Raw genomic sequence first — 57,671 nt, forward strand, 5'->3', positions numbered from 1 at the left:
CTATTTTCCGTCTTGATGATATTAAACCTTCGGTGGTAAAACCTTTTGATGACATTAAAGCTGACTTATTAGTAAAAATGCGTGAAAACAAAGCCATTGATGATTTCTTCGCATTGCAGCAAAAAGTGAGTCAAGCCGCTTCAAATGATAACGACACGCTAGCGACAGCAGCAAAAGCAGGGAACGTCACTGTAATCAATACAGATTGGTTTGATGAAAACAATGTACCAGCAGCCTTGAATAACGAAAAGTTAACACAGCTTATCTTTGGTGGTTCACTGGTTGATGACAATGGCCCTACAGGCATGAACTCAGATATGGTTACCCTTGGTAATGATAGTGCTTATATTGTTCGTGTCGAAGGATATAAACCTGCATCAAGCCAACCATTAGATAAAGTACGTGACAAGGTTATTACACTGGTCAAACAGCAAAAAGCTTCTCAAGCGATGAATGCGCAAGCTCAGAAACTCCTTGCAGCCTTAAAAGAAGGTAAAGGAGAGGCGGCATTGAAAGAAGCAAATATCTCGTTTGGTGAGGTAGAAAGCGTGGTTCATTCATCAGCCACAGATCCGATACAAAGTGCTATTTTTGCTATGCCAAAACCAGCAGAAGGTAAAAAAGAGTACGGTATGTCTAATGTACCGGGTTCAAAAGTGGTCTTAATCCAACTAGATAGTGTCACTGATGGTAAGCCAACGGCAGAACAGCTTGAATTTATGACTAATCTCTATCGCGCCCAAATGGGAGAAGAAGCTTTACAACTTATGCTCAGCGATTTAAGAGAAAAAGCAAAAATCGAGATTTTTGATAAAGATTATCAATAAACTATCTTAGATTGATTGAATAAAAACCCAGTTTCGACTGGGTTTTTTTATGGCTAAAATTATATTCAAGATTAGAAATTGCGAGCAGTCACGTCATTTTTTGTAACGCTATTTTTTTATTCAATTTATTTTTCTTACTCTCTCGTAATTCATATGGTTGCTAATTGCTGAATTATTTAAGGCTTGGCATTATTTGATGGCATTCAGTAATCGCTGTTTGCTGTTGAATATACAGTTATTTTTACAAAAAGGAGATGATTAAAATGGATAAAAAAACACTATCAGCATTTATGGCATCAATATGTTTAACATTAGGTTTAGGGTTATCACCACTCTCTTATGCCGATGATATATCGCCTTCAACATCAACCATGTTGATTGAAAAAGGGGATCAAAAAGAGAGTGCTGTCAGTGAGGTAAACGCTAGTGCACAAGGAAAGTTGGATATTAATAGTGCAACACTTGATGAATTAATGACGCTAAAAGGGATCGGAAAAGCAAAAGCGCAAGCCATTATCGATTATCGAGAAAAAGTGGGGCGTTTTGCTTCTTTTGATGATCTCGCCAAGGTCTTTGGTATTGGTATGAAGCTTATTGAACAAAATAAAGATCTAATTATTATCAACTAATTACTCGATAATACTGTACCCCTTTTTTGTGATCAAAAAGGGGTACAGAATTGCCTTTATATAATATTAATAATCAGATGGTATTTTAATTTGGGTAATAAATAATCGGATGAAATATACCCTATTTGATATTTTTGACTATATTTAAGATATTACATAGAAATTTCTCTTAGCTAAAGTTTGTTAGGGATATCAAGAGGTAATAAAGTCATATGAGTACATTAATTAAAGTTTATGGATTCCATTTAGATGTTTTTGAGCATGTGAATAATGCGCGTTACCTTGAATTTTTAGAACAAGCAAGATGGGATTGGATTGAACAACACTTAGATCTCGCTTGGTTTAAACGGCATGGTCTAGCACTCGTTGTCGCGAATATTAATATCAACTATCGTTTGCCTGCTAATTTAGGCGATGAACTAATCATTAGTTGTGATATTGCAGAAGTCGGTATTAAAAGTGGCGTGTTGTCTCAAAAAATAGTGAGAAAACAAGATGGTGCATTGATTTCAGATGCATTAGTGACTTTTGTACTCGTTGATATCAATACTAAAAAAGCATTAACACTTACAGATCAGTTACGAGAAAAATTGGAGTATGTACGCCAGTCTGCTGATTAGCATTGATGTTATCCAGTTAACCGTCTAATTCTATCGGTGATCGTAACATATTAGCGGCAGGATATACTGTACTTACCTGTGTAAGGGAGGGAGTAGTCAACCCACTCGCTGAAGCAGGAATCCACCGAGGCGAGTCAGACTGTGGTCTGAACCGCTGTAGGGAGCCACGTCCTTTAGGGCATGGAGGAGGTCAATTGGTTTTGGTATAGAATAATTCCCCGCTCTGTTGTTTTCAGGGCGGAGAAAATCACAGGGGAAAACTGGGTAAAACAACTGGTTAATTAGTTATCACGGCTTCGACGACTTTATTAGCAACCAAACAGGTCACGAATTAAAAATAACTGCTACGCGTGTAAACGCACAGAAAACAAAGCTAACACATTTTTGACAGATTATTTAAGGCCAACTTTATTTTTCATGGCGTCCATGACGGCATTTTTGTCTTGTAAATAGCCATGAAGTCCACGCTCTCTTAAATGGCAAGCTGCACATTGACCACAACCATCACCTTGAATACCGTTATAACAAGTTAAGGTGTTGTGGCGTACAAAATCTAAATTACCGTAATAGTCAGCGAGTGCCCAAGTTTGCGCTTTATCTAACCACATCAACGGAGTGATAAACTGAATATCACGAGCAATACCTAAATTTACCGCATGATTTAGAGCCTTAACAAACTCATCGCGACAATCTGGATAACCTGAGAAATCAGTTTCACATACGCCGGTAATAACGCTTTCAGCACCAATCTGATAAGCATAAATGGAGGCTAATGTAAGAAATAAAATATTTCTACCAGGTACAAAGGTACTAGGAATATCGCTTTGTTCACTCTGTTTAAAATCAGGCACAGGAATATTGTCACGTGTTAAGCTACTGATAGCGAGTTCATTGAGTAAACTGACATCCAAAACTTTATGTGCGGTTGCACCTAATAATTGACTGACTCTTTGTGCTACCTCAATTTCTTCTTTATGACGTTGTCCATAATTAAATGTAATACAATGAACTTCATCATACTGCTCTAGTGCTTGGATTAGGCAGGTTGTCGAATCTTGTCCACCACTAAAGACAACGACCGTTTTTTTCATCAGAATACTCCTGAATATTGATATTTTTTAAGGATTAATACGCATAATATTGCAGATATTATGACAAGTTATCACCAAATTATCAGTAAGAGATTATTCTTATAGCAGGGGTAGATTATTACTATTTTTTGTAGGGGCATATGTTAAAGGAGTATTTATGTTAGATAAGATTGACCGAAAACTATTAACGCTATTACAGGAAGATTCAAGCCTCTCACTGAATACTTTGGCAGAGGCGGTTAACCTAACCTCAACACCTTGCTGGAAACGATTGAAAAGACTCGAGGATGAAGGGTATATTCGTAAACGTGTTGCATTACTCGACAGTGAAAAAATTGGGCTTGGCTTAACAGTTATTGTTATGATAAGAACACAGCAACATAATAGCGAGTGGTATGAACAATTTGTATCATTCGTTAAGCAAATGCCAGAAGTACTGACATTCTATCGAATGGCGGGTGAGTGTGATTATCTAATGCATGTTGAAGTTGTAGACATGAAAAGTTATGACCAATTTTACAAACGCATGGTTAACGGCGTTCCTGGGCTTATTGACGTAACTTCTAACTTTGCAATGGAAAAAATTAAATACACAACGGCAATGCCGATACCTGAATAAGATCCCTCTTTACCAACTGGCACTTTTATTTTTTGTACAACCTTAGGATTTAAGGCGTGGCTCTATTTTCACAGCTCAGTTGGTATTTTATCAGCGAATGGCGTCGTTATGTCGGTGCTATTTTCTTATTGATGGTTATCGCCGTTCTACAAGTGATCCCTCCGAAAATCGTCGGGATTATTGTTGATGGTGTTGATAGCCATAGCCTGTCTTTTCAGCAAATTATGGGGTGGATCGGGATCATGGTATTGATCGCCCTTGCTGTCTATTTATTACGTTATATTTGGCGTCTGTGGTTATTTGGTGCTTCTTACCAACTGGCTGTGAAATTACGTATGCAAATCTATCGCCAACTTAGTCTTCAATCATCGGCTTTTTATCAACGCTATCGCACGGGTGATTTAATCGCACGTACCACTAATGATGTTGATAAAGTCGTTTTTGCCGCAGGGGAAGGGGTGTTAACCCTTGTTGACTCTATGGTAATGGGACTTGCGGTGTTAGTGATGATGAGTATTCAGTTAAGTTGGCAATTGACACTTATCTCATTGTTACCTATGCCATTAATGGCGATATTAATTAAACGCTATGGCGATAAACTACATCACCGCTTTAAAAGTGCACAAGCACTATTTTCTTCATTGAATAATCAAGCGCAAGAAAGTTTAAGTAGCATTCGTATGATCAAATCTTTCGGTCTTGAACAGCAACATGCTTCACGTTTTGAAACGGTTGCAAAAGAGACGGGTCGACAAAATATGCGAGTGGCAAAAGTCGATGCATTGTTTGACCCCACGATTTTTATGGCAATTGGTTTTGCTAACTTACTTGCTGTGGCGGGAGGAAGTTATTTTGTTCTCAATGGCACGATGACATTGGGAGAATTAACCAGTTTTGTAATGTATTTAGGGCAAATGATTTGGCCTATGTTAGCGCTGGCATGGATGTTTAATATTGTTGAGCGTGGTAGTGCGGCTTATAGCAGGATCAATGCATTACTCAATGAGCAACCGGCTATGGTTGATGGTCAACTATCACTAATGCATCAAAAAGGAACTTTAGCGGTAGATATTAAAGCGTTTCATTACCCCAAACAGCAAGTTGATGTACTAAAAAACATTCATTTTACACTCTCTCCTGGTGAGATGTTGGGTATTTGCGGTATGACTGGGGCGGGGAAAAGCACTTTGTTAGCGCTGATCCAGCGCTTATATGATGTCAGTGAAGGGGATATTCGTTTTCAATCTGTCCCCCTTTACCAATTAAAATTGGATGAATGGCGGGGAAGACTTGCTGTTGTCAACCAAACACCGTTTCTTTTTTCGGATACGATTGCCGGAAATATAGCCTTAGGACGCCCTGATGCTACCAAAGAAGAGATAGAGGCAGTAGCCAAAATCGCCAATATTCACGATGATATTTTAAATTTACCCGAAGGATATCTGACTCAAGTTGGTGAAAAAGGGGTCATGCTCTCGGGGGGACAAAAGCAACGTATTTCCATTGCTAGAGCTTTACTGTTAGATGCGGAAATCTTGTTATTAGATGATGCGTTATCAGCCGTTGATGGACAAACTGAATACCAGATCTTACAAAATCTGGCTCAATGGCGTAAAGAGAAAACCATTATTATTAGTGCTCACCGTTTATCTGCACTGGTTGATGCAACAAATATATTGGTATTAAAACAAGGCGAAATCATAGAGCAAGGTACTCATCAAACACTTATTGCAGTGCCAGGTTGGTATCAAGATATGTACCATTATCAACAACTCGAGGCCGCATTAGATGACGATAAATAATAATAAATCCATTAAAACGTTATTGCCGGCCTTAAAAAGATTATTAGCTTATGGCAAAACCTATCGCAAACCGATGACATTAGGTGTGGTGATGTTATGGGTGGCAGCGATTGCAGAAGTGGGTGGACCTTTACTTATTAGTTATTTTATTGATGCTAAAGTAGCGACTCATCAAGTTGAATGGCGAGGCGCATTAGGTCTTGCTGCTGCTTTTATTCTATTACAAATTATTGCGGCACTATTGCACTATTACCAAACAATCGTCTTTAATTATGCCGCTGTTGGGGTGGTACAACAGTTACGAGCAGATGTGATGAGTGCTGCGCTAAAACAGCCATTAAGTGCATTTGATAATCAGCCTGTAGGACAGCTGATTTCTCGTGTTACCAATGATACAGAAACTATCAAAGATCTATTTGTTAACGTCTTTCCTGCTCTATTTCGTGCTATAGCATTGGTGGTTGTGATGTTAATCGCTATGTTTCTACTCGAATGGCAAATGGCATTGGTGGCGATGACGATTTTCCCTGCGGTTATTGGTGTGATGATGCTTTATCAACGGCTAAGTACACCTATTGTACGCAATGTGCGTCATTATCTTGCCAATATTAATGATGGCTTTCATGAAGTGATTAATGGTATGTCGGTTATCCAGCAATTTCGTCAACAAGCTCGCTTCGGTAAGAGAATGTCAGATGATAGTTGGCAACATTATCAAGCACGTATGAAAGCACTAAAACTTGACGGGTTATTATTGCGCCCGTTACTCAGTATGCTCTCTGCATTGGTGCTATGTGGCTTATTGATACTGTTTGGATATCAAGGTAGTGCTGTGATTGGTGTTGGAGTAATTTATGCTTTTATCAGCTATTTAGGTCGTCTTAATGAACCTCTTATTACTCTGACGTCTCAACAATCTTTATTACAACAAGCGGTTGTTTCCGGTGAACGAGTCTTTGAGTTAATGGACGCCCCGATGCAGCAATATGGCAATGCAAGCTATACCATTAACCAAGGAGATATAGCCATTAACGGCTTGTGGTTTGCGTATCTAAAACAGCAGTGGGTATTAAAAGAGATTAATCTTGATATACCTGCTCGCCACTTTGTCGCTTTTGTGGGGCATACTGGCAGTGGAAAAAGTACCTTAGCCAGTTTGCTTATGGGAAATTATCCATGGCAGAAAGGACATATCTACTTAGATAACCATCCATTAGAATGCTATTCCCATCAGGCATTAAGAAGCGGTATTGCGATGGTACAGCAAGATCCTGTTTTATTATCAGGTACTTTGCGTGACAATATTACTTTAGGGCGTCACTGCTCTGAAGCTCACTTATGGCAAGTATTAGCAACAGTACAATTAAATAGCTGGGTAAAAACATTACCTGATGGTTTAGAAACCCCCTTAGGTGAACAGGGTAGTCGCTTATCCGCGGGACAAAAACAGTTATTAGCATTAGCTCGAGTATTATTATTTCCACCCCGTATTCTTATCTTAGATGAGGCAACGGCAAATATCGACTCGGGTACAGAGCAAGCTGTTCAAAAAGCCCTTACGGAAATAAGAGAAAAAACCACATTAATTGTTATCGCTCATCGCCTTTCAACCATTATCGATGCTGACGAAATTGTAGTGCTTCATCGTGGTGAGATTGTTGAGCAAGGTAAACATGCACAACTATTGGCACAAAAAGGTCGCTATTACAATATGTACCAATTACAACAAGTTAAAGAGTCATTACAAGTTCAAGAGCCAGCCGTTGTTGAGTGATATAATCTAAATTCCATTCATCCTAACCCAGCCAATGCTGGGTTTTTTATTGCCCCAATTTTTAGCATTGTGGACATGATAAGAGCATTTATTGCACTAAGTTAGTGAGTGATATTTATTTTTTATTTGTTTATCAATGAAATAAGTATTGGCATATCTCTTGCTCTATCAGTATGGCGCTTTCTAAAACCGTATGGAGCAATTATATGAAATATATCATCGCGATTATTAAACCATTTAAATTAGAAGATGTAAGAGAGTCACTCTCTGAGCTTGGGATTAACGGAATGACAATCAGTGAAGTAAAAGGATATGGGCGACAAAAAGGACATGCCGAGCTTTATCGGGGAGCTGAGTATGAGGTTAACTTTCTTCCTAAAGTAAAAATAGAATTAGCGGTTTGTGATGGGCAATTAGAGCCTGTGCTACAAGCCATAAGCCAAGTTACTGATACTGGTAAAGTAGGAGATGGCAAAATTTTTGTTTTAGAGTTATTGCAGGCGATCCGTATTCGTACAGGAGAGTCTGGTGAAGAAGCCTTGTAGAGGAGCTAACAAATGAAACGATTTATTAGTTATTTTTTTACGTTAGCACTTACATACTTTTTATTACCTCAGTTAGCTATCGGAGCTACCACAATAGACATAGATAAAGCGGACAACAGTTTTATGCTGATCTGTAGTGCATTGGTGTTTTTTATGACTATTCCCGGTATCGCACTCTTTTATGGCGGGTTACTACGCAGTAAGAATGTATTATCACTAATGACGCAAGTGATGTTGATTTTCAGTGTAGTGATTATCCTTTGGATTATGTTTGGCTATAGTTTGGCGTTTACTGCTGGAAATAAGATTTGGGGTGGGTGGTCACTTACTTTCCTAAATAATATTTCAGTCGATTCTGTTGCTGGTGCAATTAATCAATATGTGCATGTTGTATTTCAAGGCTCTTTTGCGGTGATCACCGTGGCCCTGATTGTTGGCGCATTAGGTGAACGTATTCGTTTTTCAGCACTGCTTATCTTTACTGTTATTTGGTTTACTTTTTCATATATTCCCATTGCCCATATGGTATGGGGAGAAGGTGGTTGGCTTATCGATGATGGAGCATTAGATTTTGCGGGAGGAACGGTTGTCCATATTAATGCCGCTGTAGCAGCGCTTGTTGGTGCTTACTTACTAGGTAAACGAGGTGATTATCAACATACTGCGATTAAACCACATAATTTACCTATGGTCTTTACTGGTACAGCGGTACTTTATATTGGTTGGTTTGGTTTTAATGCAGGCTCTGCAGGGAGCGCTAATGGTATTGCTGCATTGGCGTTTTTAAATACAGTTGTAGCTACCGCAGGTGCAGTTCTTGCGTGGACATTTGCTGAATGGCTAGTGAGAAGGAAACCTTCTATGTTAGGTAGTTGTTCAGGATGTATTGCGGGATTAGTTGCTATTACCCCAGCCGCGGGAACCGTAGGCCCTATTGGTGCTTTGGTTATTGGTATTATTGCTGGCATCATCGGGCTTTGGGGGGTTGTGGTTCTTAAACGTTGGTTAAAAGCAGATGATGTCTGTGATGTTTTTGGTATTCATGGTACTTGTGGTATTGCGGGCTGTTTATTAACGGGCATATTTACGGCTTCATTTTTAGGGGGCATTGGTTATAGCGAACATATGACGTTAGATAAGCAAGTGCTAACTCAATTATTTAGTGTTGTGATTACGCTTATTTGGTCAAGTGTTGTGGCTTACATTGCCTTTAAAATTGCCGATAAGCTAGTGGGATTGCGTGTCTCACAAGAAGAAGAGCATGATGGATTAGATATAACCACTCATGGAGAAAGAGCGTACGAGCAGTAATGGTCTATTCCCCCTCAACAGAGGGGGGAATATTCTCACCGCGTTATTTGTTAGATTTTATTCGTTTTTGACGGATAACACCTTCTTGAACAGAAGAGGCAACTAGTTGCCCACTCATATTAAACATTTTTCCTCTCACAAATCCGCGACCACCTGAGGCTGATGGACTTTCAATAGCATAAAGTAACCAGTCATCAACACGAAATGGGCGATGGAACCACATGGAATGATCGATGGTAGCCACTTGTAAACTCGGATCCATAAAACCTAAACCATAAGGTTGCAGTGAGGTGGGTAAAAAATCAAAATCAGAGATATAACCTAATAAGTATTGGTGTAGGAAAGGATCAGATGGCATTTCTCCGCGACTACGATACCAAACATAACGTTCCGCAGGTGCTTTCTCATAACCAAACGGGCTAAAATATTGCACGGGGCGTGCTTCAAAAGGTGTTTCTCTTAATGCGAGTGTTCTTAGAGGTTCGGGTAATTTTGGGGCAAGTTTTTTCAATATCTCATCTTGAGAGATCAAGTCATTTGGAAAAGGGACTTCAGGCATCATATCTTGATGTTCAAAGCCTTCTTCAAACTCTTGGAAAGAGACGGTCATATAAAAAATAGGCTTACCTTGTTGAATAGCACTGACGCGACGAGTACTAAATGAGCCACCATCACGGATAGATTCCACATCGTAAACAATAGGCTTATGGCTATCACCAGGTCGTAAAAAATAGCTGTGAAATGAATTAACATAGCGATTATCAGCAATTGTTTGTTTTGCCGCATAAAGAGCTTGGCCAACAACTTGTCCACCAAAGACTTGTGGTAAACCTAAATCTTCACTTTGACCTCTAAATAGGCCTTCTTCTATTTTTTCAAGCTCCATTAAGTTGATAAGTTTTTTTAATGCCTGGCTCATAGTTTACCTATATATCATCGGATAGATTATGTTTTATAGTTTTGATTATATACAATCCGCTATCGGATAAAAAAATAATCTGCTGTTTATATTTTGCTAAAAATGCCGTAACACCTTATTTGATAGGGGATCAATCGCGATGTTAGCTAATAGAGGGTATAAATTGAAAGAATTTGGCAAAGAATAAGGCCTTATTGAGTAATTTATCAGCACTTGGTTGGGCTTTCCTTGCTATTTGGATAGCTTTAAAAGATAATGCATATCGTCTTAGCAATAAGACAATCTATGGGGTCTTGTTGGTTCTCCCGCAACACTAACTTGTTAACTCGGTCAGGTCCGGAAGGAAGCAGCCATGGCAGGTGTCGTGTGTGCCGGGATGTCGCTGGCAAGGCCCCACCCAATTTCTGCATTGCAATCCCGCTATTTTTTATCCAGTTACTTTCTTCATCGTAATCGTATCGTTGAACGTTTGCATCTAAACATATTTCTATTTACATATTGTTTAATTAATAGTTTTTTTAACTATATTTACTCTCAATATGGGTTTGGTGAATTAATAAGAAACAGAATGCCTTTCACCTATTATCGCCTACGCGTTATAGATGAATAATAAGAGAAGTTGTAAGAATTATGCCGTCATGCCGTTATAAGCACGGCATGATAGTGTGTAATCATTTTACTTATTAAAAAAGCATGAATAAAACGATACCTAAAAATAAGAACTATTAACCCAATTACTATAAAGAGATAGTAAAAATAAGAGGATACTAATGGTTACTTGCTAATACGATTATCTTACAAATTTCCAAACAGATGCTGGGATCTTGTCATAAAGTTTGTTCATGGTTAGCTCTGCTAAGCGATGGTCTGCAGCTGAATAAAATAGCTCTAACTCATCATCGGTCAGTTCATATTTGTTCTTTTCAATCACTCTTTCAAGGGTTTCGATTGAGGTGCATTTTCTTAAACGCATTAGATAGTCTGTTTTAGTCATGTTGTCTTTTCTCTATAATTTAAATAAAACTAAAGGTAATTTAATTTACTTGATATAACTTTTAGGATTTTTATCGATAAGCGTTAACAGTGAATAGTTTAACTCTTTCCAATTATTCAATTCCGAGTAGGAAATGGAGTCACTACCGAATAACCGATAAGTCTCTTCTATGCACTCTTCCATTAAAGTGTTAATAGCGTGTTTATCAGGATATTTTATCTTAAACAGCCAACTAAAGCCCATAATGTGATCAATTAGGGCATTAAGGTCAACGCTTTTTGTGCTACTTAGATCATTGTTCCAAACTGCGGTACCTTTATCTAATGAGCTTAATGCTTGCTGTAATAGCTCTTCACATAAAAATGACAATTCAGCTAAATCTATTTTTTCTGGTGAATATTCGTCCATAGCTTATTGTGACTGAATTATGCTAAAGAAACACTAATAATTAATACTGATAAATTAGCTATTAATGAAGCTTGCGGCTTAATTCAGTAATGAATTAATTAAACAATCTTAAAATAAACAGCAACTTTATATTTTATTCATATACCAATAATGTTTAATAATTGTTTTTATTATTTCTACATAGTAATGGTGTAATTTGAAAAAGGTATTTAAATACGAAACTACATTCAATGCAAGTTGAAAAAGTGTACAAAATAAAAGTACTGTACGCTTAATATAGCACTATTATTGCATAAGTCACTATCTGAGCGATAGAAATTTGTCTATTTTCGTAAAAATTTAGTTGAGAAGCGTAAAAGTAAGGATAATTAACTTGATGATTATCCTAGTATTTGTTTGCTAAAAATGTCTTATATCGCTAAATAGTCTTGGTGATAAGCTGATATTAATAAAAAATAGTGCGTTAAATTTGACAAAAAGTCATATATAAGAAAAAAATTAAACTGATTTATTGATTAGGGATATGTTTTTCTTTAATTGATAACAATATAAAGGGGCGGGATTAACACGAAAAATTAAAATAAAACAAAAAGGCCGCTAAGCGACCTTTTTGATGGGTAGCCAACAAATTATGTTGGCTGTGGTATAGCATAATGATTACTTAGTTTGGTGCGGATAGTTTGGGTGCTCTAAGTCTTCGTTTTTCTTCGCAAACCTTCTGCGGATCACAACGAAGAAAATAGGAACAAAGTAAATAGCAAGGGATGTCGCGGCAATCATACCACCGAATACCCCTGTACCTACCGAGTTTTGCGCACCAGAGCCTGCTCCGTTACTTAATACCAGAGGAATAACCCCAAGCATAAAGGCTAACGATGTCATTAGAATTGGACGTAGACGCATTCTAACGGAATCTAACGTCGCTTCTACTAGCCCTTTACCCTCTTTTTCCATTAAGTCTTTGGCGAATTCGACAATCAATATGGCGTTCTTCGCCGATAACCCAATGGTGGTAAGTAGCCCAACCTTAAAGTAAACGTCGTTTTCAAGCCCTCTCAATGTAGTAAATGCTAACGCACCAATGACCCCTAAAGGTACGACTAACATAACTGAGAAAGGCACTGACCAACTCTCATAGAGTGCCGCCAAACAAAGGAATACTACAATTAATGAAATAGTATACAGTGCTGGCGCTTGGTTACCTGATAGACGTTCTTGGTATGACATACCCGTCCACTCGTAGCCAATACCACTTGGTAATTTGCTGGCGAGTTGTTCCATCATTAGCATTGCATCACCACTACTTTGTCCCGGTGTTGCACTACCTTGGATCTGGACAGCTGGTAAACCATTATAACGCTCTAAACGTGGTGAGCCATATAACCAAGGATCTTTACTAGTATCAATGAAGGATGAGAAAGGCACCATCTGACCCGCATTGTTACGAACATAAAGATTAGCAATATCTTGTGGCAACATGCGGAATTGTGATTCTGCTTGAACGTAAACTTTCTTCACACGACCACGGTCGATAAAGTCGTTAACGTAGCTACCACCAAACATCGTACCTAATGTTGAGTAGATATCACTGACCGCAACACCTTGAGCTTGTGCTTTTTCTAAGTCGATATAAAGACGATACTGAGAGGTATCTTCTTGACCGTTAGGACGCACACCCGTCAACATTTGTGGCTCTTGTGCTGCCATTCCAAGCAATTGGTTTCTTGCTTCCATGAGTTTTTCGTGTCCCAGGTTGGCATTATCGATTAACTCGAATTCAAAACCACCTGCAGAGCCTAACTCAACAATCGCTGGAATATTAAAGGAGTAAACAAAGGCTTCTTTAATTTGAGAAAGAGCTTGGTTAGCACGACCGACAATAGCAGGGACTTTGTCTTGGTCTGATTTACGCTCATCCCAATCATTTAATACGACGAAAGCAAGCCCCATGTTTTGACCTTGACCACCAAAACCAAAGCCGCTGACGGTAAAGACCGACTTAACCACATCTTTTTCTTTAGTATTAAAGTAGTCATTGACTTGTGCTAATACGTCTTGAGTTTGCTCTTGGGTTGATCCAGCGGGCAACTGAACCATTGTCAGTAATACCCCTTGGTCTTCTTCTGGTAAGAAAGACGCCGGTAAACGCACAAACATAATTGCCATAGCAGCAACAAGTAAGACGTAGATCAGTAAGTAACGACCTGTACCTCGCAGTGTACGAGAAACACTGTCTGTATAGTGGTGGCTACTTTTTTCAAAAACGCGGTTAAACCAACCAAAGAAACCTGTTTGTACACCATGGCTGCCTTTCGGGATTGGTTTTAACAATGTCGCACAAAGTGCAGGGGTTAAAATCAATGCCACGAAAACAGACAGCACCATCGCTGATACAATAGTAACTGAGAACTGTCGGTAAATCGCACCCGTTGAACCACCAAAGAATGCCATTGGAATAAATACCGCAGATAACACGAGGGCAATACCCACCAATGCACCTTGGATTTGTCCCATAGACTTACGTGTTGCTTCTTTAGGTGACAGTCCTTCCTCTTGCATCACACGTTCAACGTTTTCTACTACAACGATAGCATCATCAACCAGTAGACCGATGGCTAGTACCATCGCGAACATCGTCAAGGTGTTTATCGAATAGCCAAACGCGGACAATATGGCGAAAGTCCCTAATAATACGACGGGCACAGCAATGGTTGGGATTAATGTAGCACGGAAGTTCTGTAAGAACAGATACATGACTACAAACACCAGCATAATGGCTTCAACGAGCGTTTTAACCACTTCAAAAATAGAGATCTTAACAAATGGTGTTGTATCGTAAGGATAAACGACCTCTAATCCAGAAGGGAAGAATGGCTCCATATCAGCAAGTGCCGCACGTACTGCTGTTGCGGTATCAAGGGCGTTAGCACCTGTTGCCAGTTTAATACCAATACCTGCTGCAGGTAAGCCATTAAAGCGAGCAATCGTGCTGTAGTTTTCAGCCCCCATCTCAACAATACCCAGATCTTTTAGCTTAACCTGTGAACCGTCTTGATTGACTTTCATCAGAATATCAGCAAATTGCTCAGGTGTATTAAGTCGAGTTTGCGCAATGATAGATACATTTAAACGCTGACCAGGCACTGGTGGCGTACCACCTAATTGACCTGCCGCCACTTGGTTATTTTGCGATTTAATCGCATTAATAACATCAAGTGTGGTCATGTTATATTTCACCAGTTTATCTGGATCTAACCAAATACGCATCGCGTATTGTGTACCAAATAACTGCGTTTCACCCACCCCTGTGACACGGCTTAATGGATCTTTAATTGTTGCACCTACATAGTCGGCGATGTCATCTTGTGACATCGAGCCATCACCAGAGATAAAACCTGCAACCATTAAGAATGAACTAGAAGATTTATCGACACTAATCCCTTGTTGTTGTACTTCCTGAGGTAAAAGAGGCATTGCCAATTGCAATTTATTTTGCACTTGGACTTGCGCAATATCAGGGTCAGTACCAGCTTCAAAGGTCAGCGTGATATTCATCATACCTGCAGAATCACTGGTTGAAGACATATAAACCATGTTATCGATACCATTCATATTCTGTTCGATAACTTGGGTTACAGTATTCTGTACCGTGGTTGCATCAGCTCCTGGATAGACCGCAGAGATGGAAATCGCTGGCGGTGCAATCGTTGGATATTGTGCAACAGGCAGTTTGATGAGTGCCAAAAGACCAGCAAGCATGGTAATTATGGCAATTACCCACGCAAATATTGGTCTGTCTATAAAAAACTTAGGCATAGATCATCGACTCCTTATTGAGGATCCTTCGCTGGTTCAGATTTTTCAGTTGATGCTGTTGCATCTAAATTTTCTTCTTGTGGCGTAACCTTCATTTCAGGTTTTGCTTTTTGTAGCCCCGAAACGATAACGCGGTCACCAACCTGAACACCACTATTCACTAGCCACTTATTACCAACTGCTTGTGATACTTCAATAGTACGCACTTCAACCACGTTGTCTTTATTAACGACCATGGTTGTTGCTTCACCACGAGGAGTACGAATAACAGCTTGTTGTGGGATCAAAATAGCATTTTGACGAATACCATTTTCTAATTTTGTACGAACAAACATACCTGGCAGTAATTCACCATTTGGATTCGGTACGATTGCACGCATAGTGATAGAGCCTGTGGATTCATCAACAGTCACATCAGAAAATTCTAAATGACCTTTTTGAGCATAGGATTGACCATTAGTTAAGGTTAAGTGAACAACAGGTTTACCTTGCTCTTGACGAACAATGCCACTTTCAATTTCATTTTTTAATTTCAGATAATCTTCACTCGATTGTGTCACATCGACATAAATCGGATCGATTTGCTGAACGGTTGTTAAAGCCACTTGCTGACCAGGTGCAACTAATGCGCCTTCTGTTACCGTTGATTTACCTGAACGGCCAGAAATTGGTGCGGTGACTTTGGTATATTCAAGATTAATTTTTGCATTAGTCACTGTAGCTTCTGCTGCTTTTACTGCAGCAACAGCTTGAGCGTACTGAGATGTTGCGGTATCAAAATCTTGTTTACTGACATAATTGGTGCCGAGTAGAGGTTTATAGCGCTCTACAGTTAGGCGAGCAATTTCAGCATTCGCTTTCGCTTTTGCTAAATCAGCTTGAGCACTGTTTAATGTAGCTTGAAAAATAGCAGGATCGATTTGGTACAAAGATGTTCCTGCTTCTACATAACTACCTTCGGTGTAATTGCGTTTTAAGATGATGCCGCCAACCTGAGGGCGAACCTCTGCGATACGATAAGCAGATGTACGACCAGGTAAGTCTGTTGTGATAGTCAGTGGTTTCGCATCTAATGTAACAACACCTACAGCAGGAGCAGGAGGTGGACCTCCAGCAGACTGATTTTTGTCGCCACATCCAGCAATAACCAAGCTGCCTGAAAGCACTAACAGAGCCAGAGGCAAAACCCCTCTGTTTTTTCGCATAAGAAAACCTCTATTCAAAAGTTGTTTCCCGGGATAAAAAATAATTAAGTTGATGAATGATTGCGATGTATAGTACAAACATACATGAATGTATGTAAATTAACTTCAGTCAAAATCGAGGAATAATGGCACGAAAAACTAAACGCCAAGCACAAGAGACAAGACAGCAGATTATTGATGCTGCACTTAGGCTATTTACTGTGCAAGGTGTTTCTGCCACATCACTTTCAGATATTGCAACCGAGGCCGGAGTAACTCGAGGTGCAATATATTGGCACTTTAAGAATAAAGTGGATTTATTTACTGAAGCGTGTGAACTCACCGACTTAAAAATAGAATCATTAGAATTAGAGTATCAATCAAAATATCCAGATGATCCACTATTTGTATTAAGAGAATTGCTTATTTACATATTGACATCAATTGTCGAAGATCCGAAACATAATGCACTTCTAGAAATATATTTCCATAAGTGCGAATTTGTTGGTGAAATGACACCAATTGTTGAAATCCGCCGAGAATTATGTGCAGCCGATTACTCTAGAATAGAGCAATCTTTATCTCGCTGTATCGAAAAAAGACAACTTCCTGCCAACCTTGATTTAAGAAGAGCTGCGATTATGTTAAGAGCTATGATGACAGGGCTTGCTGAAAATTGGTTATTTTCACCAGAAAGTTTTTCTATTAAAGAGGAAAGTCAATATTTGGTTGATAGTTTTATTGATATGATTAAGCATAGCGTAAATATGAGAATATCGGCGCTATCTTAATTTATTCTTAAACATAAGGAAGAAGTTCATGAGCAAAGTATTAGTGATTGCAAATGGTGCAGCATACGGTAATGAATCATTATTTAACGCACTGCGTTTATCTATTACTTTAAAAGAGCAACATCCAGAAACGCAATTAAATATCTTTTTAATGTCTGATGCGGTAACCGGTGCACTGGCTCATCAGCAACCCAAAGAAGGTTACAACCTCCAACAAATGTTAGAAATTTTAACGGCACAAAACGTCCCTGTTAAGTTATGCAAAACCTGTACAGATACTCGTGGTATCAGTGAATTACCTTTAGTGGATGGTGCTGAACTTGGGACATTGGTGGACTTAGCACAATGGACTCTCGACGCGGATAAGATTTTGACTTTCTGATCAATATTCTGTTTTCTCAGGGGAGAAACATCTAGGCGACTTGTTCTAATGACACTGCCAATTTCAAGTAATTGGATTATACTAAGAGGCAGTTTTTCAATATTCATTGAACAAGTTGCTCAATATGCGTGGATCTAACGTTTTTATTCGATTAAATCATTTTATTTCGACAATATTTATTGTCTCTATCCTCTTTGTTTTGTTAGGAAATATACTTTTTACCCCGGCTAAAGCAGAAACAGTCAGCAATAATTTACCCACCAAAGAAAGTATTCAAAACCAGCTTAATTTATTAAATAAACGTAGTGACTTAAGTGCCGAAGATAAACTCACTATTGGTGATCTAGAGCAGGCATTGCTACTTCTTGATAATATTCAACAACTAGAGAAAAAAGCAGACGACTATAATAAGACAGTAGAGCAATTACCAGAAAAGCTACGCAGTATTCAAAATCAATTAAGTCAATTAAAACAGAAAATAGCAAACAAAGAAGTTGATGACTACCGTCAATCTTTAGAGAGTCTACCGCTTGCAACTTTAGAGTCGCAATTAGAAGAGGTTTTACAATCCTTAGCGAAAGCACAGGAAGATTTAGCCAATTACAGTAATGAGCTTATTGTTTTACAAACGCAACCAGAAAGGGCGCAATCTGTTTTATTTAATAACTCAGAAAGATTGCAACAAATACGAATTGCATTAAATAAAAGCAGTGCAGATAAAGCTCAAATGCGATCTTCTTCTGTGCAACTTTTACAATTAGAACAATATTATTTGCAACAACAAAACAGTTTTCAAAAACGAACACTGCAATCTAATGTACAGCTACAAAGCTTATTACAATTACAGCGTGATTATAGTTCAGCCTATATTGACCTCTCTCAAGAGCATGCTCAACTACTGCAAGAGATCTTAAGTGATAAACGTTTAGACAGTTCAGAAGAGGTTGCCAAAGAGGCGCAGACGGCAGAGCTGAGTAATCAGGCGATTAAAAATAACGCTTTTTATTTAGCTCAAGCTGATATTAATAAAAAACTCAGCGATAAGCTGATTATTACTACACAAAATAATAATGAGTTAAATCGCCATAGCTTAATGGTCAAAAACCGCCTAGATAGAGCTATCCAATCAGAGCGCAATCTTAAAGAGCAAATTGATGTATTGAAAGGGAGTCTGTTGCTCTCTCGTATTCTATTTGAAGAGCAAATTGAGCTACCTGATGATATCTTTATCAATAAGTTACCGGATAAAATTGCTGACTTACGTTTAGAACAGTTTGAAATCAATAAACAAAGAGATCAGATTTTTCAGCCGAATCTCTATATCGACCAATTAATGCAAGAGTACCAAGCCGCACATCCGGAAATTACTGATAAAAATGAGCTAAAAGAGCTACATAATGCATTATTACAACTGATTGATGCGCGACGAGATCTACTGGATAAGCTCAATAATCAACTGGGTAGCCAAATTTCTGAATCTATTAATTTACAGATGGATCAGCAACAGCTACGTAGTGTGGTGAGTTCATTAGAAAGCACCTTAGCGCAACAAATATTCTGGGTAAGCAGTAATAAACCGATTAACCTCAGTTGGTTCTCAACCTTTCCAGAGCAGGCAGTGGCTGAATTTCAAAGTTTTAAACTCAACTGGTCAAATGAAAATCTGTTGACCGGGGCTAAAAAATCATATCCTGTGCTGATTGCGCTAGTTTTGTTCAGTAGCATACTGATTTGGCAACGTAAAAAATTTGATAAGCAGTTTGATAAATTAAGTGCTGATATTAATAAGCTTAATAAAGATACGCAGTTACATACTCCATTGGCTTTAGGGATTGTTTTCTTAAAAACATTACCCCTTTCTTGTATTGTGTTAGCGATAGGATATTGGCTAATTAATAGCTTTAATGTGCAACAAGAGTTTATCTGGTCTTTTACTTGGCAGTTTGCGGTATTTTGGCTGATGTTTGAGTGGTCTTATCGTTTAATGTCGGATAATGGAGTGGCCGTTAATCACTTTAAGATCCCCCTAGAGCGAGTACAACAAAATCGTAAACGTTTATTACGTTTATCGCTTCCCATGTTGCCAATTATTTTACTTTCCGCTTATGGTATTAATAACCCATTATTGTTAGTGGGTGATGTGATTGGTCAATTAGTGACAATTATTTCACTCTTTTTTATTAGTCTGTGTGCATTACCTTTTTGTCGTGAAATGTGGCAAGAAAAGGGTAATCATGTTGTGAGAACGGTGGTTATCACCTTATTAACTTTCTCGCCTTTACTTTTAATGGGGTTAGTTATTTTTGGTTATTATTACACCGCACTACGTTTAGCCAATCGTTGGATTGATAGTTTATATCTACTTATGTTGTGGTTTATTGCTTACCACGCGAGTTTACGCGGCCTTACTGTTGCAGCAAGACGACTGGCGTATCGTCGAGCGCTAGAGCGCCGACAAGCGATGCTTAAAGAGAAAAAAGAGGGGGATGATAACACTCTCGAGCCAATCCAAGAGCCACCGATGGATATGGAGCAGATAAACCAACAATCATTAAGATTAACCACAATGATCTTATTTATTATCTTTGCTTCCAGTTTTTATGGTATTTGGTCTGACTTTATTACAATCTTTACTTACTTAGATGGTATTACGCTTTGGCATTATAATTTGCCTACAGAGTTAGGTAATGTGGTTAAAGCAGTGACGGTTGCTGACTTACTCCTCTCTTTTGCCATTATGGCTATCTCTTGGTTTATGATAAGAAACCTACCGGGTTTACTCGAAGTTCTTATTCTTTCAAGAATTAAATTACAGCAAGGCGCTTCTTATGCCATTACGACTATTCTGACCTATATTATTATTGCGATAGGTACAATTGTTTCGCTGGGGATATTAGGCGTAGCATGGGAAAAACTACAATGGTTGGCGGCAGCCTTAACGGTTGGTTTAGGGTTTGGTTTACAAGAAATATTCGCTAACTTTGTTTCAGGGATAATTATCTTATTTGAAAGACCGGTCAGAATTGGTGATACGGTGACAATTGGCTCTTATTCTGGAACAGTGAGTCGTATTCGTATCCGAGCAACTACGGTAACGGACTTTGATCGCAAAGAGGTTATTATCCCGAATAAAGCCTTTGTGACCGAACGCCTGATCAACTGGACATTATCTGATACTGTCACACGTATTATCATTCAAGTCGGTGTTGCTTATGGTTCTGATTTGGATAAAGTGAAAACCATTTTAATGAAAGCAGCAAAAGATAATCCCAAAGTGATGACTGAGCCAGAGCCTGTGGTGCTGTTTACCGAATTTGGGGCTAGCACGCTAAATCATGAATTACGTTTTTATGTTAGAACGCTTGGGGATAGAAATACTGCTATCGACGAAGTCAACCGCGCTATTGATAAACTTTGCAATGAAAATGATATCAATATCGCGTTTAACCAATTAGAAGTGTATCTGCATAATAAACAAGGGGAAGAAGTGCAAGAAATAAAAAAAGGCCCTCTTGATGGTTCAACACCTGAAGCGAATACGCCATTTAATTAAATAGTAGATGTTTAGTTAGCGGTTTGATTATCTCGTTTTTTCTCATAATCAACTCGCACAATTTCCAGTGCCTCAAGTACGGTGTTGGGATCAATATGATTGGTTTCAAATAAGTAAATCAAATCAACCGCTAACTGAACTGATTTAGGGGCATCTTTTAATTCCATTATGGCTCCGATTAATATTTATCTTCTTGTCGTTCAATACTCTTTTCTATAGAAACTAGGGCACTTTTACAACGCGCTAGGCGATTTTCAAGAGCAGCAATCTCTTTTTGTAATTCTTGTTGGCGTACAAAGCCTTGTGCTTGAGTTAAAGCAAGCTCTCTATCTTGGATCATCGACTGTAATCGGCGCTCGTAATCCTGATGTTGGGCAAGTTTTTGGTATAAATCGACACTTTTTTTGCGTTGACTAAGCTGGTTTTCTTGCTTTCTTAGTGTTTGTGTCGATAATTCACGAGTTAATGCTTCAATTTGTTGTAGGATTTGTGTTGCCAGAAACTTAACTTGCTGGCTACGTTGTGCCTCAACACAAGTTATTAACTGAGTAAAATTATCGCGGATCTGTTGCATATAACCACCAAGAGAATCACTACGGTGGTGAAATAGTGCTGTGTCGAAGCAAGGTGCTGCAATTTTTTTGTTTGCAATTGGCGCTAAGGTTTCGGCGAGATTGTCGATCTGTTTTTTAAACAAACTCAATGGATCTGTTTTTTTCATTTGGGCTTTGTACCTGTTTTGCTAAAAACATGAATTGACTTAAAGCAACAAAAAAGAGTTGTTCACTGGCTTTCTGTTGCATTTTAACGGCATATTGCATAGATTCTATCGTTTCGTTTTTTATTATGGCACTGATTATGACTGCTAACGCGCAACAACTGCAATTTATTAAAGACAGCATTGAAACCATTCCTGATTACCCTAAAGAAGGGATCTTATTCCGTGATATTACGACATTACTGGATAATCCCGCGGCATATCAGGCAACGATTGATTTATTAGTTGAGCACTATCAAGGTCAGGGTATCACTAAAGTTGTAGGTACCGAAGCCCGCGGGTTCTTATTTGGTGCCCCAGTTGCTTTACGTTTAGGTGTGGGTTTTGTGCCAGTGCGTAAAAAAGGTAAATTGCCTCGTGAGACGCTTAGTGAAACTTATGATCTAGAGTACGGTACAGATACATTAGAGATCCATAAAGACAGCATTACGGATAAAGATAAAGTATTAATGGTTGATGACTTATTAGCAACTGGTGGTACTATCGAAGCGACTGCTCGTCTTATTCGTCGTTTAGGTGGAACTGTAACAGAAGCTGCATTTATTATCTGTTTACCTGATTTAGGCGGTATTGAGCGTCTAGAAAAAGAAGGGATCCATAGCTTCACATTAGTTAATTTCCCAGGGCATTAATGCTTTTTTAGTGTCAATCAGATGCTTAATGCATTTGCTGGTAAATACCTATCATCGTGCGGGTGTATCAAAATGTATGACCCAATACATTGGGCCCGCACAATAGTCACCGCTTTAAAGTGTGCGGATAATTTCATCAATATCTCATTTGTTTCCTACAGATCTCGCTCAATAGGCTATCCCTGTGTTAGCATAGAGATAAATCTTGTTCATATTTAGCGGAATCAATGAGCTATCAGGTACTTGCCCGAAAGTGGCGCCCACAAACTTTTAACGATGTTGTCGGTCAACGTCATGTTTTGACCGCATTGGCTAATGGTCTTGATCACCAAAGGTTACATCATGCTTATCTTTTTTCTGGCACTCGCGGTGTTGGAAAAACGACGATCGCCCGTCTATTTGCTAAAGGGCTGAATTGCGAAACAGGCATAACCAGTAAACCTTGTGGTAAATGTGCTAATTGCCTTGAGATAGAACAAGGGCGTTTTGTTGATTTAATAGAAATCGATGCGGCATCAAGAACGAAAGTTGAAGATACACGAGAGCTACTCGATAATGTTCAATATGCGCCGGCTCGTGGTCGTTTTAAAGTCTATCTTATTGACGAAGTGCATATGCTTTCTCGTCATAGTTTTAATGCGTTACTTAAAACGTTAGAAGAGCCACCTGAACACGTTAAATTCCTGTTGGCTACCACAGATCCTCAAAAACTACCTGTTACTATCTTATCTCGTTGTTTGCAATTTCACCTGCGGGCACTTGATGTTGACCAAATAGCGACACAGCTTGAGAAAGTACTATCCGCAGAACACATTGAAAATGATGTGCGAGCACGCCAATTAATTGCCCGTGCAGCAGATGGAAGTATGCGTGACGCATTAAGCTTAACCGACCAAGCAATTGCGAGTGGCGAAGGTATTGTAAGTACAGAAGTCGTTAGTCGTATGCTAGGCACGATCGATGATGCACAACCATTAGCACTGATTGAAGCTTTAGTAAAAGCAGATGGTCAACAAGTGATGTCGTTGGTTAATGAGGTTGCTTTAAGAGGAACGGATTGGGAAAACTTTTTAGTCGAAACGCTCTCATTATTACATCAAATTGCGATGTTACAACTTTTGCCGAGTGAAAATAATCCCCAAGAGCAATTTACACAAGAGCGTTTACGTTTATTAGCCAAATCAGTGTCGCCACAAGATTTACAACTTTATTATCAAACTTTATTAGTTGGGCGAAAAGAGTTGGCTTATGCGCCAGACAGACGTATGGGTGTAGAAATGACCCTTCTCAGGGCGCTTGCTTTTCATCCTAAAACTGTCATTGATGAAATCCCTACGGCTCCTTTAGCGCAAACATTGCCTTTAGCATCACAGCCGAATCAACAGCGAGTTGAAACATCGGCGCCTCAAGTGAGAAGCAATATGGCAACGGCGACACCCAAAGTATCACCGTCGCCAGAAAACAGTGCTGCATTAGGAAATAGCCCTGCGGCACAACTGTTAAGAGCACGGCAAGCCATAAGGGGAGCTGAGCAAGAAACGCCACCAAAAAAGCCTCAACCGGCGACGCCTAAACAGGCTAAGCCGGCTGCTAGTGCATTAGAGCGGCTAGCAGCCGTCAGTGAAAAACGCCAGCAAAGGGTTAATGAAAAACGGTCATCTGTTGCAGTCGAGAAAAAGAAAAAAGAAGCTTATCAATGGAAGCCACAAAATCCACAGGCACAAGTAACTGAGCCCGTGGTCTCTTCACCGAAAGAGATCAAAGAAGTTCTTGAGTATGAAAAAACGCCTGAATTAGCCGCTAAAATTGCGCAAGAGTCGCAACAGCGGGACGAGTGGGCGGCGGAAATAGCTAAAATGCCATTGCCGAAGTTAGTGCAGCAGTTAGCGTTAAATGCCTATAAAGAGACGGTCGGTGAAGAAACGATCATTTTGCATTTACGCAGTAAGCAGAAACATTTAAATTCAGCAAATGCACTACGAACACTGACAAATGCGCTAAGTGAATTGCATGGAAAAGCAATTTCACTCACAATTATAGAAGATGATAATCTAACGGTTAAAACGCCGTTAGAATGGCGACAAGCCATTTATGAAGAGAAGTTGGCGTTAGCGCGTCAATCGATTACTACGGATAAAACCATTCAGACATTACAGCACTATTTTGATGCTGAATTGGATGAAGAGAGTATCCGGCCTGTTTAATCGCAACATGTTGTATATTTCTATACAGCGTAGCTTTTACAAAGAGAGACAATTATGTTCGGAAAAGGTGGTTTGGGCAATCTGATGAAACAGGCCCAACAGATGCAAGAAAAAATGCAGCAAATGCAAGAAGAGATCGCAAACTTAGAAGTCACCGGTGAATCTGGTGCTGGCTTAGTGAAGATCACTATCAATGGTGCTCATAATTGCCGTCGTGTTGAAATAGATCCTAGTCTGCTAGAAGATGACAAAGAGATGTTAGAAGATCTGATTGCTGCCGCCTTTAATGATGCTGCACGTCGCATTGAAGAGACACAAAAAGAGAAGATGGCATCAGTCTCTAATGGTATGCAATTGCCACCAGGCTTTAAGATGCCATTCTAATGCAAACTAGCCCTCTTCTTGAATCATTAATGGAAGCGTTGCGTTGTTTACCCGGCGTTGGACCAAAATCAGCGCAACGAATGGCTTTTCATCTGCTTCAACGTGATAGAAGCGGAGGAATGCGACTTGCACAAGCATTAACGCGTGCAATGTCTGAAATTGGTCACTGTTGTGATTGTCGAACATTTACTGAAGAAGAGCGTTGTACGATCTGTGCTAATGCTCGACGTCAGCAAAATGGTCAGATATGCGTAGTGGAAAGCCCGGCAGATATTCATGCTATCGAGCAGACAGGGCAGTTTGCAGGTCGATACTTTGTGTTAATGGGACATCTATCTCCGCTAGATGGCATTGGTCCCATGGATATTGGCTTAGATAGACTTGAAGAGCGTCTAAGCCAAGAGCCTATATCAGAAGTGATTTTAGCCACCAATCCTACGGTGGAAGGTGAAGCTACAGCAAACTATATTGCTGAGATATGCGCTCAATATGATATTGCTGCTAGCAGAATAGCACATGGCGTGCCTGTTGGTGGTGAATTAGAAATGGTGGATGGTACCACGTTGTCACACTCTATCGCGGGACGCCAGAAGATCCACTATTAATACACAAAAGATTTAATAAAAAAGCACCTTGTTATCAATATAATGAGGTGCTTTTTTTTGATTTTACTGTCACCTTGACTGATATTGTTAATATTGCCTCAATTATATTAATAATGACTATTTGTTGCTTATTTGTGATCTAAATCTCCCTTTTTTGTATAATAAAAAAGATTTTTTATGTAATTAATAGTTTTCTAACTTATTGATAGTCATAAAATTGTTATCTCGATCACAAAAAAAATACCTTTTAACATCAGTAAAACCACTCAACTGAGAAAATAGACCGCTTAACTCACTATATAACCGTTTAGCGATTTAATAACACTATTCATCAGACATTCTTCATATGATGTCACTGCGGGTCATTATTTTCATATTCGCTCAAATTATTATCAATTGTCCCGTACTACTCTTTGGCTGTTCGGTCTTGCCTGAAAAAAAGGTGTCTCATGAACAAAAATACATTTCTTAAGCACATACCTTGGGTGATCCTCGGGATTATTGGTGCTTTTTGTCTGTCAGTGGTTGCACTACGCCGTGGTGAACACGTCAGTGCATTATGGATAGTTGTTGCTTCTGTTGCGGTCTACTTAGTCGCTTATCGTTATTACAGTCTTTATATTGCTCAAAAAGTAATGAAGCTCGATCCTACTCGAGCCACTCCTTCAGTAATTAATAATGATGGTTTGAACTATGTTCCAACTAATCGTTATGTCCTCTTTGGTCACCACTTTGCCGCTATTGCGGGTGCTGGACCACTTGTCGGGCCAGTATTGGCTGCCCAAATGGGTTATTTACCCGGTACACTGTGGTTATTAGCTGGGGTGGTACTTGCTGGAGCCGTACAAGACTTTATGGTGCTGTTTATTTCGACGCGCCGTAATGGTAACTCTCTCGGTGAGATGATAAAGAAAGAGATGGGGCCTGTACCGGGAACTATCGCGCTGTTCGGCTGTTTCCTTATCATGATCATCATTCTTGCGGTGCTAGCTCTGATTGTAGTGAAAGCATTAGCAGAAAGTCCTTGGGGAGTATTCACCGTCTGTTCAACAGTACCTATTGCCCTATTTATGGGGATCTATATGCGCTATATTCGCCCAGGTCGTGTGGGTGAAGTTTCTGTTATTGGTATTGTTTTACTGATTGCCGCTATTTGGTTTGGTGGCGTTATCGCGAGTGATCCTTACTGGGGGCCTGCATTAACCTTTAAAGACACCACTATTACTTTTGGGTTGATTGGTTATGCGTTTATCTCTGCTTTACTGCCAGTATGGCTGATTTTAGCCCCTCGTGATTATTTAGCGACTTTCCTAAAAATTGGTGTAATTGTTGGTTTAGCTATCGGGATTGTTATTCTAAATCCTGAGTTAAAAATGCCCGCGATGACCCAATATATTGATGGTACAGGACCATTATGGAAAGGGGCTCTATTCCCATTCTTATTTATTACTATTGCTTGTGGTGCAGTTTCTGGTTTCCACGCACTGATTGCATCAGGTACCACACCTAAATTGATCGCTAATGAAATGGATGCGCGTTTTATTGGTTATGGCGCAATGTTAATGGAATCATTTGTTGCGATCATGGCATTAGTGGCTGCCTCTATTATTGAACCAGGTCTCTATTTTGCGATGAATACACCGCCTGCCGGATTAGGCATTACAATGCCAAATCTGCATGAGTTAGGGGGTGAAAACACCGCAATGATTATGGATCAATTAAAAGATGTCACCGTACACGCGGCTGCGACAGTTAGCTCATGGGGCTTTGTTATCTCGCCTGATGAGATTTTACAAACTGCCAAAGATATAGGTGAGCCTTCTGTACTTAATCGTGCTGGTGGTGCACCTACGTTAGCGGTGGGTATTGCTATGGTGTTCCATAAAATTTTACCTGCGGCAGATATGGGCTTCTGGTATCACTTTGGGATCTTATTTGAAGCACTCTTTATTTTAACAGCATTAGATGCAGGAACTCGTTCTGGTCGTTTTATGCTGCAAGATTTGTTAGGTAATTTTATCCCATACTTGAAGAAAACAGACTCTTTTATTGCTGGTGTTATCGGTACAGCAGGTTGTGTCGGTTTATGGGGTTATCTATTGTACCAAGGTGTTGTTGATCCACTGGGTGGTGTTAAGAGCTTATGGCCACTGTTTGGGATCTCCAATCAGATGTTAGCGGCTGTTGCACTTGTTTTAGGTACGGTCATCTTAATCAAGATGAAGAGAACGAAATACATCTGGGTAACCGTTATTCCTGCGGTATGGTTATTAATTTGTACAACATGGGCGCTAGGATTAAAACTGCTCAGTAATGATCCGCAAATGGAAGGTTTCTTCTATCTTGCTAATGAGTACAAAGCGAAAATCTTAGCCGGTGGGGCAGATCTTACTGCCGCAGAAATCACCAATATGAACCACATTGTGATTAATAACTACACCAATGCAGGTTTAAGTATTCTGTTCTTAGTGGTTGTTTACAGCATTATTTTCTACGGTATCCGTACCGCAATGAAAGCACGTAAAAATCCGAAAGAGTCAGCACAAGAAACACCATATGTACCTATGCCAAAAGATGTGAAGATATCTTCAGGTCATTAATCTTAGGCGAATAGGCTAAAAACCCCCGCACTCACTTAATGAGTGCGGGGCTTAGGAGAAACTTATGTTTGGTAATTTAGGGCAAGCTGGAAAATATCTAGGACAAGCCGCTCGTATGTTAATAGGTATTCCTGATTATGATAACTATGTGCAGCACATGAAGGACAACCATCCTGATAAACCAGTGATGACCTATAACGAGTTTTTCCGTGAACGTCAGGAAGCCCGTTATGGTGGCGGTGATGGTAAAGGTGGTTTCCGCTGTTGCTAATAATCTGTAAAGGAGACAAATAATGGAACCTATTGCAGTAACAATATTGACTGGCTTTTTAGGATCGGGAAAAACAACGCTTTTACGCCATATGCTCAATGAGGAGCATGGCTATAAAATTGCGGTGATTGAAAATGAATTTGGTGAAGTGCCTATCGATGATGAAATTATTGGTGATAGAGCAACACAAATAAAAACACTCACCAATGGCTGTATTTGTTGTAGTAAATCGAATGAGCTTGAAGATACTTTGCTCGATCTCTGCGATAGTCTTGATCGTGGTGACATTGTGTTTGATCGCCTAGTGATTGAGTGTACAGGGATGGCTGATCCGGGGCCTATCACACAAACATTTTTTTCTCATGAAGTGATCTGCCAACGCTATTTATTAGATGGCATTATTACACTGGTTGATACAATCCATGCTCAGCAACAGTTAGATCAATTTGCTATTGCACAATCTCAAATTGGTTATGCGGATCGCATTCTATTAACTAAAACAGATATTCAACCTGCGAGCCAACAATTACTTGCTCGTTTAAGACGTATTAATGCTAGAGCGCCTACCTATACGGTGATCAATGGGCAAATAGATTTAGCACTATTATTTAACGTAAAAGGCTTTATGTTGAATGATACTTTAGAGGTCAAGCAACCCCTGTTTCGTTTTCAGCCAGAAAAACAAGATGATATTCAGTCTATTGTACTAAATTTTGATTATCCCGTTGAGTTACAAGCAGTCTCTGATGTTATGGAGTCTTTGTTATTGAGCTTTGCCGATAACCTATTACGTTATAAAGGGATATTAAATATTAAAGATAGTCCTAACCGGTTGTTATTCCAAGGAGTGCAACGATTATATAGCGCTGATTGGGATAGACCTTGGCAAGAGAATGAAACTCGTCAAAGCACCTTAGTCTTTATTGGTATTCATCTGCCAGAAGAAGAAATAAAAGCCAGTTTCGATGCGTTAATGCATAACACTAAAGAATATGAGTAATAGCGATTGTTTGAGAAAAGTGTTTGTTGGTAGTGATGTAATAGCAGTAAGTAGTAAGCAGTAAATAGCAGTAACGAATATTAATCATGCTCCTGGACTTGAGGAGGATCCTGTTCCTAGGATCTTATGTTTCACCCCATAATAACCATTATGGGGTGTTTTTTTTATACTAATTAGCCGTTAGCAACAGCTTTATATTCCATAATTTCAATAATTTGTACATCAGTATGTTGCATTGCTCGACTAGCTAATGCACAAAGATTCTCGATCGTCATATCAACATCATGAGTGACAATGCCGTCATTACCAGTCACGCAGGTATCATCTAGCGCCATTAATACCGCTTTATAAGCGGCACTTGCTCCTGTCGACACTTTCATCGCACAACTGTTAGAGGCACCATCACAAATCACGCCACTAATATCGCCAATCATACTACTAATTGCCATTGCCATGGGTTCATAGCGTTCTTCCATTAACCACGCAATAGCACCAGCAGCTCCCATTGATGCGGTTGTTGCGGCACATAGTGCGGAGAGTGCCGGGAATTTGTGGTGAATATAAATGGCTAATAAATGTGAAAGCATTAATGCTCTTGCCATTTTTTCTTCACTAACCTGTAAATATTCAGCAACCACCACAACAGGCATTGTAGCTGCAATACCTTGATTTCCTGAACCTGAGTTACTCATTGCGGGGAGTACGGCACCGCCCATACGTGCATCAGAAGCCGCTGAAGTGCGGATCATAATTTCAGAAAGCAGATCTTTAGCTAATAAGCCACGTTGTTGCTGGCGTTGTAAGGTTTGACCAATATGCAAACCGTAAGTATTGTTCAAGCCTTCTTTTGATAATGCGTCATTTAATTGCGCCGATTGCAAAATAAAAGAAATTTCTTCTACAGGAGCTTGAGTAATAAACTGATAGATTTCTCGTGTGTTAGTGTTGGTTAAGGCTTGCTTAATTTGGCAAGGCGAGGCCGTTTGTTCAGATTGTGATGATAATTTATCAAGCACTACCTGACCATTATGGATAATTTTAACAATATTAGTATGATCACCTGCAATAATGACGGTGGCACTGTTTTCACCATCTTCAACGGTAACCTCAGAGTAAAGCACCTCTTGGCAGGCTTTTTTTATTGATACGCAGACAATGCCTGAATTTAATAGATTTTTACTCAACTCAACTTGTTCTGGTGTGGCATTTTTTAATACTTCTAGACCTGCTTCACTATCTCCAGCAACAGCCCCTAAACTAGCCGCAATAGATAATCCCACCATACCCGTGCCCGGTACAGTCACTCCCATTCCGTTTTTCATTAAGTTAGGAGAAACCTCTGCGCTAATACGGGTGATATTATGTTGCAGATAACGAGCTGCAGTGGCAGCAGCTAATGCAAGTGAAATGGGTTCGGTACAACCTAAAGCTGGCTTCACTTGTTGCTTAACAGCTTCAATTAATATTTTCCAGTAGGAAGATAATTGTTCTTTCATTGCATTATGTCCAATAAATAGTTTAATAATTCAAGGCGTTATATTGTAATTTTGATGCTTTGATCATACTGAATCTATTGGAGAAAATGTTTTCTGAATTTCCTAAGCGGGTGTAAATTTTGAGAAAAAAATACTATTTACAGATATTAAATTAGTAATATTTTATCTTGGATAAGTATGGATTATTGAAGAATTTGATGTAGCAGTAATAGTATCAAATCGAACAAAATAATTTCTTTAATGATAGTTGATGATTATAAATAAAAAACAATAGAATGAATGACTCATTCTATTGTTAGTATAATATCATACTTAATGTGGGCTAACTCAGAATAGTTAAATAAATGACCAGCCAGTGATGATGATAGCATCACTTACACTCATTATTTAACATAGTGAATATTATGACTTTTTGCAGCTTTGGTATAGGAATAATCTGAGGTTTTTTTATAAATATATTTATCTATTTGCATGATGTAGATAATAGTAAAATAATAATTAAAATATTCTTTACTATTTTTTATTTAAAATGATTAACAATAAAATAGTTACTATTAATTTTTAGATGGTGAATATTTATAAATTGCCTGAAGCAAATAAATGCTTCAGGCGAGTTACTTAATAATAAAATATAGCAATAATGGCGCAGTGGAAAACAAAACCAACCATAAGAGGAACAGCAGTTCTTTTTACCACATCAAAGGGTTGCAATTTAGCTCCACTGGAAACCGCAATGATCACGCCAGCCACAGGAGACATGCCGCGTCCCATATGTGATGCCTGCTGCATAGGTAAAATCATTGCAATTGGATTAACCCCCATGCTATGGGCAATTTGTGGAATAAGTTCAACGAATGCAAGGAAAGGTGCATTACCTGAGCCCATAATAATTGCGGCAGCCAATGTCACGATAGCGAACACTAATGCCATGGCAAATGGTGGTAGACCAACAGATTCCGCCATAACGATCAGGCTGTCTATTGCACCACTGACTTTAATACCATGAGCAAAAACACCCGCTGCGACTAATAGCCCAACAACATTACTAAATGCAGAACCCATACCCTTTAGAAAATGTTGGAAGCCTGCACACACTGATTTAAAATCACGTAAGCGTAATGTTTCAATCAGCATACAAATTGCCATTGAAATTAATACAATAGTGACGACATCAAGGTGAATACCTTCAACAAATAGGCTTGATGAACTTACTGCCATAATAATAGGTAACATTGGCAGTAGGGCATAAAAGCCGGGGATATTTTTATCACTTTTGGCTTCTTCTGCTATTTTTCCTAATTGGGGTACAAAACCCGCTTTGCGATCACAATGGCGTTGCCAGAAGATATGGGTAATACCAACAGCTAATACAGTTGCAATCGCCGCAGGCCCTTGGTAGTAAAGCACATACTCAACCACGCCTAAGTCAACCGCTTTTGCACCTCGAATAGCATCAATCGCTGTTGGCGTGTAAGCAACGCCTAATGAAGTTGCAATGACACCGGCAGCAGATGCTGGAGATAAACCTAGTCCTATCATAATGGGGAACATGGTACCCATTAGTAGAACGGCCAATCCTGTGGCTGACGGAATAGCAAGTTGCAAAATACTCGCGAGTAAAAAAGAGAAAAATAGCAACACATAAGGTGAGCGCATATTTTTCAATGGGCGAGTTGCAACACGTACAACAGCTTCATTAGCACCAATATGATCCATATAATGGGCGAATCCCATGAGTGCCATGATCATCAGACCTAAATCTGCAGCACGACTACTAAAGAGATCACGCATAACCTCAAAGGGATCTAGCCAGCTAATACCGGTTGTTTTGACATTTTTAGGCAGAATATCTCCCCAACCAAATATCATTGTTAGTGCCATTAAGATTAAACCAGCAACTAACAAAACCGGCTCGGCTTTATATCCTTTTAAGATCATTCTAGCGACAATAATAACGACAATTAAGACCGCAAGAATTTGGATCATGCTTTAGCTCCGGGGGCAAAACGCTCTGCGGTGATCTTAACGACAGATTTCAATACATCGCTGGCAGCATAAAGCGATTTAACGGGAAGATATTCATAAATAGAGTGGAAATTGTGCGCCCCGGTAAAGATATTAGGGCAAGGTAATCCTTTTTGCGATAATGCTGCTCCATCATAGCCACCCCGCATAGGGATTGGACGAGGGGTAATACCATTGGCTTTATAAGCATCAATAGCAATATCGATAGGATATCGATTTTCACCTTGTAGACTATTAAAGACATTTGCATAACGATCGGCTTGCTTACAAACAACAGTCCCTTCACCCCATAACGCTTCACATTGCTCTGAAAGTTGTTTTAAAAATGCCATACGATGGGCGTAGCCTGCTTCTGTGAAATCACGCACATCCATTTTTAATACAGTACGTGCGCTATTACCCGCCAGTTGTTTTACCCAATAATAACCTTCACGACCTTCGGTATATTCCGGTGCTTCACCACCCGGTAACATCGCAATAAATTTATGAGCCATTAACAGTGAATTTTTTAATTTACCTTTTGCTGACATCGGGTGTGCTGAGGTTCCGATAAAGGTTATTTCAACATCACCGGCATTCCAATTTTCATATACAAGTTCACCAATACCACAACAATCTAAAGTATAAGCAAAGTCTGCGCCGAATTCTGTTACATCAAAGGCTTTTGCACCACGTAAACCTTGCTCTTCATCGGGTACAAAACCAATTTTAACTGTACCGTGTTTGACTTCTGGATGTTGTTTAAAATATTGCAACATATCCATAATAGAGGCGATAGCCGCTTTGTCGTCAGCGCCTAATAAGCTAGTACCATCTGTTACGATGATATCGTCACCAATATAGTTTTCTAATTCAGGGAATTCACTTTGACGTAAAAAAATCTCAAGTTCTTTGTTTAAGCAAAGGTCGCCACCTTTATAAGGTAAAATTTGTGCTTTAGTATCATTAGTTTGTTCTGCACTGGTATCTAAGTGACCAAAGAAAGCCACGGTAGGAACCTCATAATCAAGGTTAGAAGGTAGTGTCGCGGTAACAATGGCGGTATCGCGAATTTTGATATCTTCAACACCTAACGCCTTTAACTCTTCGACTAATTGTAAAGCGAGGACTCGCTGACCTTCCGATGAAGGCATAATCCCCGCTGCGCCATTTTCTCTATTTGTTGTAGTATTCACCTTGGTGTAAGAAATAAACCGATCAACAATGTTCATGATTAGACTCCGTTGTGTTTTTTGTATTTTATTTAATAAAATTCTGTTGTCTCATTATTGAGAATGAACAACAGTTACTTTTATCACAAAAAAAGCATTAAAGAATTATAAAAAAATAATTTTTTTTACAAGAAAATTTTAATGTTAATCAATGTTTAATTTTTGTTTTTTCATTATTAAAAAACTGTTTTTAATTATGAAAATATTTTAAAGTATAATTATTTTTAGAAAAAACAAAAATAAGTCTTTGTTAGTATAATTTATTGATTTTTTTAGTGATTTTTGATGTTTGAAATTATTTGTGAAGATAATGGTGAGTAATTAACTAAAAATTAATTACTTATTGATAGAATTTAGCGAAAGTATAATATTTAATTCTGCTAAATCTATTAGGGAGCAGATATGCAAATTAAAAGTTATTTAAAAAACACTCCATTATCGCTAAAAAGCATTAATAATGAGAGTTATAAATTTAATACAAAATTGAAATCAGCTATATTAAGTTGTTATAATACAATATCCTCTTTTATAAAACCATTTTTTCATAAAACTTCAAATAATTCAGAATTTAAAGTTCAGATTTCTAATATTGAAAATATGAAAAAGAATGAAAATATACAATTAGATAATAATAAAGTAATAAACACGCCTCACCCAATGAAAGATGATAATGCTAAATTTGGAGATTTATCTGAAGTACACAAAAAGTTTAAAGTTGATGAAATAATGAATTTAATCATTAATGATATTATCTCTGTTTTAGAAGAAAAACCTACATTAGAGAAAAAAGAAGTTCTACAATTTAAGAAAAATTTAAAACTTCACTCTAAAAGTATTTTATCATCTACTAAAGACTCATCTTTAACTGAGATTAAAAATAATTTTTTAGCATCAATCATCGATAGTATATTAAAGTCAGACGATAAAATAAAATATGAATTTGGGAATATTAATGCTTATGAATATTTTTTATTAAATAGTATAAATGAGACGGTTAGTCGTTTACTGGCTAATGATAAAAATCTTGTAAAAAATGGTGAGAAATAAAATGATAAGCGTGAATTATAAATCTTAAATAAATTTAAAATCATTAATGAATAATGTAGCAAGTTAACTTATTTAAAGCCAGTTTTTCAAGGCCTAATAATATTATTAGGCCTTGAAAGAGCATCAAATATCTAAGCGCTTAGCTTGCCATTTACGAGAGCGCCAACGCCATGCATTCGTTAAGCCTCGTAGCCACTCATCACAAAGAAAACCTATCCAAATCCCAATTAAGCCCATTTCCATTTTTATGCCAAGGAAATAGCCAACAGGAATAGCAACTCCCCACATAAAACAAACGGCTGTAATGAGTGGAAATTTGGCATCTCCGGCTGCACGTAACGCATTAACCATAACAATATTAAATGTACGCCCCGGTTCTAAAAAGACCGATAAAATAAATAAAGGTAACAGTTGGTCGATAATGCGTTGATCTTCGGTGATAGAATACAAAATAGGATCACGCATAAACCAATAAATAATCACCACACCAATAGTAAATAGTACACCTGCTTTTAGGCTTTTAAAACCCCGTGTAAATGCTTCATCAAATCGTTTTGCACCAACTAAATGACCGACTAATATTTCATTACCAATGCTAATCGCAATGCCAAATAACATTAAGAATAATGATAGTTGGAAATAGAGTGTTTGTGCGGCAAGAGGAACTTCTCCCATTAATCCTATAAAGGCAGAGGCGGTCATATAATGTAAAATCCACACTAGGTTTTCACCTGCAGCAGGTAAACCAATATGTAGAATTTTGGCTAACATATTTTTAGACCAAATCACTAATAGTCTTATATCGAATTTAATTCTTAATCCATAGAATAAAAGACCACATAATAAGACAACGGCAATAATACGACCGACAACTGTTGACCATGCAACACCCACTAAACCGTATTGTGGAAGCCCAAAGAAACCATATAGTACAATCATATTGCCGATAACAGTGACAATATTGGCAATTAACGTCACATACATCGCCGCTTTCGATTTACCATAAACCCGCAAACAGGCTGCTAAGATAATTGAAATTGCTTCAGGAATAAGACAAATACCCAAAATATGGAGATAGTTATAGCCATCTTGTACTAAATGCTCTGGCGTATTCATTACATTTAGTATGTTGTAGCCAAAAAAGAGAATAATAATGGCGCTACTAAAGCCCAGCAAAAAGTTAAAGGCGATAGAAATATGAATAGCTTGACTGGCTTTATCGCGCTTACCAGCGCCTAAATATTGAGCAATAACAACGCTACATCCCACGCTAATAAAGTTAAATATGGTGATAAAAAGATCAAAAACTTGGTTACCTACGCCCATTGCAGCTAAATAGGCAGTAGAGACATGGCTTATCATGTAAGTGTTAATCAATAGCGTGGCAAGATGAAGAAAAATATCAATAAAAATAGGCCAGCTAAGGGAAAAAAGTGAGCGATCCGCTACATCAGATTGATGCATTGAAAACCTTCTTAAAAACGAGTGAAATAGTGTTGTAAATATAATCAGAGGAAAGTGGAGCGATTTTACATGCTTTATGAATAAGGGAATAGCTAAATTGATGAACCAGTAGCAAAAAAACTTTTTATATGGTTTATTCGTTGATTATTAAACATTATTATCATTCAATAATGATTAACAACGAGAACAGGGAAATAAATGAATACTAAAATAAAAGTCGCTATTGTGGGCTATGGCAATATTGGGCGCTTTGCACTAGATGCAGTACTTGCAGCACCTGATTTTGAGTTAGTGGGGGTAGTTCGCCGTGATAGTCAAAATATTCCAGAAGAACTGCGAAATATAACAGTAACAAATGATATTAAAAGCTTAGGTAAGGTGGATGTTGCTTTATTATGTTCACCAACGAGAGCCATTAAAGATTTGGCTAAATCGATATTGAGCTTAGGTATTAATACCGTTGATAGTTTTGATGTCCACAGTGATATCGTTGCATTAAAAACAGAACTGGATGAGGTGGCGAAAAAGCATAACCGTGTTGCAGTGATTTCAGCGGGTTGGGATCCGGGTTCAGACTCTATTATTCGTACCTTAATGTTAGCTATGGCACCTAAAGGTATTACCTACACTAATTTTGGTCCCGGTATGAGTATGGGGCATAGTGTTGCCGCTAAAGCTATTGATGGTGTAAGAGATGCGCTATCAATGACTATTCCATTGGGCACTGGTGTACATCGGCGTATGGTTTATGTTGAATTAGAAACGGGTGCTAACTTTGCACAGGTTGAGCAAGCCATTAAGGCCGACAGCTATTTCTCATCTGATGAGACGCATATTAAACAAGTTGATAGTGTTGATAGCTTAAAAGATGTTGGTCACGGAGTACAAATGACCCACAAAGGAGTGTCAGGCAAAACACACAATCAATTATTTGAATATGCTATGCATATTAATAATCCAGCATTAACATCTCAATTTATGGTTTCTGCAGCCAGAGCAAGTATGAAACAACAAGCGGGTGCCTATACTGTGATTGAAATTCCCCCCGTTGATTTTTTAGCAGGGGATTTAACTACATTAATCGCAAAACTGGTGTAATCAGTTAGGCTTCTTGCAAATAAAATATTGCCCACATGATGTGGGCAATAGGATCAACGCTTAGGCAAACTTGATGATTTGAGATTAGCGTTTAATATTTTTAAACTCTTTTGTTGTTGCAGTTAAAGCGACTTCTGTTGGTAAACGTTCCATTGAACTTGCGCCATAAAAACCATGGCAATCAGGACAGTTATCAAGGATATATTGCGCATCTTTTGGTGTTGCTATAGGGCCACCATGACAAAGTACAATCACGTCAGAACGTACGGATTTTGCTGCTTTTGCCCAATCGTTAATAAGGGCGACACAATCATCTAAAGTAACGGCTGTTTCTGCACCAATATTGCCACCAGTGGTTAAACCCATATGAGGAACAATAATATCTGCACCGGCTTGTGTCATTGCAATGGCATCTTCACGACTAAAAACATAAGGTGTTGTGAGTAAGCCTTTTTCATGTGCTTTGCGGATCATCTCTACTTCAAGAGCATAACCCATACCTGTTTCTTCTAGATTAGCGCGGAAGTTACCATCAATTAAACCAACGGTTGGGAAGTTTTGTACGCCAGCAAAACCGATGGCTTTAACGTCATCTAAAAACTTATCAAAATTGCAGAATGGATCTGTACCATTAACCCCGGCAAGCACAGGTGTCTGTTTTACAACAGGCAATACTTCTTTTGCCATATCCATAACAATTTCATTGGCATTGCCATAGGCTAATAATCCTGCCAGAGAGCCACGACCCGCCATACGATAACGACCTGAATTATAGATAACAATCAGATCGATACCGCCAGCTTCTTCGCATTTTGCGGAAAGACCTGTTCCCGCACCGCCACCAATAATAGGCTCTTTACGTGCGATCATGTCATTAAATTTTTTGAGTAATACTTCACGTGAATAAGTCATACTTCTTTCTCCGTGGTTAGCAAATAAGTTCCTGGTGTAAATCATAAACTTGCTGATTAAATTCAGCAGAATTTATGTGGTAAGGACTGATGACTAATTGACGAGTCTCGGTCTCTTTAAATGTTGTTATAAATGCATCAAAAAATGCTTGGTTTGCTTGAGGATCCCAGAATGGCCCCCCTTCAATATCTAAAGCAGAAAAACCGCCCTGTGGAAAAATAAACGTCAGTGGGCCTTCACACTGATTCAATTTTTCAGCGATCCAGATCCCCATTTGACGATTTTCCCTTGGTGTTGTACGCATTAAGGTGACTTGCGAATTATGGTGATAGAAATGACGATCTTTATATTTCTCAGGTACGGTAGCAGGGCGACCAAAGTTCACCATATCCAACGCGCCACAAGAGACGATACAAGGTGTTTTAGTGCGGGCGATGGCACCAAAACGATCTTCATCACAAGCAAGGACACCCTCAAATAAATAATCACATACTTCGGTTGTTGTTAGATCAAGAACACTATGAAGTAAGTGGCTGTCTATCAGTTTTTCCATGGCTTTACCGCCACTCCCTGTCGCATGGAAAACTAAACAGTCATAATTATTTTCAAGTTTTTTAGTCAGTTGTTGAATACAAGGCGTAGTTACACCAAACATTGTTAATGCAACAGCTGGTTTATCAACACTATTTTCTTCTTGGTAAAAATAAACAGCGCCGGCAATTTGGTTGGCCGCATTTCTCAATACCTTACGAGAGATACGGTTTAAGCCGGATACATCTGTTACGGAGTACATCATTGAAATATCGCTAGCGCCGATATATCCGGAGATATCACCGGAAGCCATAGTCGATACCATCAATTTAGGTACGCCAATTGGCAAAGATTGCATTGCTGGTGTAATCAATGCTGTTCCCCCTGAGCCGCCTAATCCTAAAATAGCGAGGACATCGTCACAGTGGGTTAAATAACGTTCAAAAGCGACGGACATTGCTGCGATAGCTTTTCCACGGTCACCGCAAAACACGGCGTTTTTTCCATCAGGATGGTAACTAGCAACTTGTGCAGCTGTGACGTCAGCTTCTCTTTCTAATGCTGTAGGTTTGGTTGTCAAATCTACGGTTTTGACAGGAAGGCCTGCTTTTTTTATTAATTCACTGACATAAAAAATTTCAGCGCTTTTAGTATCAAGCGTAGTCGCAATATAAATGAAGCCAGCATACTGTTTCATAAGCCTTCCCTTACCTTTTATGATTATTGACGTGTAGATTATAATCACAATGAGACTTGAGTTTCATTTATAATAGCATTATTTTGAGACCCATGTCTCATTATTTTTATTTTTTCTCTTTTAAATGTCGCTTAGGTACACTCAATCGCCTAAAGTAAACTTTAATCGTATTAAGAATAGTTCTTAAAATCAGTATAGTAGCCACGAAAAGTGGAGTAATAGCGAAGGAATTTTTATGAGTTTTAGTCGTAATGAAATAGATACAATGTCAGGTACTCGAAAAAGAACCTACCAATTATTGGTGACAACGGCATTGCAACTTTTTGAACAAGGGATGTTACCTACCGTATCAGAGCTTGCAGCACATGCTGGTGTTTCAAGGGCAACGGCGTATCGCTATTTTCCCACTCAAAGTGATTTAATTAGTGCTACTGTTGATGCAAGTTTAGCACCGATCATTGCATGGCAGCCCACTCCAGAAGATAATACACAACAGCGTATTACTGCGTTGCTCAATCTTGCTTATCCACAAATGTTTAAACATGAAGGGGCGTTGCGTGGCGCATTGCAGGTTTCATTACAGCAGTGGGCTAAAGAGCGGCAATCAAGCGAATATACAGAAAAACGATTTATTCGTGGTCATCGTAAAGAGATCTTACTTAAAGTCATCGAACCATTAAAAGCGCATTATCCGCAAGAAATGTGGGATAAAGTGATAAAAGCTTTCTCACTTATTTATGGTTCTGAAGTTTTTTTAGTAATGAAAGATATCTGGAAAATGGATGATCAGCAGGTCATTGATATGACCCAATGGATGGCTAAAGCTATTTTAAATCAGGCAAAGTCAGATTTTCCGATAGATAACGATTAATTATTTGAATAAATCGGTTAAAATTGTATAAATCATTTACGTTTTAGCTATTGTAGGATCGTTATGTCACACAAAACTGCAGACCAAGAGTGGCTGGTAGAACAACTAAAATATATTGCACAGGGCATTGGTAAAACATTATCGCCTTTTTGTGAAGTTGTACTTCATGATCTGACCGATAGTGAAAATACCATTATGGTTATTGAAAATAATCTATCAGGTCGAAAAGTGGGGGATAGAGCAACTGAGCTAGGTATGGCAAGGATTGAATCGTCTGATTTTCCACAAATTGTTGCAAACTATCCTAATCAGTTTCCTGATGGTAGAACAGCTAAAAGTACATCGATTGGTATTAAAGATAAACAAGGCAATTATGTTGCTGCTTTATGTTTAAATATTGATATATCGATGATTAAAGGTTTACAAATGGTATTAAATCAATTTTCGACTCTTGAAGAGGGAAATCATATCATTGAAACTTTTAGCTCAGTAACAGAAGATTCGTTGAAAAAACGTATTGATGAATTTTCTGCAACTTATTCAGTGACACCAAGAGCATTGAAACCGCATCAACGACGCGAATTGCTATTGTGTTTACAGGATGAAGGTTATCTTTCACTTCGCAAAGCAATGGAGATTACTGCGCAATACCTCGGTGTTTCAAGAGCAACAGTGTATAACGATTTAAAAGAATGATTAAACGATAAGTTATTTTTTAAATTACAGCGGAATACAAATCATTAAACTAAAAAAAGATATCATTTTTGATATCTTTTTTTATTTCTATTTTAAATTAAATGTGATTTTTATTGTAAATGATTAATTAATTACTACTGTGTTATTTTTGTAAGTATAAATTGATAAAAAGAATAAAATAAACAGTTAATTTATTAATGTAAGGGCAATAAAATGAATAGAGTTAATGATGTAGGTGTATTTAATAAGGGAATAGAGTTATCTACTAAGAAAGATTATTTAGGATCATGTTATGTAACTTTTGCAAAGAACATAAAGGATATTTCTAATACAACGGCTAAGCCCAGTTTTATAAAAAAAGTTATTCATATGATGGAACGATTTACAATGTTTTTTGCAATTAGCCAAACCGGTAGAATGGGAATAAGTAATAGAGATGGGAATTTAAATAGATATAATGAAACACGTACTAATTTAGAGAATAAGGTGAAAGATTTAAAGTGTAAGATTGATGAGTTTAATAATAAACTAACAAAAAAAGATAATGTAGATAGGGAAAAAGCTGAGATAGCTACAATTACAGCTGAATATCATAACCTAAACCATTTTCTCTCTTTAATAGAGAATGAAAATTCAAGTTTTAAAGATAGATATAGTTTTTTCAATTATTTAAATGAGTTGCAACGAGCGGAGAATTTTTGCCGAAGTTCATCAAATACAGATTATAATCATCTGGCGGATGAATTTGAGAATATTATTAAGGAAAGAGTTGAAAGAATAAAAAAAGAAGATGTTATAAAAATATTTAATGAAGTGTTGATAAGATATGATAATGAAACTCGATTTAAAAATAGCAATGAAAGAATACTAGCTAATTTTTCAAGTAATAAGGAGAAAGAAAAATTTCTGTCTAAAATAAATTTTCTAGTCTGTGTTTCAAAATATAATCTTCCTCTTATGGTAGAGGTAGAGAATCTTAAAGAAGAATTTCCAGTAAAGTTACGGAAAATAATGAATGTAATTCTTTATGAAGAAAGTATAATGAGTGAAATTCTTAATAAAGCGAATATTGATTGCGTATATAGCTATTCACTTAATAAAGTGCAAAATATTTGGATTGAAGAATATATAAATAAGTTTTATGGTGGTGAAGAAATAATAATAATGGATAAAAGTACAGATGATAATGTCGCTTATTTTGTGGGGGATTTTGAGTGGGATGATTTTGATGGAATTAATAATACTAATAATGACAATATGGATTCTAAACGTAATCTTTCTGAAGTAAGTGAAATTATTCAGGAAAAATTAAATAAATATGTTAAAGGCGATAAAATATCTGATTTAACTTCTATTCTGGAAAACATAGAACTAGATAAATTAGGAGGAAAAGAAATATATACTTTAATTTCTATTCTGAAAGAGATAGAACGAGGTAAATTAGGAGATAACGAAATATATACTTTAATTTCTATTCTGAAAGAGATAGAACTAGATAAATTAGAATGGAAAGAAATATATACTTTAATTTCTATTCTGAAAAGGATGGAACTAGGTAAATTAGAATGGGACGAAATATATACTTTAATTTCTATTTTGAAAAGGATGGAACTAGGTAAATTAGAATCGAAAGAAATATATAATTTAATTTCTCTTCTGAAAGAGATAGAACTAGGTAAATTAGGAAGGAACGAAATATATACTTTAATTCCTATTCTGAAAGGGTTAGAACTAGGTAAATTAGAATCGGAAGAAATATATACTTTAATTCCTCTTCTGAAAGAGATAGAACGAGGTAAATTAAGAGGGAATGAAATATATAATTTAATTTATATTCAGAAAGAAACAGAACTAGATAAATTAGAAAAAGAGGAAAAACAAGCTTCAGTTTCTCTTGTGGAAGAACTAGGTGAATATGTCGTTGAAATGGGAAATGACAACTATGTGTCTTCATTTTTATAAGAAAAATAAATATTTTATAGTGTAAAATATTTATAATACTTTGTTTAAATAATATTTTTTGTCACTAATCGGATAATTTTCTAAGGTGCCAAAAACTTCAAATCCCTGCTTTTGATAAAAAGGCAGGGCTTGAAAGCTAAAAGTATCCACCTCAGCATATTTGGCACCTTTCTTTTTAGCTGTATTTTCCATTGCTTGCAGTAATTCTGTACCAATATTGTTACCACGATAGGCCTTATCAACCCATAGATAACGAATACGTAGCCAATTACCTAATATATCACCAGTGATCCCACCTATTTTTTTACCATTTTCCTCTTTAAAAACGGCTAAGGGCGTATATTGCTCCATCTGAATATACTGAAGGTTATGTGTTAATAAGCCTTCATAAATTTCGTTGATTTCATTCGTCGTCGGGGCGGTAGTAATTTTTAATGACATAATTAGCTCTTAATATTAATAAAAATAATATTTAAATTATCATTATTTGTTTATTAAATATTTATACCAGTGATAGGATTAATACCATAATTAAAAAAACTGGATAACACAACATGTCATTTTTAAAAAAACTACCGGGAATTCTGTTTTGTGCACTAATTGGTGGGTTATTAACATTATCTGGTCTACCGATGGCGTTGATGTTTGGGCCAATCGTCGTGGTTATTATTGCTTATCGTTTTAAATGGCAGCTCTCTGTTCCTAAGCATACACTGACTTTTATCCAACTGACCTTAGGCACCTCTGTTGGATTGATGTTTAACCAAGTACATTTAGGGAGTGCGGATAATTTAGTGCTTCTTTTGATTATCCTCGTTATTTGTTTAGCCATTCAATTTGTTGTCAGTTTCTTATGGTTTCATCGTCATATTGGTTGGACAAAAGAAGAGGCTATGTTAGGCGCTGTACCTGGCGCGATGGCGGCTATTCTTGCTTTAACTGATCATACCAAAACACCACCACAAAAAATTGTTATTTCTCATACTATTCGTTTAATCGTATTGATTATTATGGCTGGATTTATTGTTGGCTCAGATAAAGCAACTTTTACGGAGTTTACATTACCTGAAATGACACTGTTGTCATCGATATGGTTATTATTAATTGTCGCGTTAGGGCTAGTATCTGGGCTTTTATTACAGAGAATTCATTTTCCAGCACCGTTTATGTTGACATCATTAGGCAGTGCAATATTGGTACAATCTTTTGTCAGTGAGCCGATTGCTTTTCCAATGCTATTAAATGAACTCAGCATGGTGTTAATTGGGATGAATATTGGCGCACATTTTGTGGTTTTTCCTTTTGCTTCGTTAATTAAAAATGCTTTTTCCTCTGTGCAGGTGGTCATTATCAACGTTATTTTAACGGTGATCGTTGCATTGAGCGCGGCTTATTTAACAGGGGCGCCTTGGACAACGTTAGTATTAGCTTGGGCACCGGGAAGTATGGAAGCAATGACATTTGCCGCGATCACTATGAATGTCGATGCGGCTTTTGTGATGTCGAATCATATATTGCGTATGTTGATCATTCAAAGTATTCCTTCTATTGCCTTGTTTTACAGTGAACGAAAGCAGAAAAGAAAACGTGAGTAAAATAGCAATAACAGTAAGATATCGACAGATATAATAAATTGAAAAGCCACTGTATCAGTTTGATAGAGTGGCTTTTTTATACAATTAATAGTTTAGTAAGCTAAGTGATTTTTGGGCTAGTAGTTGACATTTTTTGTTATGAGCAATTTGTATATTTTTTAAATCCTGATAACTATCTTCATTAAGCTTGCTCATTGGGAGCATTGAATAATTAGAGACATCCCACTGCTGAGATTGTGAAAAAATAATCAGCGCTCGTTCTATTTTTTGTTTTGAGATCTGCTCATAACCACAATCATTATTTAAAAACAGGTATACCGCGGTTAAATCAGCTAAGTCTTCTGCTTGAGTATAAGTGAGTGCTTTTGCACTAGAAGAAAAAAGCGTGGCAAAAGAAAGAATAACAGTGCAGAACAAAGCGAACATTTTTTTCATTAGTGGTGACATTCCTATATGTGATGATTTCACAAGATTTGTTATTTGACTTAATTAAGTTAAAAGTTTTGCAAAGACCCGTTGCTTTGTGTGGTTTCTATTTGACCTTCCAGTAAGGGGAGACTTTAGCATTGCTCAATAGTTTATCGATAAATTTATTTACCTAATTATGACAAATATAGAGTAATTGATTTTATTCAAAGGAATACATTATGCAACGTCGTGAATTTTTAAAATTAGGGGCAACATTAAGCGCCGTCACACTATTACCAAGTTGGAGCCGTCTCGCATTCGCCCAAACTAACACGCCTTCACTCGCTATTCCACCTCAAATTAGCCCAGACAAACAACAAAAGATTGTTCTTAATATCCAACAAGGTGTTTCCCAGTTTACTGCTACAGCAAGTACAACTACTTGGGGGTATAACGGTAGCTTATTAGGCCCAGCATTAAAATTAAAACGTGGTGAACCTGTTACTATTGAGATCAATAACACGCTACCAGAGACTACGACGGTGCATTGGCATGGTCTTGAGATAAGTGGTGAACAAGATGGAGGTCCTCAAGCGACTATCGCACCGGGTAAATCACGAACAGTAACTTTTACGCCAGATCAAGCGGAGTCGACATGTTGGTTTCATCCCCATACTCATGGGATCACCGGAAAACAGGTGGCAATGGGGTTAGGGGGATTAGTGATCATCGAGGATGACGAAACGGCCAAGCGAAAGTTACCTCACCGCTGGGGAGTGGATGATTTACCGGTTATTTTACAAGACAAACGCTTAGACAGTAACGGTCAAATTGACTATCAACTTGATGTGATGAGTGCTGCAGTAGGTTGGTTTGGCGACATGATGCTCACTAATGGTGCGATTCAACCGCAACACATTGTACCAAAAGGTTGGATTAGATTACGTTTCCTCAATGGTTGTAATGCACGTAGTCTTAATTTAGCCACCAGTGATGGCCGACCAATGTATGTAATTGCTAGCGATGGTGGGTTATTAGCGGAACCAGTCAAAGTGACAGAACTCCCTATTTTAATGGGGGAGCGTTTTGAAGTACTGGTTGATACCTCAGATGGACGTGATTTCGATATTGTCACTTTACCTGTCCGACAAATGGGGATGGTATTAGCGCCATTTGATAATGTATTACCTGTATTACGTCTACTGCCTTCAGCAGAAAAAGCGGTGGGTATTTTACCTGATCAATTAGCCTTAATTCCTGCATTACCATCACTAAGTCATATTGCGACACGTTCATTACATTTACGTATGGATATGCGTTTAGATATGCAAGGTATGATGGCGCTAACGGAGCGTTACGGTGATAAAGCGTTAGCGGGAATTCACCACGGTATGAGTCATATGCGTCAGGGCAATGGAAATGGCATGATGGGGGGCGGCATGAATTGCGGTCATGGCTCTGCGGATGTCGATATTTATAATGCAAATAGCATCAATGGGATCCCATTCTCAATGACCGAACCTGCATTTGATGTTAAACAAGGGGTTTATGAACGCTGGCTGGTTTCTGGTCGTGGCGACATGATGTTACATCCATTCCATGTTCACGGAACACAGTTTCGTATTTTATCGGAAAATGGGCGTAAACCTGAAAAACATCGCCAAGGTTGGAAAGATATTGTCAGAGTGGAAGGGCAAATTAGCGAGATCCTTGTAAAATTTGACCATTTAGCGACAAAGGAACACCCATTTATGGCTCACTGTCACTTATTAGAACATGAAGATACAGGAATGATGGCGGGCTTTACGGTGAGTCGATAATTTTTACTGTAATAAGTAACAAAATTAGCGATAAAAGTTTGCAAAGGGAGTAAAGCTAATATTTTATTCCCTTATTTTCCTTCATTGACAACGTCGCATGATGATAGAAATTCTGGTACAATCGGTTGCTTTCCCCGTTAACCCAATCGAAATAAATCATGAAACATATTGTTGATGTCATGATCTCTGAAGAAGAGATCAAACAGCGTATTGCTGAATTAGGTCGTGAAATCACAGAACATTATCGTTCTCGTCAAGAAAAACACGATTTGGTCTTAATTGGCTTATTAAAAGGCTCTTTTATTTTTATGGCGGATTTATGTCGTGAAATTGAAGTGCCACATGAAGTCGATTTTATGACAGTATCAAGTTACGGTAATGGAATGACGTCAACAAGAGACGTTAAAATCATTAAAGATCTTGATGAAGACATTCGTGGTAAAGATGTTCTGATTGTTGAAGATATTATTGACTCAGGTAATACTTTAAACCGTGTTAAAGAGATTTTAAGTTTACGTGAGCCTGCCTCTATTGCTATCTGTACGCTACTTGATAAGCCATCACGTCGTGAAGTGGATGTGCCAGTAGAGTGGATTGGCTACTCTATTGAAGATAAGTTTGTTATAGGTTACGGCATTGATTATGCACAACGTTATCGTCACCTACCTTATATTGGTCACGTAACGCTACTAGATGAATAATCTTGTTGATTTATATCGTATATTAAACCCGCTTTGGCGGGTTTAATATTAGAAAATCAACGTGGATGGCTTAATTTTGCAATAGCTTGGCGATAAGAGAGTTCTAGTTTTTCACGACTGTCTGAGGTGATATCTAAATCGTGTAATTCACCATTGTTTAAACCGTAAACCCAACCGTGGATCATCACTTTTTGTCCACGTTTCCATGCGGCTTGCATAATAGTTGAGTGACCAAGGTTATAAACTTGTTCTATCACGTTAAGTTCACAGAGTAAATTTAATCTATCTTGTGGTGCGAGTTCACCTAACATGGAGCTATGTTTATACCAGATATCACGGATATGCAGTAACCAGTTATTAATTAAGCCCAGTTCAGTCCCTTCAATAGCAGCTTCAATACCACCACAGCCATAATGACCACAAACAATAATATGCTCAACTTGTAGGACATCAACGGCATATTGAATAACAGAAAGACAGTTTAAGTCGGTGTGGATCACAAGGTTTGCCACATTGCGGTGTACAAATAAATCACCAGGGGCGGCATTAATTAATTTTTCAGCGGGGACGCGGCTGTCTGAACAACCAATCCATAAGAAATGAGGTTTTTGGCCTTTACTCAGCTCTTTAAAAAATTGCGGGTTTTCTTCTGTAACAGAACTTGACCATTGTTTATTGTTGGCTAACAGTTCTTCAATTTTTCTCATCATGATGTGACTGCCTGTAAATTCAGTTTCCCACCATTTGCGCTGACAGTAGGCCAACACGAAATAGCTTTAGTGTTATTGTTGGATGTTTAAGCTCAATAAAGAAAGGGTATTTTTATACCATTACTTTTAAATGAATCAGAAGGCTTTTTTTGAGCCAAGTGACAGTTAATTGCTTGTCTATTTTTGCTTTCAAATAAGATAGAACTTTTTACAGTATTTGTTTAATGAATTTATCAACACATTATTTGATGTAAATCAAATGTATAAAAAGATAACTGATTGTTAACTCGATTATTCTTATTTTGAATAATCGAGGGTAATTATTTTTTCATAAAAAATATTAATGTTTATTTGGGCTGGCGAATGATGAGGATAAAACCTGTTAACGGTATCTGTCCGTTTTTTATTGATAAATTATTGGAGGTAATAAAGCGCATGATAATATCTATCAGTTAGATTGAGTAATAAGGCCAATAAATTTATTGCTATCAAACAGGCTAAATAATAACATTTAGTTATTATTGGCTTTTTATTGAGATTAATACTGGAAAATAGCTACAATTAATCGTCATTTTTATTGATCAGTAATTGCAGTGTTCGCTCTGTTGACTATTAAAATAGTTAAATAAAATTTATTTATCTGTTTGAGGCATTATCTGTAAAACGGTTTATTTACGTCTTATTTTTCTCTAGAATATCTTATTCCATTTTGATCCTATTGAACTAAGCCCATTTTCTATACCTATCCTGATTTGCACTCAGGGGAGTAAGGCTTAGTTGAATAGCTATTTCTGATTTCAGCTCAGTCAATGCTGAATAATGCAGTTGATAAAAGGTAATTTCCACTTATGACTTATGCATTGGAGTTAACCGAGTTAACGAAAACTTACCATAATGGTGTCAAAGCGCTTAAAGGAATTAATTTAACCGTAGAAGCGGGGGATTTTTATGCGCTATTAGGCCCTAATGGTGCAGGAAAATCGACCACCATAGGGATTATCAGCTCTTTGGTGAATAAGAGCAGTGGTAAAGTCAAAGTATTTGGCTATGACACTGATACCGATATGGTTAATGCTAAAAGACAACTCGGATTAGTGCCACAAGAATTCAATTTCAACCCTTTTGAAACCGTATTACAAATTGTCCTTAATCAGGCTGGCTACTATGGTGTACCACGAAAAGTGGCATTAGAGCGTGCAAAAACATATTTAACCCAATTAGATTTATGGGAGAAAAAAGATGATAGAGCACGTTTTTTATCTGGGGGAATGAAACGGCGTTTAATGATTGCGCGTGCATTAATGCATGAGCCTAAATTGCTGATCCTCGATGAGCCAACGGCGGGAGTAGATATTGAATTACGTCGTTCAATGTGGACGTTTTTACAACATTTAAATGCACAGGGCACCACTATTATATTAACCACACATTATCTTGAAGAAGCAGAAATGCTGTGTCGGAATATTGGTATTATTCAGCGTGGTGAACTGGTTGAAAACACCAGTATGAAAGGTTTATTAAGTAAATTAGAGTCTGAAACCTTTATTTTAGACTTAGCGGCAAAAAGTCCGTTACCTGAATTACAAAATTACCAATATCGTTTAGTCGATACATCAACACTAGAAGTTGATGTGAAAAGAGAGCAAGGATTGAATGGGGTTTTTGCTCAGCTCAATGCACAAGGTATTCAAGTTTTAAGTATGCGTAATAAAGCTAACCGCCTTGAAGAGTTATTTGTGCATTTAGTTAATGAAGATCATACAGAAACAGAAAAAGGAGAGAGGGAATGATTCAGTTGTATTGGGTAGCCCTCAAGACGATTTGGATTAAAGAAGTGACCCGTTTTGGTCGTATCTGGGTACAAACTTTAATTCCTCCTGTTATCACGATGTCGCTCTATTTTGTTATTTTCGGTAACTTAATTGGTAAGCGTATTGGTGATATGGGCGGTGTTGATTATATGCAGTTTATTGTTCCCGGCTTGATTATGATGGCGGTGATCACAAACTCATATGCTAATGTCTCCTCTTCATTTTTTGGCGCTAAATTCCAACGTAGTATTGAAGAATTATTAGTATCGCCAGTACCGACCCATGTTGTTATTGCCGGATTTGTGGGTGGTGGTGTCGCCCGTGGTATTTGTGTTGGGATATTGGTCACTCTGGTTTCACTATTTTTTGTACCACTAGAGATACACTCTTGGACAATGGTTGTGGTGACATTATTAATGACCTCGATTGTTTTTTCTCTCGCAGGATTGTTGAATGCCATTTTTGCGAAAACCTTTGATGATATTAGTATTATTCCCACCTTTGTTTTAACGCCATTAACTTATTTAGGAGGTGTGTTTTATTCACTCTCCTTATTACCTGCATTTTGGCAAGGTGTTTCTAAATTAAACCCGATTGTTTATATGATAAGCGGTTTCCGTTATGGTTTTTTAGGGATCACTGATGTGTCATTAACGGTGACAATCACGGTACTATGCCTGTTTATTGCCGTGTTTTATATCGTAGCCTGGTACTTAATTGAAAAAGGTCGCGGTTTAAGAAGCTAATCTACAAATTAGTGTTTAAGGTAATAAAAATTAAAATCGGTGTCTGCAACAACAGATGCCGATTTTTTTTAGCTAAATTTCATTCAGTTATGTTAAATTTTATTTAAATTTGTCTTTTGCTATTAACAAGTCCAATTTCTTTGTTTAGTATACTAAACAAATAACTTTGGGATGGTAAAGGATAGAAGCATGGCAGTGGCAAGCGAAACAGCAAAAGAACCAACGGTACTTTCTCGTCGTAAATTGTTATGTATTGCCGGAATGGGGTGGACTTTCGATGCAATGGATGTGGGGCTTCTCGCCTTTTTATTAACGGCGTTAAAAGAAGATTGGGGATTAACAGCAGCGCAATTAGGTTGGATTGGCAGTATTAATTCTATCGGTATGGCCGTAGGTGCTTTTGTCTTTGGCATTATGGCCGATAGAAAAGGTCGTAAACCGGTATTTATCTTAACGTTGCTGCTATTTAGCCTTGGTTGCGGTTTAACCGCATTAGCAAGCTCCTTAATGGTGGTATTAATTTTACGCTTTTTTATTGGTATGGGCTTAGGCGGAGAATTACCCGTTGCTTCTACATTGGTGAGTGAAAGTGTTAAAGCTCATGAGCGTGGTCGTATTGTTGTTTTATTAGAGAGTTTTTGGGCGGTAGGGTGGTTAATTGCCGCGTTAATAGCGTATTTTATTATTCCTGATTATGGCTGGCGTATGGCTATGTTATTGAGCGCACTACCCGCAGTTTATGCACTCTATTTGCGTTCAAAGTTACCAGAACCCAGTTCCACACAGTCATTATTACAAAATCGTTTATCTCTTCGCCAATCAATGGCATTGATTTGGTCACCTCAATATCGCCGTTCAACACTGATGTTGTGGGTATTATGGTTTTGTGTGGTGTTCTCTTATTATGGCATTTTTTTATGGCTACCGAGTGTCGCAATGTTAAAAGGCTTTAGTTTAATTAAAAGCTTTCAATATGTGTTGATCATGACACTCGCTCAGTTACCGGGGTATTTTACCGCAGCATGGTTTATTGAACGTTATGGTCGTAAATTTGTGTTAATCACCTATTTAGCAGGCACCGCGATTAGCGCTTACTATTTTAGCGTAGCCGATTCCACAACCACACTATTAGTGTTCGGTATGTTGTTATCATTTTTTAATTTAGGTGCGTGGGGGGCATTATATGCCTATACCCCAGAACAATATCCTGATGGTATACGAGCTACAGGCGCTGGAACGGCGACGGCAATAGGCCGTATTGGCGGAATATTAGGGCCACTGATGGTAGGCTATTTAGTGCAATATCAATTTGACATAAGCACTATTTTTCTTATTTTTAGCCTTTCCATTGTGATAGCGATACTAGCGGTTATGTTATTAGGTAAAGAAACCAAAAATAGACCACTTAATTCCATTTAATCACTTTTTTTATGACTAAAAATACAGAACGTCTCCTTTCTTGTTATATGATAGCTAATAAGTATTTTATAGGAAAAGAGGAATAATTATGTCTCATTATGAGGAAGTGATTAAGCAGGTTGATGAGGCCATTGCCAGTGCTAGCATACAAACGATGAATGAATTGCTGGTGGAATTAGGTAAAGATAACACAATAGCTTTTGCTCAGCGTTATGAACAGCAAGAGCGTCTACGCACGGCTATTTTTCATCATGGTGAAAAACAGCGCTAAGCAACCTTATAATGATAGAATAATCAAAAAGCGTTTATTTCATGTATTTATTCCATAATAATGGATAAACGCTTTTGTTTTAATCTGTTGGTTTAAAAAGTCTTTTTTCCTTCGAGCACTGCTATTCTATTTTCAATCGAAGGATGGGTTGAAAAAAGAGAGTCTCCCTTATTAAAAATAAAGGCTGCTTTGCGATATGCTCGTCCTGTAGAGCCATCTTCAAAATTTTCAGTTTCGTGTTGTGCTGCAATTTTCTTTAGTGCATTGATCATTGATTGATTATCTTGGGTGAGATCAACCGCTGCCGCATCTGCCATATATTCACGTGTCCGCGATAAATAGAAATAGAGCACTTGAGTAATAATGGGTAAAACAACGTTGAGTACAATTAAAATCAATCGTGCTTTACTGGCGGCATCATTACTTTTACCACCACGGTTACCAGAGGCTATATATAAGCGGCTACCAAAGATATTTGTTACCGTTAAAATAACATTTGCTAAAATACCCACATACAGTGTTAAACGGGTATCACCATGAATAATATGACCTGTTTCATGGGCTAATACGGCTTGTATTTCTTGGCGATTAAGTTGATTTAATAACCCACGAGTGACACCAATAAAGGCATTTTTTTCAGACCAGCCGGCAGCAAAGGCATTGGCTTCTGGTGTATCTAAAATATAAAGCTTAGGGATATAGCCCAAAGTCGCACTTAAACTAAGCTCTTCCACGATATTTAATAATTGTCGCTCTTGGGCATTTAATGGCTCTTCAGAATTAATTAATCGTGCTTTCATGCCCGTCAACATGATTTTATGCCCTTTAAAGTGAACAATAATCAGCAACACAATTGAAATGGCAACAATAATCAATGAAGCAATAGGCAGTGATTGGAATGTCAGAAATGCCAGCATATTATCAATTAAACTTAAATGAGGATTGGCACCTATCGCGCTATCAACTAATAAGCCGATCATTAGCATTAATAGTAAATAGGTGACTATCACAAACCGAGTGCGAATGGCATTTTTTCGCAGTACATTTCTGAAATCCATTTATTATTCTCCAATAATATCTACCGTATTATTTTATGTATAAGCTATGGTGCGTGGTGTTAATCAAAGTTAATACGGCGCGCTTCTTCTGATTTAATCGCTGTTTCATCAAGACGCCAGTATTCTTTATTAATCACGAGACTTGGAAAAATCTTCACAATAAATACCGCAGGGATAGAGGCGATAAACGCACGATATTGCTCTAAGGTACGGTTATAGCCACGTTTAGCAAAAGAGAGTTTATTTTCTGTTGAGACAATCTCTTCTTGTAAATTAGCCATGATAGTATCTGATTTTAGTTCAGGATAGTTTTCAACAGCGACATTAATCGCACCACTTGAAACAATTTTTGATAGCTCATCTTCTGCCGCTTTTGCTTCTTGGTTATTGCTACTTTGTGTTTTAGCTCTTAATTCGGTGATTTTAGTAAAAACATCGGCTTCATGACTAAGATATTTTTTTACTGTAGCTAATAAGCTATCAAACACTTTACCACGACGGTCGAGTTGTACCGATATTTCTGTTTCACTTGAGATAACCGCTTCACGCATAGAGATAATACGGTTGTAATAATAAAAAATAAGACCCAATAACGCGATGGTAATAATTAATCCAGTCATGTGAAGCGCTCTCTTTTCTAATAATAAACAGGGAATTTAGCTAACTCATTGATGTTAATTTTGCCTATTATTATTCAAGATAGCTAGATGATTATTTCATCAAAGAGAAAAAGAATATTGATATGTCACTTAATATCTTAAAAAGAATGTTGTTTGAAGTATAAAAAAGCCCCAAATAAATTTGGGGCAAAATAAATAGGACTCATGTTAGGGAAAATAAAAATTAAAACCAAGGTGATTGGGACATCACATTGCCATAAAATAGCATTCTGCCGGCGATTTCACCGCTAAAAAGGATAAAAATAGTAATAATTGATATTAAAGCCTTTGTAAACAAAGAGCTACGAGATAGTGTGATAATAACACATCCTATTATTAAACTGGCGATGACTTGCCACCATAACAATAAGCTCGCTACGTTAGCACCTGAAATTTGAACTCGTATTACTAATCCCATCAATACTAACAGTAAGCCGATAAAAGCACCGAAATGCAATGTATGAATGGTTTTTTTACCTTGCAACTGTAACCAAGGAATAACAGAGCCAAAACCCAATAATAGGGCCGTACCAATAAAACTTATTTGTGTTGCGGGGGTATGCCATAACGCATGTGTTTGCATTTGATAATAAATTTGTGCTGTTATTAAAATAACGGGTAAGCCAATAAGGCCACAGAACAGACCTAGTAGGCTATTACGGCGTATTTTATTTGGTTGTAGCCAACTTGCTAATGCCCAGAGGGAAATTAAACCGTTTAACATAACAAAGGCAATAGCTTCACGACTTAACCATGAGTGAGCAATACCAAGTACTGAGCGATAAGCGCCGAGAGGATCGCCTAGGTGTCCCATTGACATAGAAGAACCAATTACTTCAATTAACCAAATAAGGGCAATCGTTGTACGTAACGCTTTGGGGCTTAACATGGCGGAGTTTTGTGTTTGCCATTGATAAAGAGATAAGGCAAGTACGGCACCGATCCCCCATTGACTCATTACGGTGAATAGAACCAAAGGCATTTGATAATCATGCATGGTTAATCCTCCATACCAATAATGACAATATTAGGATGACTGATGGTATGATCAGGAACCCCATAACGTTTTTCTAATAATGCCCAATTTGTGATATGTTTTTGGCGCAAATCTTCAATTTCGCCAAACTCAATGGCACCAGTTGGACAAGATTCAACACAGCGAGGTTTTAAGCCTTCGTCTATTCTATCGGCACACATATTACATTTACTGGTCTTCCCTTCTACAGGATCGTAAACCGGCGCATTATAAGGGCATGCCATAATGCACATTTGGCAACCAATACATTTGTCATGATCCTGTATCACAATCCCATCGGCTCGCTTAGTATAAGTATCGGCAGGGCATACTTTTAAGCATTGTGGATCGTCACAATGATTACAGGACATAGTGATAAAAGCTTGCGCATTGGGCAGATCTTCATTGAATTCGCGTACTCTACGCCACAAGACTCCAGGAGGGGTAACATTTTCTGATTTACAAGCCATCGAACAAGTGCGACAGCCATAACAATCTTTACTATTAATCAGAAAACCATACTGTTTTTTAGCCATGATTATGCCTCCCGTCTCACATTAACTAGGGTACTGTTACAACAATGACCATTACCTAAAGGTTCAACATGGTCATTTGTTACATGGCTACTACTCCCCCCTTGTTGTTCCCACCAACCATTATCAAGAGAAACAACACCTTGTTTTATGTGTGTGGTGACAACGGCTATTGCTCTATGTTCACCTCTATCATTAAAAGCAAACACCCAATCACCATTGTTTATTCCACGAGATAACGCATCATTAGGATGTATTAAAATATTGGGTTGATTACGCTGTACTTCTAAAATCCATTCATTCATCCCATGGCTTGAATGAACACTACGTGCTAGCTTACGTTGCACAGCCATTAACGGATATTTTTTTGCTAATTCAGGGGAGCCTGTTGTCGATTCCTTTACTGGATAATAAGTGACTATAGGGGAGTAGTTTTTATCTTGCCATTCTTCAATAAAGAAATGTGCTTTTTGGGTTGATGTACGAAATATTCCGTCTTTAAATGGGATCCAATCGCCTTCTACTGGTCGTACAGGCCCTTTTTCTAGCATTTCTCGCGTAATACCTGATCCCGCGAGGCAAGTATCAATATAGTGCTCAATAGGTTGATTAAATACGTCACCGAAACCAAAGCGTTCAGCAAGACGGGCAAAAATCCAATAATCAGGCTTTGCTTCTCCTGGTGGTTCAACGGCTTTTTCCATTAATTGAACATATTGGCTACGCACACCGGCCATTAAACTTGTATCTTCAAAAATGGTTGTCACTGGAAGTACTAAGTCGGCATAAAGCGCTGTTGATGACATTAAATTATCGGCTACAACAACAAAAGGAACTTTTTTTAGCGCCTTACGTGCCATATTGGTATTGGGTAATTGTGTCATCACCCCCATCGTCATGATCCACCAGAAATTAATCGGGTGGGGTCTTTCGTTGACTATCCATTCACCCACTTTTGCAACAGGAATAGGATTAATGGGTTTAACATTTGGTGCAGGGGGAATAATAGGATTAAATTTTGCCATCTGACGCACGCCACCGGCATCACAAATACCCGCGCCTTTCTTACCAATATTGCCGGTTAATAGAGCAAGATAAAACTGGCTTGCTGCAACATAGGCACCAAATTCAGTGCGTTGTGCGCCAGACATATTTTGTACAATCATTGCAGGCTTT

Annotated in this window: 52 protein-coding genes and 1 other RNA gene (2 of these 53 cut by a window edge); 31 read left to right on the top strand and 22 right to left on the bottom strand. The window is 38.0% G+C overall.

Annotated features, from left to right (window positions below):
* The 3 genes from ppiD to AACV00_RS04710 all read left to right on the top strand — a co-directional run.
* Nucleotides 1-827, top strand: the 3' end of a protein-coding gene (gene ppiD, locus AACV00_RS04700) for a peptidylprolyl isomerase (protein WP_161679930.1). It extends 1,051 nt beyond the left edge of the window; only the last 827 of its 1,878 coding nucleotides appear in the window; its start codon lies off the left edge, out of view; its stop codon occupies nucleotides 825-827.
* Between the two features lie 254 nt (nucleotides 828-1,081).
* A complete protein-coding gene (locus AACV00_RS04705) occupies nucleotides 1,082-1,456 on the top strand; it encodes a ComEA family DNA-binding protein (protein WP_004245083.1) in 375 nt (124 codons plus the stop codon).
* Nucleotides 1,457-1,668: 212 nt separating this feature from the next.
* Nucleotides 1,669-2,076 (top strand): acyl-CoA thioesterase, encoded by a 408-nt coding sequence (locus tag AACV00_RS04710; protein WP_004245082.1) that lies wholly within the window; start codon nucleotides 1,669-1,671, stop codon nucleotides 2,074-2,076.
* A gap of 392 nt (nucleotides 2,077-2,468) precedes the next feature.
* Here AACV00_RS04710 and queC read toward each other — a convergent pair whose 3' ends face one another.
* Nucleotides 2,469-3,167 (bottom strand): 7-cyano-7-deazaguanine synthase QueC, encoded by a 699-nt coding sequence (queC, locus tag AACV00_RS04715; protein ID WP_161679928.1) that lies wholly within the window; start codon nucleotides 3,165-3,167, stop codon nucleotides 2,469-2,471.
* A 157-nt stretch (nucleotides 3,168-3,324) separates the two neighbouring features.
* Here queC and AACV00_RS04720 point away from each other — a divergent pair, with 157 nt between their 5' ends.
* The 5 genes from AACV00_RS04720 to amtB all read left to right on the top strand — a co-directional run bounded on the left by AACV00_RS04720 (nucleotide 3,325) and on the right by amtB (nucleotide 9,218).
* Entirely contained in the window at nucleotides 3,325-3,786 is a 462-nt protein-coding gene (locus tag AACV00_RS04720; RefSeq protein WP_004245080.1) for an Lrp/AsnC family transcriptional regulator, read from the top strand.
* A 56-nt stretch (nucleotides 3,787-3,842) separates the two neighbouring features.
* Entirely contained in the window at nucleotides 3,843-5,588 is a 1,746-nt protein-coding gene (locus AACV00_RS04725; protein ID WP_012367481.1) for a SmdA family multidrug ABC transporter permease/ATP-binding protein, read from the top strand.
* Nucleotides 5,575-7,362, top strand: coding sequence for a SmdB family multidrug efflux ABC transporter permease/ATP-binding protein (locus AACV00_RS04730; RefSeq protein WP_017628273.1), 1,788 nt, complete (start codon nucleotides 5,575-5,577; stop codon nucleotides 7,360-7,362). The genes AACV00_RS04725 and AACV00_RS04730 overlap by 14 nt, the downstream gene beginning before the upstream one ends.
* 206 nt (nucleotides 7,363-7,568) lie before the next feature.
* Nucleotides 7,569-7,907 carry a P-II family nitrogen regulator gene (locus AACV00_RS04735; RefSeq protein ID WP_004247234.1) on the top strand — a complete coding sequence of 113 codons (339 nt, stop codon included), beginning with the start codon at nucleotides 7,569-7,571 and terminating at the stop codon, nucleotides 7,905-7,907.
* Between the two features lie 12 nt (nucleotides 7,908-7,919).
* Nucleotides 7,920-9,218: an ammonium transporter AmtB gene (gene amtB, locus AACV00_RS04740; protein WP_049218664.1), complete on the top strand. Its 1,299-nt coding sequence runs from the start codon at nucleotides 7,920-7,922 to the stop codon at nucleotides 9,216-9,218.
* Nucleotides 9,219-9,261: 43 nt separating this feature from the next.
* On the opposite strand, the gene tesB is transcribed toward amtB, so the two are convergent.
* Nucleotides 9,262-10,137: an acyl-CoA thioesterase II gene (gene tesB / locus AACV00_RS04745; RefSeq protein ID WP_012367483.1), complete on the bottom strand. Its 876-nt coding sequence runs from the start codon at nucleotides 10,135-10,137 to the stop codon at nucleotides 9,262-9,264.
* 294 nt (nucleotides 10,138-10,431) lie between these two features.
* Here tesB and ffs point away from each other — a divergent pair.
* Nucleotides 10,432-10,528, top strand: an RNA gene (gene ffs / locus AACV00_RS04750) — signal recognition particle sRNA small type.
* A 399-nt stretch (nucleotides 10,529-10,927) separates the two neighbouring features.
* Here ffs and AACV00_RS04755 read toward each other — a convergent pair.
* The 4 genes from AACV00_RS04755 to AACV00_RS04770 all read right to left on the bottom strand — a co-directional run bounded on the left by AACV00_RS04755 (nucleotide 10,928) and on the right by AACV00_RS04770 (nucleotide 16,560).
* Nucleotides 10,928-11,131 (bottom strand): HHA domain-containing protein, encoded by a 204-nt coding sequence (locus AACV00_RS04755; RefSeq protein ID WP_004245074.1) that lies wholly within the window; start codon nucleotides 11,129-11,131, stop codon nucleotides 10,928-10,930.
* Between the two features lie 45 nt (nucleotides 11,132-11,176).
* Complete coding sequence (tomB, locus tag AACV00_RS04760) at nucleotides 11,177-11,539, bottom strand: Hha toxicity modulator TomB (RefSeq protein ID WP_004245073.1); 363 nt, start codon at nucleotides 11,537-11,539, stop codon at nucleotides 11,177-11,179.
* Between the two features lie 657 nt (nucleotides 11,540-12,196).
* On the bottom strand, nucleotides 12,197-15,355 hold the full coding sequence (locus AACV00_RS04765; RefSeq protein ID WP_004245072.1) for an efflux RND transporter permease subunit: 3,159 nt from the start codon (nucleotides 15,353-15,355) through the stop codon (nucleotides 12,197-12,199).
* A gap of 14 nt (nucleotides 15,356-15,369) precedes the next feature.
* Nucleotides 15,370-16,560, bottom strand: coding sequence for an efflux RND transporter periplasmic adaptor subunit (locus tag AACV00_RS04770; protein WP_004247237.1), 1,191 nt, complete (start codon nucleotides 16,558-16,560; stop codon nucleotides 15,370-15,372).
* 125 nt (nucleotides 16,561-16,685) lie between these two features.
* On the opposite strand from AACV00_RS04770, the gene acrR reads away from it, so the two are divergent.
* The 3 genes from acrR to mscK all read left to right on the top strand — a co-directional run bounded on the left by acrR (nucleotide 16,686) and on the right by mscK (nucleotide 21,265).
* Nucleotides 16,686-17,330: a multidrug efflux transporter transcriptional repressor AcrR gene (gene acrR, locus AACV00_RS04775; protein WP_004247238.1), complete on the top strand. Its 645-nt coding sequence runs from the start codon at nucleotides 16,686-16,688 to the stop codon at nucleotides 17,328-17,330.
* A gap of 28 nt (nucleotides 17,331-17,358) precedes the next feature.
* Entirely contained in the window at nucleotides 17,359-17,712 is a 354-nt protein-coding gene (locus AACV00_RS04780) for a DsrE/DsrF/TusD sulfur relay family protein (protein WP_004245069.1), read from the top strand.
* A gap of 124 nt (nucleotides 17,713-17,836) precedes the next feature.
* On the top strand, nucleotides 17,837-21,265 hold the full coding sequence (gene mscK / locus AACV00_RS04785) for a mechanosensitive channel MscK (protein ID WP_004245068.1): 3,429 nt from the start codon (nucleotides 17,837-17,839) through the stop codon (nucleotides 21,263-21,265).
* A gap of 11 nt (nucleotides 21,266-21,276) precedes the next feature.
* Here the strand turns inward: mscK and rsmS are convergent, their stop codons facing one another.
* Nucleotides 21,277-21,432, bottom strand: coding sequence for a pleiotropic regulatory protein RsmS (gene rsmS, locus AACV00_RS04790; RefSeq protein WP_004245067.1), 156 nt, complete (start codon nucleotides 21,430-21,432; stop codon nucleotides 21,277-21,279).
* Between the two features lie 11 nt (nucleotides 21,433-21,443).
* Nucleotides 21,444-21,986: a primosomal replication protein PriC gene (gene priC / locus AACV00_RS04795; protein WP_004247249.1), complete on the bottom strand. Its 543-nt coding sequence runs from the start codon at nucleotides 21,984-21,986 to the stop codon at nucleotides 21,444-21,446.
* A gap of 137 nt (nucleotides 21,987-22,123) precedes the next feature.
* Between priC and apt the strand changes: the two genes are divergently transcribed.
* The 7 genes from apt (at nucleotide 22,124) to yjiA (ending at nucleotide 29,739) form a co-directional block, all read left to right on the top strand.
* Entirely contained in the window at nucleotides 22,124-22,675 is a 552-nt protein-coding gene (gene apt / locus AACV00_RS04800; RefSeq protein ID WP_012367485.1) for an adenine phosphoribosyltransferase, read from the top strand.
* 227 nt (nucleotides 22,676-22,902) lie between these two features.
* Entirely contained in the window at nucleotides 22,903-24,879 is a 1,977-nt protein-coding gene (dnaX, locus tag AACV00_RS04805) for a DNA polymerase III subunit gamma/tau (RefSeq protein ID WP_004247250.1), read from the top strand.
* A gap of 54 nt (nucleotides 24,880-24,933) precedes the next feature.
* Nucleotides 24,934-25,263: a YbaB/EbfC family nucleoid-associated protein gene (locus AACV00_RS04810; protein ID WP_004245060.1), complete on the top strand. Its 330-nt coding sequence runs from the start codon at nucleotides 24,934-24,936 to the stop codon at nucleotides 25,261-25,263.
* A complete protein-coding gene (recR, locus tag AACV00_RS04815; RefSeq protein WP_004245059.1) occupies nucleotides 25,263-25,868 on the top strand; it encodes a recombination mediator RecR in 606 nt (201 codons plus the stop codon). The genes AACV00_RS04810 and recR overlap by 1 nt, the downstream gene beginning before the upstream one ends.
* Before the next feature lie 449 nt (nucleotides 25,869-26,317).
* Complete coding sequence (locus tag AACV00_RS04820) at nucleotides 26,318-28,468, top strand: carbon starvation CstA family protein (protein ID WP_004245058.1); 2,151 nt, start codon at nucleotides 26,318-26,320, stop codon at nucleotides 28,466-28,468.
* A 64-nt stretch (nucleotides 28,469-28,532) separates the two neighbouring features.
* Nucleotides 28,533-28,739: a YbdD/YjiX family protein gene (locus AACV00_RS04825; RefSeq protein ID WP_004245057.1), complete on the top strand. Its 207-nt coding sequence runs from the start codon at nucleotides 28,533-28,535 to the stop codon at nucleotides 28,737-28,739.
* A 22-nt stretch (nucleotides 28,740-28,761) separates the two neighbouring features.
* Nucleotides 28,762-29,739 (top strand): GTPase, encoded by a 978-nt coding sequence (yjiA, locus tag AACV00_RS04830; protein ID WP_004252542.1) that lies wholly within the window; start codon nucleotides 28,762-28,764, stop codon nucleotides 29,737-29,739.
* Between the two features lie 173 nt (nucleotides 29,740-29,912).
* Here yjiA and AACV00_RS04835 read toward each other — a convergent pair whose 3' ends face one another.
* From AACV00_RS04835 to pepT, 3 genes are all read right to left on the bottom strand, one after another.
* Nucleotides 29,913-31,235, bottom strand: coding sequence for an L-cysteine desulfidase family protein (locus AACV00_RS04835; protein WP_004245055.1), 1,323 nt, complete (start codon nucleotides 31,233-31,235; stop codon nucleotides 29,913-29,915).
* 618 nt (nucleotides 31,236-31,853) lie between these two features.
* On the bottom strand, nucleotides 31,854-33,221 hold the full coding sequence (gene dcuC / locus AACV00_RS04840) for a C4-dicarboxylate transporter DcuC (RefSeq protein WP_004245054.1): 1,368 nt from the start codon (nucleotides 33,219-33,221) through the stop codon (nucleotides 31,854-31,856).
* On the bottom strand, nucleotides 33,218-34,471 hold the full coding sequence (gene pepT / locus AACV00_RS04845; protein WP_004245053.1) for a peptidase T: 1,254 nt from the start codon (nucleotides 34,469-34,471) through the stop codon (nucleotides 33,218-33,220). The genes dcuC and pepT overlap by 4 nt, the downstream gene beginning before the upstream one ends.
* Before the next feature lie 402 nt (nucleotides 34,472-34,873).
* On the opposite strand from pepT, the gene AACV00_RS04850 reads away from it, so the two are divergent.
* A complete protein-coding gene (locus tag AACV00_RS04850; protein WP_036919792.1) occupies nucleotides 34,874-35,518 on the top strand; it encodes a hypothetical protein in 645 nt (214 codons plus the stop codon).
* 123 nt (nucleotides 35,519-35,641) lie between these two features.
* On the opposite strand, the gene AACV00_RS04855 is transcribed toward AACV00_RS04850, so the two are convergent.
* The gene (locus AACV00_RS04855) at nucleotides 35,642-36,982 is read right to left on the bottom strand and encodes an MATE family efflux transporter (RefSeq protein WP_036919794.1); all 1,341 of its coding nucleotides are present in this window, start codon (nucleotides 36,980-36,982) and stop codon (nucleotides 35,642-35,644) included.
* Between the two features lie 198 nt (nucleotides 36,983-37,180).
* Between AACV00_RS04855 and AACV00_RS04860 the strand changes: the two genes are divergently transcribed.
* Nucleotides 37,181-38,080: a diaminopimelate dehydrogenase gene (locus AACV00_RS04860; protein WP_012367487.1), complete on the top strand. Its 900-nt coding sequence runs from the start codon at nucleotides 37,181-37,183 to the stop codon at nucleotides 38,078-38,080.
* Nucleotides 38,081-38,164: 84 nt separating this feature from the next.
* Here the strand turns inward: AACV00_RS04860 and AACV00_RS04865 are convergent, their stop codons facing one another.
* A complete protein-coding gene (locus AACV00_RS04865; protein ID WP_004247257.1) occupies nucleotides 38,165-38,992 on the bottom strand; it encodes a phosphoenolpyruvate hydrolase family protein in 828 nt (275 codons plus the stop codon).
* A gap of 16 nt (nucleotides 38,993-39,008) precedes the next feature.
* A complete protein-coding gene (locus tag AACV00_RS04870; RefSeq protein ID WP_004247258.1) occupies nucleotides 39,009-40,220 on the bottom strand; it encodes a Tm-1-like ATP-binding domain-containing protein in 1,212 nt (403 codons plus the stop codon).
* A 235-nt stretch (nucleotides 40,221-40,455) separates the two neighbouring features.
* Between AACV00_RS04870 and AACV00_RS04875 the strand changes: the two genes are divergently transcribed.
* The 3 genes from AACV00_RS04875 (at nucleotide 40,456) to AACV00_RS04885 (ending at nucleotide 43,749) form a co-directional block, all read left to right on the top strand.
* A complete protein-coding gene (locus AACV00_RS04875; RefSeq protein ID WP_004247259.1) occupies nucleotides 40,456-41,091 on the top strand; it encodes a TetR/AcrR family transcriptional regulator in 636 nt (211 codons plus the stop codon).
* Between the two features lie 63 nt (nucleotides 41,092-41,154).
* Nucleotides 41,155-41,787, top strand: a complete 633-nt coding sequence (locus AACV00_RS04880) for a helix-turn-helix transcriptional regulator (RefSeq protein ID WP_004245045.1) — start codon at nucleotides 41,155-41,157, stop codon at nucleotides 41,785-41,787.
* Between the two features lie 213 nt (nucleotides 41,788-42,000).
* Nucleotides 42,001-43,749 carry a hypothetical protein gene (locus AACV00_RS04885; protein ID WP_161679926.1) on the top strand — a complete coding sequence of 583 codons (1,749 nt, stop codon included), beginning with the start codon at nucleotides 42,001-42,003 and terminating at the stop codon, nucleotides 43,747-43,749.
* Nucleotides 43,750-43,779: 30 nt separating this feature from the next.
* On the opposite strand, the gene AACV00_RS04890 is transcribed toward AACV00_RS04885, so the two are convergent.
* On the bottom strand, nucleotides 43,780-44,190 hold the full coding sequence (locus tag AACV00_RS04890) for a GNAT family N-acetyltransferase (protein WP_004245043.1): 411 nt from the start codon (nucleotides 44,188-44,190) through the stop codon (nucleotides 43,780-43,782).
* 113 nt (nucleotides 44,191-44,303) lie between these two features.
* Here AACV00_RS04890 and AACV00_RS04895 point away from each other — a divergent pair, with 113 nt between their 5' ends.
* On the top strand, nucleotides 44,304-45,344 hold the full coding sequence (locus AACV00_RS04895) for an AbrB family transcriptional regulator (protein WP_036919802.1): 1,041 nt from the start codon (nucleotides 44,304-44,306) through the stop codon (nucleotides 45,342-45,344).
* Nucleotides 45,345-45,428: 84 nt separating this feature from the next.
* Here the strand turns inward: AACV00_RS04895 and AACV00_RS04900 are convergent, their stop codons facing one another.
* Entirely contained in the window at nucleotides 45,429-45,779 is a 351-nt protein-coding gene (locus AACV00_RS04900) for a YacC family pilotin-like protein (RefSeq protein WP_004247264.1), read from the bottom strand.
* A 212-nt stretch (nucleotides 45,780-45,991) separates the two neighbouring features.
* On the opposite strand from AACV00_RS04900, the gene cueO reads away from it, so the two are divergent.
* Both cueO and hpt read left to right on the top strand, forming a co-directional pair.
* Entirely contained in the window at nucleotides 45,992-47,572 is a 1,581-nt protein-coding gene (gene cueO, locus AACV00_RS04905) for a multicopper oxidase CueO (RefSeq protein ID WP_004245040.1), read from the top strand.
* Between the two features lie 158 nt (nucleotides 47,573-47,730).
* Nucleotides 47,731-48,273 carry a hypoxanthine phosphoribosyltransferase gene (gene hpt, locus AACV00_RS04910; RefSeq protein WP_004245039.1) on the top strand — a complete coding sequence of 181 codons (543 nt, stop codon included), beginning with the start codon at nucleotides 47,731-47,733 and terminating at the stop codon, nucleotides 48,271-48,273.
* 56 nt (nucleotides 48,274-48,329) lie between these two features.
* Here the strand turns inward: hpt and can are convergent, their stop codons facing one another.
* A complete protein-coding gene (gene can / locus AACV00_RS04915) occupies nucleotides 48,330-48,983 on the bottom strand; it encodes a carbonate dehydratase (RefSeq protein WP_004245038.1) in 654 nt (217 codons plus the stop codon).
* 848 nt (nucleotides 48,984-49,831) lie between these two features.
* On the opposite strand from can, the gene AACV00_RS04920 reads away from it, so the two are divergent.
* The 4 genes from AACV00_RS04920 to AACV00_RS04935 all read left to right on the top strand — a co-directional run bounded on the left by AACV00_RS04920 (nucleotide 49,832) and on the right by AACV00_RS04935 (nucleotide 53,230).
* Complete coding sequence (locus AACV00_RS04920) at nucleotides 49,832-50,773, top strand: ABC transporter ATP-binding protein (protein WP_004245037.1); 942 nt, start codon at nucleotides 49,832-49,834, stop codon at nucleotides 50,771-50,773.
* Complete coding sequence (locus tag AACV00_RS04925) at nucleotides 50,770-51,540, top strand: ABC transporter permease (protein ID WP_004245036.1); 771 nt, start codon at nucleotides 50,770-50,772, stop codon at nucleotides 51,538-51,540. Before AACV00_RS04920 ends, AACV00_RS04925 begins: the two co-directional genes overlap by 4 nt.
* 189 nt (nucleotides 51,541-51,729) lie before the next feature.
* The gene (locus AACV00_RS04930) at nucleotides 51,730-52,959 is read left to right on the top strand and encodes an MFS transporter (RefSeq protein ID WP_017628285.1); all 1,230 of its coding nucleotides are present in this window, start codon (nucleotides 51,730-51,732) and stop codon (nucleotides 52,957-52,959) included.
* Between the two features lie 88 nt (nucleotides 52,960-53,047).
* Nucleotides 53,048-53,230, top strand: a complete 183-nt coding sequence (locus AACV00_RS04935) for a DUF2526 family protein (RefSeq protein WP_004245034.1) — start codon at nucleotides 53,048-53,050, stop codon at nucleotides 53,228-53,230.
* A 92-nt stretch (nucleotides 53,231-53,322) separates the two neighbouring features.
* Here the strand turns inward: AACV00_RS04935 and htpX are convergent, their stop codons facing one another.
* The 5 genes from htpX to AACV00_RS04960 all read right to left on the bottom strand — a co-directional run.
* The gene (htpX, locus tag AACV00_RS04940; RefSeq protein WP_004245033.1) at nucleotides 53,323-54,288 is read right to left on the bottom strand and encodes a zinc metalloprotease HtpX; all 966 of its coding nucleotides are present in this window, start codon (nucleotides 54,286-54,288) and stop codon (nucleotides 53,323-53,325) included.
* A gap of 59 nt (nucleotides 54,289-54,347) precedes the next feature.
* Entirely contained in the window at nucleotides 54,348-54,908 is a 561-nt protein-coding gene (locus AACV00_RS04945) for a LemA family protein (RefSeq protein WP_004245032.1), read from the bottom strand.
* 223 nt (nucleotides 54,909-55,131) lie between these two features.
* Nucleotides 55,132-55,944, bottom strand: a complete 813-nt coding sequence (locus AACV00_RS04950) for a dimethyl sulfoxide reductase anchor subunit family protein (protein ID WP_004245031.1) — start codon at nucleotides 55,942-55,944, stop codon at nucleotides 55,132-55,134.
* Between the two features lie 2 nt (nucleotides 55,945-55,946).
* A complete protein-coding gene (locus AACV00_RS04955; RefSeq protein WP_004245030.1) occupies nucleotides 55,947-56,498 on the bottom strand; it encodes a 4Fe-4S dicluster domain-containing protein in 552 nt (183 codons plus the stop codon).
* Between the two features lie 2 nt (nucleotides 56,499-56,500).
* Nucleotides 56,501-57,671, bottom strand: partial view of a molybdopterin-containing oxidoreductase family protein gene (locus AACV00_RS04960; RefSeq protein ID WP_161679924.1) — the 3' portion only. Its footprint extends 1,166 nt past the window's final position; the window shows 1,171 of its 2,337 coding nt (coding positions 1,167-2,337); the start codon falls outside the window, past its right edge — the gene reads right to left on this strand; the stop codon is at nucleotides 56,501-56,503.

The sequence above is a fragment of the Proteus sp. G3927 genome, assembly GCF_963894685.1.
Lineage (GTDB): Bacteria > Pseudomonadota > Gammaproteobacteria > Enterobacterales > Enterobacteriaceae > Proteus > Proteus mirabilis.

What these genes read in the sequence shown, in the direction of transcription:
- pepT (WP_004245053.1), bottom strand. Translation starts at nt 34,471, where the DNA reads ATGAACATTGTTGATCGGTTTATTTCTTACACCAAGGTGAATACTACA.
- AACV00_RS04885 (WP_161679926.1), top strand. Translation starts at nt 42,001, where the DNA reads ATGAATAGAGTTAATGATGTAGGTGTATTTAATAAGGGAATAGAGTTA.
- dnaX (WP_004247250.1), top strand. Translation starts at nt 22,903, where the DNA reads ATGAGCTATCAGGTACTTGCCCGAAAGTGGCGCCCACAAACTTTTAAC.
- apt (WP_012367485.1), top strand. Translation starts at nt 22,124, where the DNA reads ATGACTGCTAACGCGCAACAACTGCAATTTATTAAAGACAGCATTGAA.
- AACV00_RS04860 (WP_012367487.1), top strand. Translation starts at nt 37,181, where the DNA reads ATGAATACTAAAATAAAAGTCGCTATTGTGGGCTATGGCAATATTGGG.
- priC (WP_004247249.1), bottom strand. Translation starts at nt 21,986, where the DNA reads ATGAAAAAAACAGATCCATTGAGTTTGTTTAAAAAACAGATCGACAAT.
- cueO (WP_004245040.1), top strand. Translation starts at nt 45,992, where the DNA reads ATGCAACGTCGTGAATTTTTAAAATTAGGGGCAACATTAAGCGCCGTC.
- htpX (WP_004245033.1), bottom strand. Translation starts at nt 54,288, where the DNA reads ATGGATTTCAGAAATGTACTGCGAAAAAATGCCATTCGCACTCGGTTT.
- AACV00_RS04880 (WP_004245045.1), top strand. Translation starts at nt 41,155, where the DNA reads ATGTCACACAAAACTGCAGACCAAGAGTGGCTGGTAGAACAACTAAAA.
- AACV00_RS04730 (WP_017628273.1), top strand. Translation starts at nt 5,575, where the DNA reads ATGACGATAAATAATAATAAATCCATTAAAACGTTATTGCCGGCCTTA.
- tomB (WP_004245073.1), bottom strand. Translation starts at nt 11,539, where the DNA reads ATGGACGAATATTCACCAGAAAAAATAGATTTAGCTGAATTGTCATTT.
- AACV00_RS04820 (WP_004245058.1), top strand. Translation starts at nt 26,318, where the DNA reads ATGAACAAAAATACATTTCTTAAGCACATACCTTGGGTGATCCTCGGG.
- AACV00_RS04835 (WP_004245055.1), bottom strand. Translation starts at nt 31,235, where the DNA reads ATGAAAGAACAATTATCTTCCTACTGGAAAATATTAATTGAAGCTGTT.
- acrR (WP_004247238.1), top strand. Translation starts at nt 16,686, where the DNA reads ATGGCACGAAAAACTAAACGCCAAGCACAAGAGACAAGACAGCAGATT.
- AACV00_RS04825 (WP_004245057.1), top strand. Translation starts at nt 28,533, where the DNA reads ATGTTTGGTAATTTAGGGCAAGCTGGAAAATATCTAGGACAAGCCGCT.
- AACV00_RS04875 (WP_004247259.1), top strand. Translation starts at nt 40,456, where the DNA reads ATGAGTTTTAGTCGTAATGAAATAGATACAATGTCAGGTACTCGAAAA.
- AACV00_RS04955 (WP_004245030.1), bottom strand. Translation starts at nt 56,498, where the DNA reads ATGGCTAAAAAACAGTATGGTTTTCTGATTAATAGTAAAGATTGTTAT.
- yjiA (WP_004252542.1), top strand. Translation starts at nt 28,762, where the DNA reads ATGGAACCTATTGCAGTAACAATATTGACTGGCTTTTTAGGATCGGGA.
- AACV00_RS04890 (WP_004245043.1), bottom strand. Translation starts at nt 44,190, where the DNA reads ATGTCATTAAAAATTACTACCGCCCCGACGACGAATGAAATCAACGAA.
- amtB (WP_049218664.1), top strand. Translation starts at nt 7,920, where the DNA reads ATGAAACGATTTATTAGTTATTTTTTTACGTTAGCACTTACATACTTT.
- AACV00_RS04765 (WP_004245072.1), bottom strand. Translation starts at nt 15,355, where the DNA reads ATGCCTAAGTTTTTTATAGACAGACCAATATTTGCGTGGGTAATTGCC.
- AACV00_RS04925 (WP_004245036.1), top strand. Translation starts at nt 50,770, where the DNA reads ATGATTCAGTTGTATTGGGTAGCCCTCAAGACGATTTGGATTAAAGAA.
- hpt (WP_004245039.1), top strand. Translation starts at nt 47,731, where the DNA reads ATGAAACATATTGTTGATGTCATGATCTCTGAAGAAGAGATCAAACAG.
- AACV00_RS04935 (WP_004245034.1), top strand. Translation starts at nt 53,048, where the DNA reads ATGTCTCATTATGAGGAAGTGATTAAGCAGGTTGATGAGGCCATTGCC.
- AACV00_RS04850 (WP_036919792.1), top strand. Translation starts at nt 34,874, where the DNA reads ATGCAAATTAAAAGTTATTTAAAAAACACTCCATTATCGCTAAAAAGC.
- recR (WP_004245059.1), top strand. Translation starts at nt 25,263, where the DNA reads ATGCAAACTAGCCCTCTTCTTGAATCATTAATGGAAGCGTTGCGTTGT.
- queC (WP_161679928.1), bottom strand. Translation starts at nt 3,167, where the DNA reads ATGAAAAAAACGGTCGTTGTCTTTAGTGGTGGACAAGATTCGACAACC.
- AACV00_RS04735 (WP_004247234.1), top strand. Translation starts at nt 7,569, where the DNA reads ATGAAATATATCATCGCGATTATTAAACCATTTAAATTAGAAGATGTA.
- AACV00_RS04710 (WP_004245082.1), top strand. Translation starts at nt 1,669, where the DNA reads ATGAGTACATTAATTAAAGTTTATGGATTCCATTTAGATGTTTTTGAG.
- AACV00_RS04930 (WP_017628285.1), top strand. Translation starts at nt 51,730, where the DNA reads ATGGCAGTGGCAAGCGAAACAGCAAAAGAACCAACGGTACTTTCTCGT.
- AACV00_RS04900 (WP_004247264.1), bottom strand. Translation starts at nt 45,779, where the DNA reads ATGAAAAAAATGTTCGCTTTGTTCTGCACTGTTATTCTTTCTTTTGCC.
- mscK (WP_004245068.1), top strand. Translation starts at nt 17,837, where the DNA reads ATGCGTGGATCTAACGTTTTTATTCGATTAAATCATTTTATTTCGACA.
- AACV00_RS04720 (WP_004245080.1), top strand. Translation starts at nt 3,325, where the DNA reads ATGTTAGATAAGATTGACCGAAAACTATTAACGCTATTACAGGAAGAT.
- rsmS (WP_004245067.1), bottom strand. Translation starts at nt 21,432, where the DNA reads ATGGAATTAAAAGATGCCCCTAAATCAGTTCAGTTAGCGGTTGATTTG.
- AACV00_RS04920 (WP_004245037.1), top strand. Translation starts at nt 49,832, where the DNA reads ATGACTTATGCATTGGAGTTAACCGAGTTAACGAAAACTTACCATAAT.
- can (WP_004245038.1), bottom strand. Translation starts at nt 48,983, where the DNA reads ATGATGAGAAAAATTGAAGAACTGTTAGCCAACAATAAACAATGGTCA.
- tesB (WP_012367483.1), bottom strand. Translation starts at nt 10,137, where the DNA reads ATGAGCCAGGCATTAAAAAAACTTATCAACTTAATGGAGCTTGAAAAA.
- AACV00_RS04865 (WP_004247257.1), bottom strand. Translation starts at nt 38,992, where the DNA reads ATGACTTATTCACGTGAAGTATTACTCAAAAAATTTAATGACATGATC.
- AACV00_RS04770 (WP_004247237.1), bottom strand. Translation starts at nt 16,560, where the DNA reads ATGCGAAAAAACAGAGGGGTTTTGCCTCTGGCTCTGTTAGTGCTTTCA.
- AACV00_RS04855 (WP_036919794.1), bottom strand. Translation starts at nt 36,982, where the DNA reads ATGCATCAATCTGATGTAGCGGATCGCTCACTTTTTTCCCTTAGCTGG.
- AACV00_RS04870 (WP_004247258.1), bottom strand. Translation starts at nt 40,220, where the DNA reads ATGAAACAGTATGCTGGCTTCATTTATATTGCGACTACGCTTGATACT.
- AACV00_RS04810 (WP_004245060.1), top strand. Translation starts at nt 24,934, where the DNA reads ATGTTCGGAAAAGGTGGTTTGGGCAATCTGATGAAACAGGCCCAACAG.
- AACV00_RS04895 (WP_036919802.1), top strand. Translation starts at nt 44,304, where the DNA reads ATGTCATTTTTAAAAAAACTACCGGGAATTCTGTTTTGTGCACTAATT.
- dcuC (WP_004245054.1), bottom strand. Translation starts at nt 33,221, where the DNA reads ATGATCCAAATTCTTGCGGTCTTAATTGTCGTTATTATTGTCGCTAGA.
- AACV00_RS04950 (WP_004245031.1), bottom strand. Translation starts at nt 55,944, where the DNA reads ATGCATGATTATCAAATGCCTTTGGTTCTATTCACCGTAATGAGTCAA.
- AACV00_RS04780 (WP_004245069.1), top strand. Translation starts at nt 17,359, where the DNA reads ATGAGCAAAGTATTAGTGATTGCAAATGGTGCAGCATACGGTAATGAA.
- AACV00_RS04755 (WP_004245074.1), bottom strand. Translation starts at nt 11,131, where the DNA reads ATGACTAAAACAGACTATCTAATGCGTTTAAGAAAATGCACCTCAATC.
- AACV00_RS04705 (WP_004245083.1), top strand. Translation starts at nt 1,082, where the DNA reads ATGATTAAAATGGATAAAAAAACACTATCAGCATTTATGGCATCAATA.
- AACV00_RS04945 (WP_004245032.1), bottom strand. Translation starts at nt 54,908, where the DNA reads ATGACTGGATTAATTATTACCATCGCGTTATTGGGTCTTATTTTTTAT.